The organism is Paenibacillus chondroitinus NBRC 15376 (assembly GCF_004000765.1).
GTDB classification, from domain to species: domain Bacteria; phylum Bacillota; class Bacilli; order Paenibacillales; family NBRC-103111; genus Paenibacillus_E; species Paenibacillus_E chondroitinus.
On the sequence record NZ_BILW01000045.1, the window covers coordinates 1 to 51,087 of the forward strand.

Genomic DNA, 51,087 nt, shown 5'->3' on the forward strand with positions numbered 1-51,087 from the left:
TATCGGATGGTGGTAGGCAATGCCAGATATTTTATCGTCGCCCGCTTGTTTCAGCGCTCCAAACTTTGTCCATACTGCATAATGTTAGCACCTTATCGAGCAGGAGGGTCTTGGAACCATGTTGGCCGTTCATCAACGCATGGCGGAGTTATGGACATTACGCAGAGCGCGGGAGTTAACGCGAGCAGAGCAGGATGAGTTAATGCTGTGCATGGAAGCTAACGCGACCTATGTTTGGAATCGTTTAAAACTAGAAAATTTATCGCTTTGCGCCTCGCTTACAGGAGATTATGATTGGCTGCATGATATTTGCGAGCGCATTGAAAAGATTGAACCTAAGCACTGACCGAAAGAGGTCGGTGCTTTTTTCCTTTTCTGCTAGAGAGTGGACGGGTATAATGGTAGTAGTCTATTTTTAAGGAGATGCCTCATGGTAAGCTGGTTCAAGCAAGTGGGCGAAGCGCCCTATAAATTCTTACTTCTGGGTTTACTGCTACTGACAGCGCTATTCATAAGACTCTATCTTGCACCAATCTGGATAGGCTATGATACGGATGTCCGAACGTTTCTGGCTTGGTCGGACCGTGCGTATACGGTTGGTTTGTCCGGCATGTATAACAATGCCAAGGAATATTTCCTGGATTACCCGCCAGGCTATATGTATGTTCTGTATGTTATAGGTATGCTGCACCACAAGCTGTCCATCCCTTGGGAGAGCGGACAATCGTTATTACTGCTGAAATTCCCTGCCATTCTGGCGGATATCGTAACCGTTTATTTGTTGTTTCGACTTGCATTCAGCAGGAACGACGGCGCGCGATCATGGCTGCAAGCGATAGGAATGGCTGCCTTATTTGCCTTTAATCCTGCGATCTGGTCGAACTCTGCGATTTGGGGACAGGTTGATTCGTTTTTTATGCTGTTTATTGTGACGACATTTCTGATGCAGCAGCGCGGGAAGCTGCCTCAAGCTTCTGTGTTCATCGCCATAGCTTTATTGCTCAAGCCGCAGGCGCTTCTTTTCGGCATTTTTCTGCTCATTGATGTTTTACGCAAGCGCAATTTGATGGTATTCCTACTGAGTGTGCTCAGTGGCTTGACGACCATAGCGGTAGTTGCCCTTCCTTTTGCCATTGGAAGAGGTTATGGATGGTTAATCGGACTTTACTCCGGCACGCTGGCCTCCTATCCCTACGCTTCCCTGAATGCGTTTAATCTTATGACGCTCTTAGGCGGCAACTTTATCGACATAAAAAAGAGTTTCCTACATATCTCCTATGAAAAATTGGGCATAGTGCTCATGATCCTTTCCGTCTTGTACACTTGCTATCTGTATATCCGCAGCAAAGGCCAGAAGGGTGCCGTTTTGTATGTAGCTTTCTTATTTATAACGGCTGTTTTTATGTGTATGACCAAAATGCATGAGCGCTATTTGCATTACGGGCTGCTGCTAGCTCTTACGAGTTTTATTTATATCAAGGATCGCCGTATTCTTGGTCTGTTTATTGGCTTTAGTTTGACTCATTTCATCAATATCGCGGATGTGCTGCTGCGAAGTTTTCATCAAGATTATCATATTCCACGCTATGATCCCTTGATGCTGGCTGTATCTGCCATCAATGTTATATTATTTGTTTATGCATGTATTTTGGGATGGAGGCTTTTCGTGCAATCACAACAAGAACAGAGTAATCAGGATGAGCTCGTCCCAATTCCACAAGTCCCGACCCCGGACAAGTGGACCGAGCGCTGGAATGCCATTTTCAAAGAGAGTAAGGATGGGATAGAACGAAGCCCGAAGGGACGTTTTTTCTCTAAAAAAGATGCGTTATATATAGGCTTACTGGTCGTCATTTACACCATTATCGCTTTATTCCATCTGGGCGGTCACAAGGCGCCTACTACTTTTTGGAAGCCGACAACCACTGGGGAAGCCGTCATTGCTGACCTCGGAAGCTCGCACAACATAACTAGAATTAATACCTTTGCCGGCGTTGGGGAAGGTTCCTATTCCTTCTGGTTCTCACAAGATGGCCAGCAGTGGCACGATCAAATCTCTGTCAAATCCGATCATACCAAGGTTTTCACATGGAACGCAGTAGAACCGATGAAAGACGCTCGTTATGTGAAAGTGGTGATTGACGGGCAGGAAAATGCACCGCTGCATCTGCATGAAATCGGGATTTTCGGGGATGGCAATTCGACCATTTTACCGATTAATGACCTGAAAGAGCAGGATATAAACCCGGCGGATGAAGGAAAAACAGCGAATTTATTTGATGAATCCAGCATAGTACCGTACACGCCTACGTACATGAACGGGACTTACTTTGATGAGATTTATCACGCAAGAACGGCCTATGAGCATCTTCACAAAATAGAGCCTTATGAAAGCACGCATCCGCCGCTGGGTAAAGTGCTCATGGCGATCGGCATTTACATATTCGGGCTCAACCCGTTTGGGTGGCGTATTATTGGAACGCTGTTCGGGGTCGGCATGATACCCGTCATCTATGTGTTCGCCAAGCGGATGTTCGGCCGTTCCGAATATGCTTTTATCGCGGCATTCCTCTTAACGTTTGACTTTATGCACTTTGCGCAGACACGCATTGCGACGATTGATGTTTACGGCGTATTTTTTATCATGCTGATGTTCTATTTCATGTACCGCTATACGACGCTAAGCTTTTATCGGGAAAAGCTGTGGGCCACACTAATCCCGCTTGGGTTGTCCGGCCTCTTTTTCGGAATAGGCGCTGCTTCCAAATGGATCGTGATCTACGGCGGTGCCGGCCTAGCCCTTCTGCTGCTTTTATCTTTATTAGAGCGTTATAGCGAATACCGGTTCGCTCGGCGTTTGCTGCAGGAGGATGCGCATAAAGCGCCATCTCAGATTCAGGTGGACATGGATGATCCAGAGCAGATCATTCCATCTTTGGATGAAACCGAGGAGGACACGAAGCCGGCTCTATCCGATTCAGAGCGCAGCCAATTACTGCATGTGCAGAAACGATTTGCAAAAAACACGATCCTTACTCTCCTGTGGTGCGTACTAACGTTTGTTATCATTCCGTTAGGTATTTATACGCTATCGTATATTCCTTTCATGATGGTTCCGGGACCTGGACATCAGTTGAAGGATGTCGTCACTTATCAGGTGCATATGTACAAGTATCATAAGGATTTGGTAGCGACTCATCCGTTCTCTTCCCCTTGGTGGGAGTGGCCGATGATGCTGCGCCCGATCTGGTATTATCAAGCCAAGTTTATGCCGCAGGGCATGTTGTCGAGCATCGTCTCGTTCGGAAATCCGCTGGTTTGGTGGCCTGGCTTTATCGCAGTCATCTGCTCGTTCTATGTGGCTGTGAAGAGGAAAGATAAGCTGCTGCGCATGCTGTTAATCGCTTATTGTTCCCAATACTTGCCATGGATGCTGGTGCCGAGGCTCACATTTATTTATCACTATTTTGCCATGGTGCCATTCCTGGTGCTCATTCTGACCTACTATATCAAAGATTATTTGGAGCAAGGTCCGCTTCATAAAAGAAGATGGGTTTACGGCTATTTACTGGGCGTATTCGTCTTGTTTGCGCTGTTCTATCCGATTCTTTCGGGTATGATGATTCCATCCAGATATTCCTTCTTCCTCCGGTGGCTGCCGGGCTGGAACTTCTTTTAAGAAAAGTGGTTGACGTGCCTGACAGGCGATGGTAAGATAATTCCAAGCAAAATACTATGAATTAAAAGTCGACCAAACAACAGGAGACTCCGACCTTACATTGAACAATGGAAGCGGGGTCTCTTTTTTATCAAAAAACGATAATGGAGTGTGAACGAAATGGCGAAGGTAGTCATTATCTCAGGAAGTCCAACCCCCACATCCCGATTACACGGGGTTATTGAAGTAGCGAAGAATGAATTGGTGCAAGCGGGTCTTACCGTAGATTGGATCAAAGTGCGCGATATCCCTGCAGAAGACTTGCTGTACGCCAAGTTTGACAGCGAAGCCATTGTGAGCGCGAACGCGCTTGTTGCTGCAGCAGATGCTGTTTTCGTAGCTACGCCTGTTTACAAAGCCTCCTATACCGGTGTGTTAAAAGCCTTCCTTGACCTGCTCCCACAAAAGGGGCTGGAGCGTAAAATTGTTCTCCCTTTAGCTGTAGGCGGCACGCTTTCTCACTTGCTCGCTATCGATTACGCGCTTAAACCGGTGCTGTCCGCATTGGGTGCACAAAATATTTTGCAAGGTGTGTATGTGCTCGATAAACAGGTGACTTGGGGCGAACAAGGACAAGCCATTCTTGAGGATGAAATATCAACAAGGTTACACCAATCCGTCACGCAGTTCATACAAGAAATTAAGTGGCATACCAGCCGATAAATTGGAATAGAGTTGACGTAAACCGCCATTGGTAACTTTTACTGATGGTGGTTTTTTGTGCCGGGAAGAGCGCTGCCGTGCTATACTGAACATATATTTATTTGGATAGGAGCGATTATGTTGTCAGAGAATTCATCTGGTTCCGTGCTGCTTGTTGACGGGATGGCGTTATTATTTCGCGGTTATTACGCGACTTCATCGAGCGGTTATATTATGCGAACAGAAACCGGCGTGCCGATTAACGGGGTATACGGTTTTCTGAAATATTTACTTGATGCGATTCAAACCTTTAAGCCTTCCCACGTGGTGTGCTGCTGGGATATGGGGAGTAAAACATTCCGCACGGAGAAATTTGAAGCATACAAAGCGAATCGCGGACCTGCGCCGGAGGAGTTAATTCCGCAGTTTGATTTAGTGAAAGAGGTTACAGCTAGCTTTAACATTCCGAACATTGGTGTTGCCGGTTATGAAGCTGACGATTGCATCGGAACACTGGCCCGTACATACAGCCCGCTGACGAAAGTTCAAATTTTGACCGGAGATCATGATATGCTCCAGCTTGTGAATGAGAGCACGGAAGTTATTATTATGAAAAAAGGGCACTCCAACTACATGGTTTATACGCTGGAAACGCTGATGGAAGAAAAAAGTCTGACGCCTGCGCAGATTATTGATCTGAAAGGTCTAACCGGCGACACGGCGGATAACTACCCAGGTGTCAAAGGGATTGGCGAGAAAACAGCGACCAAGCTGCTCAACGAGTACCAGGATATTGGAGGCATTTTGGAAAATTTGGCGTCACTGCCAAAAGGGGTGCGCGCAAAAATCGAAGCGGAGCTCGAGATGCTGCATTTATCGCGTGACTTGGCGACGATTCGCCTGGATGCGCCTGTTGCCTGTGCGCTTGAGGACTGCGGTTGGGCGATGGAGCGGGAGAAAGTGATTGCGAAGTTCGAGGAGATTGCTTACAAGGGATTAATTAAGTTAATCGGTTAATATAAAACGAAGGGAGGGTGCCGAATAGGAATCGGCATCCTCCATTTTGCGCGTGTTAGCATAAGCGAGCAAGCTGTTCAACGAGCAGCCCTAATGCTGCTTCTTATCGTTTTTGGCGAGAAATGAGCTGCTTCCCTCAGAATTGTATCGCCGATTGCCGGTAGCGAAGGGGCGTCGTTTTGGTAATCTGCCGAAAAACACGGCCGAACTGGACCAAGGAGCCGAAGCCGACCTGCTCAGCAATCATGATGACTTTCATTTTGCTCTCCGTCAGCAGCCTTTGCGCTTCCTGGACACGAACAAGATTGATATATTCGACCAGTGAAAATCCGGTAATTTCCTTGAACATACGGCTTAAATACGCCGGGCTGATCTCAAATCTTTCCGCAAGCTCTTCCAATCGCAAAATTTCGGCAAAATGGGTGTTGATATAACGCACGATCGTTGATATTTTTCGATGTAAAGGAGAGACATGCTCAGGTGATGTGACCGGATGCTGACGAATAAAACGTGTCGTGAACAGCAGCAGCTCGATCAGGAAATGACGCAAAGCGAAGGATTGCCCAAGCTGAGGTTCTTTCGCTTCATGAATCATTTTGCCGAGAATGTCTTCGACAAATCGACGGGTCGGGAGATCGAGCCTAAGCACAGGCGCAGTATGCGTGAAGGCATCGAGCAGGAAAGGAGCATCGGATTTCATGCTTTCCAGGAAGTGATCGCTGAAATTCATCACGACACGCGCATGCCCAAGCTTATCGGAATCCGAAGTAGCGTGAAGTTCGCGCCGATTAATGAGCACCAGGTCTCCCGGAAGGATGAGATACGAGCGGTCCCGAATGAAATACATGCGCTCACCTTCGTACAAATAATAGAGTTCATACATATCATGCATGTGCTGTGTTCTCTCGAACGATCCATTACGATGAATATGTTGAATGTAAAATGGGCCTTCATCCTCATTGCCGAAGGTGACGGTACTGGGCATCTGAGTACTCCTTTTGTTCAAGTTGTTGTAATGAAAGTATAACATAAGCGCAGTGAAAAATATGAATAGTTTTCCTTGAAAATAGGAATAGATGAAGAGAAAACGCTCCTAACTTGCGATATGATTAAGCTATAAGAAAATAGCAAACGTTTGCAAAATAAGGGAGGAACACAGGGAATGAAAGAGCTTATAGACGCAATCAAATCGGGAAATACAGCAACGTTATCAGCGCCAGGCGTTAAAGTATATGGGTCATCTTTTACACAAATTGGAAACACTTCACTTCTTATGGTGCGCACGGAGGCTGGAAAGCGGCTGGTTGCAGTTGGTGAGAGTGATTTGTTCAATCAATTAAACGGTGAAGTTGTGGATGGCGCGAAAGTTGCTCCATTAACGCACGAGAATCGTTTGACACTAAATCAATTTTTGCCTTATACAGCCCCGCAAGCATTTGGCACGCAGGTAGCTACGATGGGGCTGGGCGATCGCCTTGGTATTGCAAGCCCTGGACATATTCAAACGATTCGCGGCAAAGATATCCGTCCCGTGCTCGCACAACAAAGTATTCGTGAGCTTGCGCTTACAGGCAGAACCTATGAGGATGTTTTGGACGCGGCTGCTTATGCGGTTTTCCAAGAAGGCTACAAAGATGGCTATGGCGCAGACGGCGACCATTTGAAAAAAGAGGAAGACATTGAGTATGCACTGCGTCTTGGCTTTACGATGCTGACGCTCGATTGCTCCGAGAACATCGACAACACGATTGAAACGTTGTCCGCGGATGAGGTTGCAGTTAAGTATGCGGCTTTGCCAGCTGGCTTGCGTGAGCATTATGAGAAACGTTACTTGGAGACGCCTGCTAATGTACCGGGTGCAGCTCTTAACTACACGCGCGAAGCGCTTCAAAAAGATGTGCTGATCTACGATGCAGCCATTAATTTCATGGAAGCTATTTATCGCAAATATATTGCAACTTTGGATCGCGCGGTTGATTTTGAAATTTCGATTGATGAGACGGCTACACCGACATCACCTGAAGCCCACTACTTGGTAGCGAACGAGCTTCGTGACCGTGGAGTTACCATTTTCAGCATGGCGCCGCGCTTCTGCGGAGAATTCCAAAAAGGGATCGACTACATTGGCGATATCGCGCAATTTGAACGTGAGCTGGCGAGCCATGCGGCGATTGCCGTGCATTTTGAATACAAGCTGAGCATTCACTCCGGTAGCGACAAGTTCAGTGTGTTCCCGCTAATCGGGCAATACAGGAAAGGTTTGTTCCACATCAAAACGGCAGGTACAAATTGGCTCGAAGCGGTACGTGTTGTAGCAAAAGTGAACCCTTCCCTGTATCGCCGCATGCATCAATTTGCATTGGATCATTTCACAGAAGCGACAGCGTATTATCACGTGACGACGGACATCAATGCCATCGTTCCGCTTGCTGAAGTCGCGGATGCCGAGCTGCCAAACTACATGGAAGAAAACAATGCGCGCCAATTGCTGCACATCACATACGGCCTGCTGCTGCAAGCAAAAAATGCCGATGGCAGCAAACAATTTGCTGATGAATTCTTCCGGACGATGACGGAGCAGGAAGATGTCTTCGCTGAAGGTTTGCGTCATCATATTGGCAGACATTTGGAGCTGCTGGGTAAATAATTAAAAAAGAGGCAATCCACAAGCGTTTTAATCTGCTTGAAGATTGCCTCTTTCTTATTCTTGATTCAAAGGTTCATTCCGGTTATCATCTGCGCCAGGATAATCCCGTTTGAGCCCTTCGTGCAGCTCATGATTTTCATAGGAAAACCGGTTCGGCGGGCGCTGATCTTTACGCCAAGGCGTGCTTTTTCCCAGCGATTCCGTGTTTAGGCTTGTGCCATAAGGGCCTTCGGGAAATTCCTCGGGGATCAGGTCGTTTCGCTGAGATTCGACCGTCTCCAAATCGGCGTATACATCTCGCTGCTCGGGGATGAACCCCTTTGTTTCGGTATACTTATCTTTCGCGGATTCTTCAACACTCATGGAAAATGCCTCCTCATCTGGGTTGCGCATGCTTTTTCCAGTGTCCCCCGCTGATCCGTTAAATATCCGTGAAATGAATGGAACCGATAATTTGCGATAAAAATCCATTCAGTTCCAATGCTTGTTCTTCATTGAGCTTGAAGGCGTACTCGAGGTATCCCTCTTCGGCCAAGTCATCCGGACCAATTACCGCACTGCGTCCTGATTGTAAATCAATGACTAGTTTTTTGCCGTAATAACGGGTTGTTGTCATGATCGCTAGGTCAAAACGGTGCAGCGCATTGCCGACGAAGCATACAAAACGCGTTGTCGTCTCTTCTTGATGGTCGTATAAAAAGTCATAATCAGACATAAGGGCCCTCTTTTCATTCTGGTATGTCTTTCATTATAACCGAAATAGGCTTGTCAACAAAACATAGGTTGCGCCCATCTTACAAACATGGTATGATTTGGATATTGGAAAAAGGGAAGCACCTTTTCAGCCTAGCTGAAGGGGTGCTTTTTCGTTTTTCTTAACCTATTTTCGTAGACGTTTGGAGGAGGTAAGTATGAACATTGTTTTTTTGAACACATTGGAGAAAGAAACGGGGGATCATCGCGTATTATCTGCGCAGGTGTCGATTGCTGAAGAGCAGGGCGTGTGGAATGTGTTCTGGAACGAGCCCGACAGTGCGGGCAAGCTGCAGCAAGATCAGTGGTATCAGGGGATGAGCTGGGATGAGATGCTAAGCACCTTCCGTCATGGTTTGCGCGAGAAGTTTCGCAGCGGCTTTCGTCCCATCGTGAGCTCGGAGCTGGAAACCGCCCAAGCGCTGTCTGGCAAAGCGAGGATGACGCAGATGCTGACTTATTATTGTGAAGAAAATCCAAGCGAAGAAGTGTACGAGCAGCTTCGTGCATGGAGACGCGAACAAGCCTCGCGCGAAGGCAAAGCGCCGTACATTCTCGCCACGAACCGGGTGCTGCGCATGATATCTGTTTTCTTACCCCAAAGTAAGGAAGAACTTCAGCAAATCCCCGGCTTTGGCGAGCAGAAGACCAATATGTATGCAGGGGATATTTTAAAAATTACTGCGGAGTATACGCGTTCGAATGGTTTTCCGCTGGATTGGGTTGCCAAGAGCGTCGATATCGTCAAGTTCGAGTCATGGCTCCTCGCCCAGAAGGAGCAGAAGCTGCGTATGGAGCTGGATCGCGAGGTTAGCAAACGCAAGCTGCTTGAGATTACGGCTCGCGGAGGCAGCTTGGCTGATCTTCAAACCGATTTGACGATGCCGCGCAGAGAGCTTCTGTTGTGGGTAGAGGAACTGGACCGCGAAGGCTATGATATGGATCTGCTGGTGGAAGCAGAACTGGCTTTGGTCCCGGAGGAGGAACAGATCAAAGCATGGAACGCTTTTGAATCCGAAGGCGACCGTTATTTGAAGCCGGTTCTTCAGCGTATGGGCAGTACGGAAGAGCTGAAAGGCAAAGAGCTCGACCGTGCTTATGAATGGCTGCGATTGCTGCGATTGCGTTTTCGCAAGGACAAGGAAAGCATGAGCGCGCAAGCTGCAAGCTAGTATTGACAGAGCTGAGGCAGATATGATTAAATGGTCAATAATCTTAATAGCAATCAAAGCGATGACGAACTGGGGTTATGCCCTTAGTAGGAGAAATGCCGCTGTTGCAGAGAGTCGGTGGAAGGTGCAAACCGATGCAAGCATGGCTCCGAATTACCGTTCCGAGTTGGTTGAGGGAACATGCTCCGTTTGAGAGCATCAGTAGCTTATACCCGGCATTCGATGCCGTTACAATGACTAAGTGAAAGAGAAGGCTGCGAATGAGAGTCGCAGATCCTTCGCTTTAATTAGGGTGGTACCGCGAGACAACCGTCTCGTCCCTTTGTGGACGATTGGGTTGTCTTTTTGTTTTTTTAATAACGATGAGGAGGGATTGCGAGATGACGGGGATCGAATTAACCGATGCACAAAGGCAGGAAGTCGAGCGCCAGCTGCAAATCATTAAACGTGGTGCGGCTGAGATCATACCGGAGGATGCGCTGAAGCAAAAAATTACCCGGGCAATTGTGACGGGGAAACCGTTGAAAGTGAAGTTGGGCTTGGATCCATCCGCTCCTGATATTCACATTGGGCATACGGTTGTCTTGCAAAAGCTTCGCCAATTTCAAGAGTTAGGCCATGAAGTTCAACTGATCATCGGAGATTTCACGGGGCGGATTGGCGATCCAACAGGGAAGTCGGAAACGCGCAAGCAGCTGACAGAAGAGGATGTTCAGCATAATGCGCAGACATACCAGACGCAGCTGTCCAAAATTTTGGATTTTACGAAAACAACCTTTTACTACAATTCTAGTTGGCTGGGTGAACTGAAATTTGATGATGTACTGAAGCTGGCGGGCAAAGTAACGGTGGCGAGGATGCTGGAGCGGGACGATTTCGCCAAAAGATACGCGGCCAATCAACCGATTCATGTGCATGAATTTTTCTACCCGTTAATGCAAGGCTATGATTCCGTTTCACTGGAGACCGATATTGAGCTTGGCGGTACGGATCAGACGTTTAACATTCTGATGGGACGCACGCTGCAAGGCGCCTATGAGATGAAAGACGGCCAAGTGGCTATTCTGATGCCGCTGCTCGAAGGGCTGGATGGCATGCAGAAGATGAGCAAAAGCTTGAAAAATTACATCGGTATCGATGAGGCCCCGAATGAAATTTTCGGCAAAACGATGTCGATTCCGGATTCGCTTATGCTGAAATATTATGAGCTAACGACTGCGATCTCAAGCGAAGAGCTTCAGGGGTTGAAAGAGGGATTGGAAGCGGGCTCCATCCATCCAAGAGATGCCAAGATGAAGCTGGCGAAGGAATATGTGCGTATGTATCATGGTGCGGAAGCCGCTCAAGAGGCTGAGCAGCATTTCATTACGGTCTTTCAGAAGCGGGCGCTGCCTGAGGATATCGAAGAGATGCAGATCAGTGAGGAGCTGCTCGATGCTGGCCAGATCTCCATTATTAAGCTGCTTGTTTCTATGGGGCTGCAGGCCTCCAATGCAGAGGCTAGACGCAGTATTGAGCAAGGTGCGGTGAAAATCAATGAAACGAAGATGACGAATATCGATGAAACACTCCAGCCGCAGGATGGCGATATTGTTCAGGTAGGCAAACGAAAGTTTGTGAAAATCAAGCGGGTTTAGCTGCACGCAAAAAAAAGGGTCTCTTGAACAGCGATCTGCTGCTTCAAGAAGCCCATCCTTCTATTATAGCCATTCTTTTTTACGGAATAAAATATACATAGCAATCCCTAACACACCCATGAACGCTAAGACGAACTCATCGCCGTGAGCCACATGGAGTCCTAGAATGTTATCAAAGTTCATTCCAAACACCCCTGTAATGAATGTCAGCGGCATGAAAATGGTTGTCAGCGCGGTAAAAACACGCATGATATCATTCGCGCGATTCGCCAGGCTGGATTGATAAGCTTCTCGTAAGTTCCCCATCAGATCGCGGAGCGTATCGAAAGTATCTACAATTTTGACGGCATTCTCGTAAATGTCGCCAAAATATTTCTGGAGCTGGTGGTCGATCAACCTGAGATCCTTCTTGCCGAGCGTACCGATCACATCGCGCTGTGGAACAAGCACTTTTTTGAGCCAGAGAATTTCCGAACGAAGTCCGATAATCTCATTCAAATGCGATTTTTTGGTCGCTACCAAAATATCTTCTTCCAGCTTTTCAATCTTGGCCTCGATACGGTCACCAACCGCAACGTAATTATCGACGACAAGATCGACTAGATGGTATAGGAAACGGTCGGCGCTGTTGACCTCCTCTTCCCAGAGAAACGGCTTTAAAGCGCGAAGTTCATTAATTTTTTGCCTAGTAACAGTAATAATGACATGTTTGCTAAGAAATAGATTAAGTCCGCGAAGGAAAATTTCCTCATCATCAAAACGAATGCTATTTATAACGATAAAATAATGCGAATCATAAAATTCAATCTTAGGACGCTGTTCCTCTTCGCTCAAGCAGTCCTCCACGGCCAAATCATGTAGATGGAATAAAGGCTGAAGAAGTTCTAAATCCTCGATCCCTGCATCAATCCAATAAAAGCCTTGTTCTGGAGGTGTTAGTGCGACAGACACGTCTTCGACCAATGTGAAAATGCCATTCTGAACCCACCGTGTTTTCATCTGATCCACCCCTTTGCATGGAATCAGCCGGTTACGTTCATCATGTGCGCGAGACTACGAATGATGGAATAACCGACTGCATTCCTACACTATAAAATTTACAAAACTTGCAGGTGCTACTCCTCGGTTCCCCGTCCAAACGTATGCCCCCCTTTTGCGTCCGTGTCGAATAATACTTGTCTAGTATAACCCTTCATATACCCTGTTTCAAGCCAAAAAGTTTGGCGCCACAAGTAAGGATGCGCTTTAGATACTCTATGGATTCAGGGCTTGTTCGGTGTCAAAAAAAACCGCCATGAATTACATGGCGGCTTTCAAGATCTTGCCTTTCATTTCTTGATAAATGTCAATCAGTTCAGGATTACCTCGGAGCAGCAGATCTTCTTCACTCTCTGCTCCATAGACTCTGCATAATAAGGCAGCGGCATCCTCAGCTTGTTGCCTGGTTGGCTTCGATGTTTCAATTAAAGCGAAATATCGATTTAATGAAGCGAAAGCAGAGAAGTTATCCGAAGATGGTGCGGACATAATGGACCCCCTTTAATAGTTAGATAATGTAATCAGTTTGATATTTATTTAACCCTGTTTCGAGTTATTTAAACACCAAATCACGATACATTTCGTATCAATTTTATCATAGATGGACAGCCTGATGCAATTTCTTTGTTTTGCAGGTTGTCAGGATCGGTTAATGTCTTGACTTTACTTTATTTTATAGTATGATGATTTTAATCGCATACGTTTCATTTTCTTATCAAGAGTAGGTGGAGGGACTAGCCCTATGACACCCGGCAACCGACAAACCTTTGCAAGCAAAGGGATGCACGGTGCTAATTCTTGCGGAACCGCTTGTAGAAAGCGAATCTGGGAGATAAGAGAAGGACATTGACAGTGACATTCCATGGCCTTTCTCTGATTCCAGAGAAGGCCATTTTTGCATTTTCATACACCCATAATAAACCATGAAGAGGAGTGAACAGGATGCCGATCAAGATTCCTGACAACCTGCCTGCCAAAGAAATTTTAAACCAAGAGAACATCTTCACCATGGACGAATCTGTCGCGTATCACCAGGATATACGTCCACTTCGCATTGCTTTGTTGAATTTGATGCCTACCAAAGAAACGACCGAGACGCAATTGCTGCGCTTGATCGGGAATACGCCGCTGCAGGTGGAATTCGTTCTTCTGCATCCGAAAACTCATACTTCCAAGAACACCTCCGTTGAACACCTGGAGATGTTCTATAAAACCTTTGACGATATTAAAGAAGAAAAGCTGGACGGCATGATTATTACAGGCGCCCCAGTTGAACAGATGGAGTTTGAAGATGTGAATTACTGGGAGGAGTTGACGCAAATCCTGAATTGGAGCAAAGAAAACGTCACTTCAACCTTGCATATTTGCTGGGCAGCCCAAGCGGGCTTGTATCATCACTTCGGGGTTCGTAAATTTGCGCTGGACAACAAAATTTTCGGTGTATTCCCGCACACGGTAGAGGTGCCGAATACGAAGCTGCTTCGCGGTTTTGATGAAATTTTCCACGTGCCGCAATCGCGCCACACGGACGTTCGTCGTGAAGACATTGAGCGATGTCCGGATCTGGAGATTTTATCCGAATCAGAGGAATCCGGTGTCTATATCGCTGCAACACGTGATGGCAAGCATATTTTCGTTACGGGCCATTCTGAATATGATGCGAATTCATTGAAATGGGAATACGATCGGGATGTGAGCAAGGGACTTCCTATTGATATCCCCAAAAATTATTACCCCAACAATGATCCTAGCCGGCAGCCTTATAACACTTGGAGAGCTCATGCGAACCTGCTATTCTCCAATTGGTTGAACTATTATGTGTACCAAGAAACGCCATTTGAGCTTACCGCTAATATCAATGAAAGCCTGGCAAGTGCGCAACTGTAATTCGAACCCAAATCATGAGGAGGAACTCCCTTTGTTGAAAATCGAAAGTCGTCTCGCCCAAATTGGCTCCATCGAAGAACCTGTAACCGGAGCTGTCAGCTTCCCTGTTTATCAAGCTACTGCTTTCCGTCACCCGAAGCTGGGCCAAAGCACCGGTTTTGACTACGCGCGTACCAAAAGCCCAACTCGTAAAGTGCTTGAGGATGCGATCGCACAATTGGAATCCGGAGATGCGGGTTTCGCATGTTCATCCGGCATGGCAGCCCTGCAAACGGTTTTTGCCTACTTTAGCCAAGGCGATCACTTGATTGTTTCCTTGGATTTATATGGCGGTACGTACCGTCTGCTCGAGAAAATCATGTCGCGCTTCGGTGTCACGGCTACGTATGTAGATACGAACGATTTGGACGGTTTGGAATCTGCTTACCGCTCAAATACCAAAGGGCTGATCATTGAGACGCCGACGAATCCACTCATGATGATTACAGATATCGAGCTTGTATGTACATGGGCCCGTAAGAAAGGCATCGTGTCCATTGTCGATAACACGCTTTTGACTCCTTATTTACAGCGTCCATTAGAGCTGGGGGCAGATATTGTCGTTCACAGCGCGACCAAATATTTGGGTGGACACAACGATGTGCTTGCCGGTTTGATTGTAACCAAGGGCAAGGAGCTTTCAGAGCAAATGGCCTTCCTTCACAATTCGATTGGAGCCGTGCTTGGGCCGCAAGATAGCTGGCTTTTGATGAGAGGTATGAAGACGCTGGCGCTTCGTATGGAGCGTCATGAACAAAATGCAACAGCCATCGCAAACTTCCTGCTGGAGCACCCGCTCATCAGTGATGTTTACTACCCGGCACTGGAATCTCATCCAGGTCATGCCATTCAGAACAAACAATCGAGCGGAAACACAGGAATTTTCTCCTTCAAAGTGAAAGACGCCAGACTGGTTGAGCCGATTCTGCGTCACATTCAGCTTATCGCTTTCGCCGAGAGCTTGGGGGGCGTCGAATCGCTGATGACATATCCGGCTGTACAAACACATGCGGATATTCCGCTTGAAATTCGCCAGCAAATCGGCGTGGATGACCGCCTTCTGCGTTTCTCTGTCGGCATCGAGCATCAGGATGACCTTATCGCTGATTTAGCGAATGCGCTTAGCCAAGCACAAGCAGAATTAGAAGGAGAATCCCTGTAATGAGCCATTCACCGAACGATAAACGCAAGCCGCATGGCAAATTCGCTACCAAACTCATACATTTTGGCGCTGAGATTGATGAAGCAACAGGCGCTTCCAGCGTGCCTTTATATCAAGCGTCAACTTTCCATCAAGCTGACTTGGAAGTTTCTCCGGAGTATGATTATACACGTTCCGGGAACCCAACCCGTCAAGCTCTGGAAGACTACATTGCCCTACTCGAAGGAGGAACCCGCGGCTTCGCCTTTGCTTCCGGCATGGCCGCGATTTCCTCGGCCTTCATGCTTCTTTCACAAGGAGATCATGTGATTGTGACGGAAGACGTGTACGGTGGTACATACCGCTTGCTTACAACGATCATGAATCGGATGGGTGTCGAATCAACCTTTGTTGATATGACGGATATCGCCCAAGTTCGTGCAGCGCTGCGTTCTAACACTAAAGCAGTGTTCCTGGAGACGCCTTCCAATCCGACGCTCAAAATTACCGACATCGCGGAAGTAGCTGCTTTTGCCAAAGAGCACGATTTGCTGACGATGCTGGATAATACATTCATGACGCCTTACCATCAACGTCCGATCGAACTAGGGATTGATATCGTGCTCCACAGCGCAACCAAATTCCTGGGCGGACACAGTGACGTCCTGGCTGGACTTGCCGTAGTTGCTAATGATAGCTTGGGCCGCAGAATGAAGCAGATCCAGAACGGGTTAGGCAATGTTCTTGGCATTCAAGATTCATGGCTGCTCATCCGCGGGATGAAAACTTTGAAAGCCCGTATGGAAGTGTCGGAGAAAAGTGCTCAAAGATTGGCGCAATGGTTGTCTGAGCAGCCTGACGTTGAGGTCGTGTATTACCCGGGCCTTCCGAACCATCCACGTAGAGAGATTCATGAAAAGCAGTCCCTTGGATATGGAGCCGTAGTTTCCTTTGATGTAGGTTCCGGCGAGAAAGCGAAAAAGATGCTGAGCAAAGTGCGTATTCCGCTGGTAGCCGTTTCTCTAGGCGCTGTAGAAAGCATTTTGTCCTATCCGGCTATGATGTCTCATGCCGCAATGCCGAAGGAAGTTCGCCTGCAACGAGGCATTACGGACGGTCTGGTCCGGTATTCGGTTGGTCTGGAAGACATCGAAGACATCATTGAAGATCTGGAGCAAGCACTTCGCGGTTAAACGTTCCGGAATTCCCAGAATAGTCATATTTGAAAAAGGTTCCTACTTATGAAAAGCAGCAATTTGCTGCTTTTTTGGCATGAGTATGGTACGATAAATGGATACGAGCCATCAGAAATTAAAGGAGTGAAGAGCTGTGAAACCGATCGATCGTATTTTAAATAAAGCACAATCAGGCGGCCGAATTGATGTAGAAGAATGCATTACACTGTTCGAATCCGATCAAATAGAGAAAATTGGCGATACCGCGAATCAAATTATGAAGAAATGGCATCCGGACCCGATTACAACATTCGTTATTGGCCGGAACATCAACTATACAAACATTTGTGATGTATACTGCAGATTCTGTGCGTTTTATCGTGCTCCTGGTTCAGCTGAAGGGTATGTATTGCCGGACGAGACGATTTTCCAGAAGATTCAAGAGACACTGGATGTGAACGGTACGGAGATTCTGATGCAAGGCGGTACGAACCCGAACTTGCCATTCAGCTATTACACGAACATTCTTCGTGAGATTAAGAAGCGTTTTGACATTACGATGCATTCTTTCTCACCAGCGGAAATTATGAAAATGAAAGACGTTTCAGACGGCTTATCCTTAGAAGAGGTTGTTCGCCAACTGCATGAAGCCGGACTGGATTCCTTGCCTGGCGGCGGCGCCGAAATTTTGGATGACCGTACTAGACGCAAAATCAGCAGGCTTAAAGGTTCTTGGCGCGACTGGATGGACGTCATGCAAACCGCTCACAGAATTGGTATGCACACAACAGGTACCATGGTAATCGGTTTTGGCGAGTCGATGGAGGAGCGCGCGCTTCACATGCTGCGCATTCGTGATGCACAAGATGATGTCTTGATGCAGAAGCTGAATACGCCTGGTTTCCTTGCGTTCATTCCGTGGACGTTCCAACCGGATAATACGAATATGAAGGCGGAGAAAGTAACGCCTGAAGAATACTTGAAAACATTGGCGATTAGCCGGATTATGCTCGACAATGTGCCGAACTTCCAATCTTCTTGGGTTACAATGGGACCTGAAGTGGGTAAACAGACTTTGAGCTATGGCTGCAACGACTTCGGTTCTACGATGATTGAAGAAAACGTAGTATCAGCGGCGGGCACGACGCATAAAGTCAACGTTACTTCAACGCTGGACATTATCCGTCAAGCAGGCAAAATTCCTGCGCAGCGGAACACGAAATATCAAATTCTACGTGTGTTCGATGACGAAAACGTGAAAATTGATAAAGATTTTGTCATGCAGAACTAATAATTTAAAAAAGCCTCCTTCCACTTGTATCGTGGTTGGAGGCTTTAATGCGTTACTTATCGCACTTCCTTCAATGGAGCAGTGTGAATGATCGTTCGATTTTTACCCGTTTTCTTGGCTGTGTATAAGGATTGATCGGCGCCGGCGAAAAGCAGCTCTTTGGAAGTTCCAGGCTGATACTCGCTGAGCCCGATGGAGATGGTGACGGCTTGGCCGTTCAACTCTTCCTGCTTCATTTGGGAAATTTGCCATCGGATTCTTTCAAGCAAGTCAAACACCACATCGGTGTTTTTCTCTGTGAAAATGATAGCGAACTCCTCACCGCCATATCGGGCTACAAAATCATTGAGGCCTACATGATGTTTCAAGGTGCTGCTGACGTTTTTCAAGACGGCATCACCGGCCCTGTGGCCATAGGTATCATTGACTTTCTTGAAATTGTCGATGTCGAGCACAGCGATATGAATGCAGAAGTGACCTAAAGCGTTTTGTAAGATAAGCTCATCCAAGTATTCATGGAAGGTAATATGATTGTACAAATCGGTTAGTGCATCAGTTTTGGAGAGTTTGTCCATGATAATATTTTTGATCAATAATTCCTGTTTCAACTCTGTTGTTATTTGCAAATTGTTCAGGATTTCAACGCCGCGCTTAATAATGCCGAATGTAATGATCGAGATAATGGTTAGCACCGGCAAAATCGTTAGCAGATCTATGAAGGTATAATCTGCGAGTAAGCGCAATTTGACAATAAAAAGAATGGAGAAGGAGACGAGTGATAAAGCTATGGAGTATATAATCTTGGAAAATTGCAGGTAAAAAATTGAAACGAAAATGGGAAGCAAAAGATAAAGGATAACGAGATTTATTTCATAATTGAAGTAAATAATGGTGAAGGATAAGATCGCACCGCCGCTTATGATTTGGTAATCCAGCTGATGTTTATAAAATTTATTGGTTGTTTCCAGCAAAAGCAGGATGAGGATCATGGTGAGGACGGAGACAATAAGATGCCCTGATGTAAAGGATGCATCTCTTTTTGTAGTGAAAGAGTAGAGAAGTTCGAAAGGTAGTTGAAGCAGGACAAGGAACCAGTAGGTGTTCAGCAGCTTGCGGTTCCAAGCGTGTCTGTGCAGTTGGTATGCGTCTATTTGCATGGATATTCACTCCAATTTGAGACTAAAGCACTACGATCATTATCATAGCATGAAAATTTGCGAGATTGGAATAACTTTACTTAAAGATTTGATAAAGAATGCTGAAAGGAAATGGCAATTTGTTCGTTGTATATCTCCTACCTATCGACCATATACTCTTAAGAGGAGGATGTATTGATGGAAGGAGTGAGGGTATGGAGCTGTTTACTATCGTAATCATGAAGGTTGATGAGTCCTATGTGCGTTCGCTGAGCGCTCAAATCGAACGTGAGCTGCAACTTTTACATATGGTTGAAAGTGGATGGACTATTGCATACGAATGGTCAGAAACACATGCATATATCCGCCTGGAATCGAAGTTGACTGACGGGGAAATTTCAGCTGTGCGACGCCAAATGCTGCCGAACCTGGCTGGTGTATTGGCGGATCACATCATTGCGGACAAGGAATCAAGTATTTTGCGTCATTTGCTTATTAAAGAGTTTAAATATGATGCCAAGGAAGATTTGGAAGCTATCGAAGGGTACTGTAAACCGACGGTTTATACAGACACAGGGACAGAGGACTCCCCTGTTCTTACCAACAGTTTCGGCATCCAGCGGCGCAGACAAGTCTTAGTCGACCAACTCATGTTGGCTCTAGAAGAAACTTCAAAACTCAGTTTGGACGGCTTCCTGCATTTCCGTTTGCAAGATTACACGGACGAGCTCCGGGAAATCGCGGAATATGCAATAGACGAATTCATGATGGATCGCCAATACCAGGAATTTATTTCTCTTTTGCAATATTTTGTGTATATCCAAGAAGCCAAAATTCCGGTTGTTCATCTCATTCACAAAGGCGGGCATGAATTTGTTATTTTGAATGATCGTATGGAACTCATTGATGCCAATGAATTTGATGCTTCTTTTAAGATGGAAATGTTGGAAAAGGACATTAATTTCGAAGATATGATCGTGAGCACGTTGATAACGGTATCTCCTGCAAATATCTATATTCACACGAGAGATGCTGACATGACGATCATTAAAACGATTAGGCAGATCTTTGAGGATCGAACGACGGTGTGCTCCTACTGCCGGACATGTGACATTTATTTAGGGGAAGCGAAAAAACAAGACCAACTATCCCCTTGACCTTGAACGAAGAGCCAATTATAATAATGAACGAAGGCGTTAATCAAAGACAAGAACTTTCTGCAAGAACTGCACAGAGAGAGGAGACCAGGCTGCAATCTCCTTCAGTGAAACAGATGGTTTACCCCTTTGTAGCCGTGTTGTGGAATTCGGCCTGATCTGCAGACTGTTAGTATACAACACCGGAATCATTCCCGTTACCGAATGCTGATGAGGATTCGCCATACTTGATAAAAAATGCAGCGAATCGAACTAGGGTGGAACCACGAGCTGAGCGCACTCGTCCCTTATGGGATGCAGTGTGCTTTTTTGCGTTCAATCACATATACAGGAGGAACGAAGATGGTTGTACAAGTGAAATTACCAGATGGCGCAGTGAGAGAGTACGCAGTTGGAACGACCATTGAGCAAGTGGCGGAGTCCATTTCTTCCGGATTAAAGAAAAATGCGGTAGGCGGTAAAGTGAACGGAAAATCGGTTGATTTGTCGTTTGCTTTGGAAAATGATGCTGACGTTGAGATTTTAACACTCGACAATGAAGCGGGATTGGAAATGTATCGTCACAGTACGGCTCATTTGATGGCTCAAGCTATTAAACGCATTTATGGCGACAAGGCTGTAAAATTAGGAATCGGACCTGTCATTGAAGACGGATTCTATTACGACATCGATTTGGAAACGCCGCTGAATCCAGAGGATTTGGTGAAAATCGAGAAAGAAATGGAACGCATCTCTAATGAAAACCTGGCGATTACTCGCCGCGTGGTTTCCCGTGAGGAAGCGATTCGCATCTTCACTGAGATGGAAGATCCGTACAAACTTGAGTTAATCCGTGATTTGCCGGAAGATTCCGTGCTCACGATTTATGATCAAGGTGAATTCTTCGACCTGTGCCGCGGACCGCATTTGCCATCCACTGGCAAGATCAAAGCTTTCAAACTGTTAAGCGTAGCGGGCGCATACTGGCGCGGAGACGCGAAAAACAAAATGCTGCAGCGTATTTATGGAACTGCGTTCCCTAAAAAAGCGCAGCTGGATGAGCACTTGCATTTGCTTGAAGAAGCGAAGAAACGTGATCACCGCAAGCTGGGTAAAGAGCTGAAAATGTTCGCATTCTCGCGTGAGGTTGGTCAAGGTTTACCGCTTTGGCTGCCAAACGGTGCTAAATTGCGACGTACAATGGAACGCTACATTGTAGACTTGGAAGAGCGTTTAGGCTACCAGCACGTATACACACCGGTTCTTGCTAACGTGGATCTGTACAAAACTTCCGGTCACTGGGACCACTACAGCGAAGATATGTTCCCGAAGATGGTCATGGACAATGAAGAGCTAGTCCTTCGTCCCATGAACTGTCCGCATCATATGATGGTTTACAAGAGCGACATGCGCAGCTACCGTGATCTGCCGGTTCGTATCGCAGAGCTTGGTACGATGCACCGTTATGAAATGTCAGGCGCATTAACCGGTCTGCACCGTGTTCGTGCTATGACGCTGAATGACGCTCATATCTTCTGTCGTTTGGATCAAATTAAAGAAGAGTTTTCACGTGTAGTTACTTTGATCCGCCAAGTCTATGCTGATTTTGGCATTACAGACTACCGTTTCCGCCTTTCCTACCGCGATCCTAAGGATACTGAGAAGTACTTCCAAGATGATCAAATGTGGGAAACTTCCCAACGCATGCTGCGTGAAGTTGTAGAAGAACTTGGACTTCCATTCTACGAAGCCGAAGGGGAGGCTGCTTTCTACGGTCCTAAACTTGACGTTCAAATCAAAACGGCTCTTAAGAAAGAGGAAACTCTTTCTACAGCGCAAATTGATTTCTTGCTGCCAGAGCGCTTCCAGCTTGAGTACACAGGTGAAGATGGCCAGAAACATCGTCCAGTTGTTATTCATAGAGGGATCATCTCGACTATGGAACGGATGACAGCGTTCTTGCTGGAAAACTTCGCAGGTGCTCTGCCAACTTGGTTAATGCCGGTACAAGCCAAAGTCATCCCGGTATCGCCTGCTTTTGAGGAATTCTCGAACAAGGTAACTGAACGACTGTTGGCTGCAGGTATTCGTGTCGAAGCGGATAATCGCAATGAAAAGCTGGGTTACAAGATTCGTGAGGCACAGCTGGAGAAAATTCCGTTCATGCTCGTTGTCGGGGAAAATGAAGTAACGAACGAAAGCCTATCTGTCCGCAAACGCGGTCAAGGAGACCTGGGTACACATCCGATTGATCAAGTGATCGGCATGATCAATGAAGAAATAAGCAAAAAACTATAATCGTATACAACGGAAGCAGAGAAGAGTCATTCTTCTCTGCTTTTTTTGTTTTCAAAATTAGGCATTTTGGTATGTATAAGGGAACGTAAAGGGGGCATTTTAATCAGTGAGTCTGCATATGGAGGTTTAATTCTGGAATGAACTGGACAACCTGCAATAGTAGGGGAGGTATCAAAACAATGTTTACTGCGTTATTTACGAAGCCCAAATGGCTTGGAACCTGGATGATCATGAACGTTTTGATTGCGCTTTTCGGACAAGAAACAAGAAACACGGCAGAAACCGTAAGCCATATACAAGTGCCGCACCAAATGGATGCTCCGAGCAATTCGGAACCTGTTTCTGTGCCAGTCACACAAGATCGCGGGCAGCAAGTTAATTATCGCTATGTGCCGAAACTGGACTCCGATTTGTCCAAGCTGAAGTCGGTTGAAGTGACAGCTACCGGCTATTATGCTGGGAAAGAATCCACGGGTAAAAATCCGGATCATCCTGAATACGGCATTACCTTTTCAGGGATTAAAGTAAAGCGGGACGACAAAGCGTTATCGACCATCGCTGCAGACACGAAAGTTTTTCCGTTAGGTACGGTATTATTTATCCCGGGATACGGTTACGGGGTAGTTGCCGACACGGGAAGCGCGATTAAAGGGAAAAAGATTGACTTGTATTTTGACACGAAAGATCAGGTCTACAAGGAATGGGGCAAAAAAACCGTCAAAGTTTTTATCGTCAAGCAGGGGAGCGGCAAGGTGACGGAGCTCATTTGGAATCAGTTGAAGGATGAGATCTTGTCTCCTACCAAATCGTTATAAGAATGGTTCGGGCTAAATTTTTTCATCATAAAAAATCCTGTTTGGGAAACGATAAACATACAGGAGGTGATTGAACATGGCTAAGAACAAAAACAACAAGAAAGCAGCACAAGACGTAGAATTCGCTACGGAAACTGCGGTACCTAACAAGCAGCAACAAACGAACACACAAAACCAAAACAAATAACGAATAACCATAGCGATGTTAAAAAAGCAGGGATCCTTAAGGGTCTCTGCTTTTTTATTTCTTTTCATCGTCGCCTATTTTCGATATAATGTAGCAAAATCTAACATTTGCCCATCTGGGAGGAGTGCCAATTACTTATGCAGGCAGAGACGAAACTGAAAGCTTGGTTGTATGGTCTTATTCTCATCGGTATTGCCTTAAATGTAGTGGCTTTATTTTCAACATCTTTTTGGTTTACGGCTGCGAGTTTGGCTGTTTTTTTGTTTCTAGGGATATTGATTACCGTTATGAATAGGTCATCTAGCGCTTCACTTCACTCTGAAAAGCAGCAGCAGGAGCAATTCCGAACCTTTATTCAGGAATCGCAAGTCGTGGCGGATCGCTTGGCAGCGGCGGTAGAAGAAGTGAACCGCTCGATTAGTCAACTGCTGCACATTGCCGATGCGTCCATTCAAGGCGAAGAGGACCTTAAGGCTCGCAGCGATCAAGCGGTAGATCAGCTGCAGGAAGCGTTCGCAGCGATTCAGCAGGTGGCGGCGGCAGCGGACCATATTTTAGATTCATCGTTACATATGCACAAAGAAAGCGAACAGACCAAAGACACGGTTGTCGATGTATGCCGCTCCCTGAATGCCACAGACGAAGTCATGAGCGATCTGCATATCAATAATGATACGATGCAGCGCAAGATTCAGGATCTTACCACACATACTTCTAAAATCGAAGAAATCAATACGTTCATTGCTGAAGTGGTCAATCAAACGTCGTTGCTTGCTCTTAATGCTTCCATCGAGGCCGCTAGAGCGGGTGAGCAAGGGCGCGGGTTTTCGGTTGTCGCACAGGAGATCAAGAAGCTGGCTGCGCAAAGCCATGAAGCGGTGACAACATCTTCGGAAATTTTGACATCTATTGAGAGCGGTGTTGCACAAGTTGTCGCAGCAGTTGCAGAAGAAAAGAAGTCGGTTGCTTTAGGTATTAGCGAGATGAAAGTGATGAAGGAAAAGATCGATACGATTTTCTCGCTTATCCTTCATGTCAACAATCTCGTTGCAAGCACGACAACCTCAACCAAGACGCAGTCCACCTTAGTAACAGGCACGAGGTCCTCGCTCGGACAAGTGGTAGACTTGATGAACGAAACCATGAACAGCGTGGAGAACACGCTTGTCCAAATGAAAAAGCAGCGCCAGGAAGTTTCGATGCTCCAGCACATCAATCAAAATCTTGATCGCTCTTCGACAGAACTTATCCAAGCGATTCAGGCCGTTGGTTTGCAAAATACGAAAGGGACAACCAACGTCAATATCCAAGAGATGAAGCAGCTGCTCAGCGCTCTTGTTCTCAAACCTGACATCACTTCCCTGATCGATGGGAATCATGCTTCCCAATTAAGCGCTGTTTTGAAGAAAACAGACGGGATTGAGGCGATCTGGTCGAACCGGGCAGACGGAACCTTCATCTTTTCACTGCCTGAAGCCGGTCTTGTGAATGGGAAAGGAAGAGAGTGGTGGAAGCGGGCGATGGCCGGTGAGCTTTTCGTTTCGGAGGAATACGTGTCAGCTATTACGAAAAAACCGTGTATTACTTTATCCAAAGCGATAATAGGTGACACGGGAACCCCGATTGGTGTCGTAGGAATCGATTTAATCTTGAAATAGTGGTTCTCAAAACCATTGTTTTAGTGTAAAATAAGATTACTGTAATGAATGTTAACATGGAGAGATAGGTGAAGTGACTGTGCTGAATGCTATGCGACTGGACGGTAATTCTCAAAAGACATCAAGGAAAGCCGCGGAGGTATTTCCTTTCCTGGAAGCTTACATTGCCCGCAAGGAGCAGCAGGCTTTAGAGATCGAGCAGGTAGTGGAGCGTTACGAAATGAAGAGAATGAAGGAAGAGCGGGCTTATCAGGCAATGTCTTCACTTCGTCGCATGTTTACGGGGAAGAAACCCGACCATCATCTGGCCGTTGAGTATATCCATTATGTGAAGAAGCCAATGGAACAAGTGAACAAGCTGCGTGCTGAAATTGCACGTGCCAGACAGATTATGAACGAATCCAAGCCTGGCGAGGACATCACCATTCCAGATGATTTCGAAGAGCTGCTGAACTAATAAATTAAAACCCTTCCGTCCGGAAGGGTTTTTTGCTGTTGATTTATCCTTTTTTCAATTGTTCCAAGTCCAGGAAACCGTCCTCCTGGCTGTAAGCAGGAACCCCATGGATCCCAACATCTAAGCCTACGAGCTCTTCATCGCTGCTTACGCGCAGAGGTACGATGAGATTAATGAGCTTCATGACCCCCCATGTGAGGGCGAAGCCCCAAATACAAACCGTAACAAGACCTAATGCTTGAACACCTAACAGACCGAATCCACCGCCATAAAATAAACCGGCTGTACCTTCACGGATAGCGTCAGGCTGCGCGAACAAGCCTACAGCCAATGTTCCGATGCTGCCGCTGATGCCGTGCACGGGGAACGCTCCGACGGGGTCATCGATTTGTCTGGCTTCCAGCATTTCAGTAGCGTAGACCATCGCGATGCCGCAAACAGCTCCGATGAAAATGGCGGCAACATCACTAACGAATGCGCAGCCTGCAGTAATGCCGACGAGCCCTGCAAGTGCGCCGTTAATAACCATTGGCGGGTCAGCTTTGCGATAGCGTAACATCGTAAACAGGATGCAGGTTGCGCAGCCTGCTGCTGCGGCCAACATGGTCGTTACAGCAATATGGCCGATCGATGTATTGGTCGCGCTTAGCGTACTGCCGGAGTTGAAGCCGAACCAGCCAAACCATAGGATGAATGCGCCTACGGAAGCTAGCGGCAAATTGGAGGGTGGCACGATGTTGGCCGTTCCATTTGCTGAGAATTTACCGATCCGCGGGCCGATGATCACCGCAGCAGCGAGTGCCGAGAAGCCGCCAAGTGCATGGATGACAGCTGATCCGGCGAAATCAACCATGCCGAGTTTGCCGAGCCAGCCGCCAACTGACCATACCCAGTGGCCGGCAATGGGATAAATTAAACCTGTCATGGCAATGGTGTAAAGGATGTAAGCTCGGAAGTTGATGCGTTCGGCCACTGCGCCCGATACGATGGAGATAACCGCGATAACGAAAGCGCATTGGAATAGCCAGTAGGTTTCATGTGAGATGTTTAGCGCAATGTGTGTCAAATCTCCTCCCATGAAAAAGCCGCTCGTGCCGATGATTCCCCCTGCGTCTTTGCCATACATGAGTGCGAAACCGATGAAATAGAAAATAAGTGCTCCGAAAGCGATATCAACAAACACTTTCATAATGATGCTTACGGCATTTTTCTGCCTGACAAAGCCTGCTTCCAGTAACGCAAAGCCCCCTTCCATCAATAAAATCATGGCAGCTGTTAGTACCACCCATATGGTATCTAGACCGCTGGAAAGCTGTTGGATTTGATCCATTTCTAATCTCTCCCTTATATTCGAAGCGTTCTAATGGAACAATTATACGGTTCTCATGATAAGCATGTCAACGAAATACGTAAGAATACATAACATAAAGAACGTATTGTTCGTATCTTCCAAATCGATGTCAGTTATTTTGTGTTTGTGCTCCAAAAACTCAGTCTCTAGACCGAGGCGGCCTTCAATCCCTCGTCTCTTTTCAATCTTGCTTGTATCTTATAGACTAGAAGTAGCTTAACAACGATGTACACAAATGGAGGAAGAACGTATGAATCCGCATATGTTTCAACGCATGATTTGGGGGCTTGTCCTTGTGACGGCAGGTATCCTATTTTTACTTAATCAACTGGGGTTCATTCATATTGACCTTGCTTATATGTTTTCCACGTATTGGCCTGTCATTCTCATCTTTTACGGGCTCGTTGGATTCCTATGGCAGCGCAAGTATCATTGGGGAGGTTCGATTTGGAGCTTACTCGTTTGCGGTGTCGGAACGATTTTCCTTCTTAAGAATCTGAATCTCACCGATCGCTCGCTGGGAGAGATGTTTAAAATTTTGGCCCCTGTTGCCTTAATCTTATTCGGGCTAAACGTTATCTTCCGCCCTGGCCGCAGAGAGTCGCCGGACTGGCTTTCGATGAAAGAAGCGAAAGAGCAAGCAAGAAGAGAGAGACGGGAAGCAAGACGCAAGGAGCACGAGAGACATAGTAATCCTTGGGACTCCGCGGGCTGGAACCATAAGGAGAAAGTAGAGCGGGACCTTTTCACAGGAAGCGAAACCAAGCATACACTGAGCGACGAGGAAAAAGAAGTTCTCAAAGATATTCATGGCGAATTTCATCAAAAGCATGCGGACGAATGGCTTGGCTCCGGGGATTCACCTCCGAAGGCGCCTGCAGCTCAACCGGAATCGCATGGTCAGCCGAAAACGCAGAATCTTCACAGGCACAGTCACGGTCACAGTCATGGTCACGGCCATCGCTACGATGACTTCGTGCGCAATTTCGATTCAGGTGATGTTCTTCATCGACACGGCTTCATCGGGGATGTTCATCTGGGGCAGGAAGCTTGGGAGCTGAAGCCGATTCAAATCTCCCACTTCATTGGAGATTCTGTGATTGACTTGACCCGTGCGGCCATCCCTCTTGGAGAAACAACGATCCATGTAACTGCCTTTATCGGCGACGTGAAGATTTTTATTCCTAACGATCTGGATGTAGAGGTTCGCGTGATGGCAAGTTCTTTTATAGGGGACATGAAGGTTCTTGATCGCCGTGAGAGTGGGTTTCTGCGCAGCGTGAGAACACAGACCTCCCATTATGATGAAGCGGAACGAAAGCTTATCGTCACGACAAGCATGTTTATCGGTGATATAACAATCAAAAAGATAGGTTAAGGATGGAGCATGTACAAATTGCGAATGTTCAATATGAAGTGGCAGCTGCTGAATTACTTTCTGATTTCGAGCTTACTTACTGTCTCAAGTATTTTTATTGTGCTGGAATACTACAGCCGGGAGCTTGCCTCATGGGAGTTCCGGATGTGGTTTCTCGTTGCCATTTTAGCGGTCTGTTTAACGGTAGGTTATGTAGCAACCAAGAGATGGCAGCGTAAGGTCGATGAACTTCATGTGGCTATGCTCGAACTATCCAAAGGAAATTTCGCCAGCCGTATTGAGCTTGAGCCTGTTGAACCGTTCATGTACTTATATGATGCTTTCAATAACATGGCGGCTTCTGTCGAAGAGCGTGTTCAGCTCCTGCAGAAACTTGGCGAGGCCGAGGCGATACGCGATCAAGAGCTGACAGAGAATGCCGTTATGGAAGAACGGCGCCGGCTTGCGCGCGATTTGCACGACACGGTGAGCCAGGAGCTTTTCGCTATTCATATGTCAGCGTCCTCTCTGCCCAAAATGCTGGAAAGAAACCCGGATGCAGCGGGGGCGGTCATGAATCAGCTGATTCAAATGTCGCACCATGCCCAGAAGCAGATGCGAGGTTTGATTTCACAGCTTAGACCAATTGAATTAAATGATATGAGCCTTCAAGAAGCCCTGGAGAAGTGGTTTCCGGAATATTGCCGGACCCATGAGCTGCAGGGCCAGCTTGATGTTTCTTTGCGTGATCCGATTTCAGAAGCGATTGAGCATCAGTTTTTCCTGATTATCCAAGAAGGTCTTGCGAATGTGGTGAAGCATGCTTCTGCCCAAGGAGTAAGGCTGGCTATTTATGAAAGAGAGCATCAGTATGTGCTTCAGCTGCAAGACGATGGCCAAGGATTCGAGCGAAAGGATATTTCTTCAGCTTCCCATGGTTTATCCACGATGAGAGAACGAGCGCAAAAGCTGGGCGGAGATGTGGAGATTGACAGTAAATTAGGTTCAGGCACCCGTGTCAGGGTCCGCATTCCGCGTTTTACAGGTCACACTGGCATAGTTACAAAGGAAAGGGAGGGAGAAAGCCATGAGTAACATTAGGGTAATGATTGTTGATGATCACGATATGGTTCGTGTGGGCTTAAGGACTTATATTTCGATGGAACCTGGTCTGGAAGTTGTGGGGGAAGCCGGTAATGGGCAAGAAGCGTTCGACAAGTTAAACGGTGAGCTGTCCCAAGGGCTCCCTGATGTCATTTTGATGGATCTCACGATGCCTGTGCTCGACGGGATCGGAGCAACCAAATTAATTTATGCCAAATTTCCGCAGGTCAAAATCATTATGTTAACCAGCTTTCTGGAAGAAGCCAAGGTGCTTGAGGCCGTAGAGTCGGGAGCTATCAGCTACATGCTGAAAACCGTTTCGTCCGATCAATTGATTCACGCCATCCAGAGCGCATACCGCGGCATGCCTGTGATGAATTCGGAGGTGTCCATGGCGCTGACGAGAGGGGTTAGACAACGCAACGCCATGCCGGAGGAAGAGGGCTTAACTTCCCGTGAGAAGGAAGTGCTGTTATTGATTGCCGAAGGGAAAAGCAATAAAGACATTTCTGAGGAACTTTTTATTAGTATAAAAACGGTTAAAACACACGTCAGCAATCTGCTGATGAAGTGTGAATTGGATGATCGTACACAATTGGCTATTTTTGCACACCGGAAAGGTTGGGTTTAAGGAAGTAAGCCCTCATGACACATAAAAACTACATTTTGGAACACTCTATGCGTAAGGAAATTAATATGAGCGCTTAAGGAGTGTCGGAATGAAAACAATATCTTCTTCATTAGAACAGGTCAAAGAGTCCTTCGACAGTGTCAGAGACCACCTGCAGGAGTTTGATTTTGCATTGGGCGGTAACTGGGATTATGACCATGGGTATTTTGACCGCTCTTTAGATGAAGCCAATAAAGTGTGGTTGCGTATCCCCTTTCAAGTGGTGACGGGAAGAATTGATGGCGATACAGAGGCGACGGATGCCATCGTAGAAGTGGGAACTCCGTTTGTGCTGAAACATGTCTATAATGAAGGCCTTGATCAAGAAGCAGAAGCGGAAACCTATGGAGCGATGATTGATCAGTTTCAGGCGCCGCTCGATCCGGATGCTGCCGTAGACGACAAGTGGGTAAAAGAAGCCGCAGGACTGCTCAAAAAAGTCGAACAAGCTTGGATACAATAGAATTGTCCTTTTTTTACCTCCATTTTATTGTTTTTTAATATTCGTTTAAGGTTGTGAGTGCATGATAGTACCATAGACAGCAAGACATCATTCAACTAACAAACATGCACTTTATAACTTGTATAAACAAATGGAGGTAAGAAATATGGAAGACAACAAAAAAGACTATAGCGACTTCTTCAAGTCGCAGAATAACAATAGCGATTCGAACGACTCCATGAACCGTAAAGAAACGAACCCTGAAGAACCGCATGATCCGAACAAAGAAAGACCTTCCTATTATTATTCTTATGGCCCTTACAAGTCCGCTTTTAACGAGAGTAACGAACAGGAAGCACTTACAACCTCCGCATCAGGCACAGAGGGAACGTCCAGCGTCGAGGTTACCCCGCCTAAGAACTTGCGCCCGTTCAGCTTCGGCCCGGATGTAAGTTCTGCACAAGGACCTGGTCCTTGGGATTCGCATACTAGAAAACGTTCTTCTTCTGTAAAAAGCGTTTTCGCTGCTTTCATGGCTGGAGCCTTGGTCGTTGGAGGACTCATGTTCACCGCTGACAAAATGAACTTGTTCACAGGCAACCAGCCGCTGGCTTCGGGCAGCACGACTACGGCTACGACGAAGAGTTCCAGCGATAACGGCGAAGTGAAAAACGTAGGGCTTGACGTTGTCCGCCCTGGCAATATTTCCGCAATCGCGCAAAATGCAGGGCCTGCTATCGTGAAGGTCGAATCTTTGGTGAAACCGAAGCAGTCGACGCGCGGCGGCAACTCGCTTTTCGATGACCCGTTCTTCCGTCAATTCTTCGGGGATAACGGCGGCGGCAATACCGCACCAAAAAGCGGTACGCAAGATTCGGGCAGCGGCGAGCTTCAGCCGGCAGGGATGGGAACAGGGTTTATTTTCGAGAAAACCGGCTATATTTTAACAAATGAACACGTGGTTGATGGCGCTGATGAAGTGCAAGTTACGGTTGAGGGCTACGATAAACCATTCAAAGCTAAATTGCTAGGTAACAGCTATGACTTAGACTTGGCTGTCCTCAAAATTGAAGGAGACAAAGATTTCCCGATTCTCCCTCTTGGCAAAGCAGAAGATGTGAATGTTGGAGATTGGGTTGTTGCCATCGGTAACCCTTACGGCTTTGATCATACGGTAACTGTTGGTGTGCTCAGTGCGAAAGAACGTCCGATCAGTATTCCAGATACCAAAGGTACACGCGAGTATAAGCACTTGCTTCAAACAGACGCTTCCATTAACCCTGGTAACTCCGGCGGACCTCTACTCAACTTGAACGGTGAGGTTATCGGGATTAACACGGCGGTAAGCTCGCAAGCTCAAGGTATCGGATTTGCCATTCCGACAAGCACCATCTCTTCTGTCTTGGAGAACCTGAAAAACAACGTTCAAATTCCTAAAGAACCAGTTCCTTACTTGGGTGTAGGCTTGCAAGATATCGGTAAAGACTGGGTTAGCGAATTGAAGCTTTCCAATACGGACGGAGCATTAGTTGGCAGCGTTCAACGTAAAAGTCCTGCTTTCCAAGCCGGCCTTCGCCAATATGATGTCATTGTTGATATTAACGGTACGAAGATCAAGAACTCCCAAGAGTTGATTACCAAAGTTCAAGCTACAAAAGTCGGTGATAAAGTAACGTTAGGTGTGATTCGTGACGGCAAACGGATGGATGTGCCGCTTACAGTCGGAGACAAAAATACGTTGGCTGAAACGCCTGCTGAATAAGAGGAAGCAACTCATTTATTGACAATGATTCGTGCGTACGGTTAAAAGGAGTGGAGACCCGCGGGCCGCAAGCTTGCAGGCTCTGCTTCTTTTTGCTTGGCGAGCTGATTTTGATACAATGATAAGAAGGAAGAAGGGGGGCCAACCAATGAGGGAAAATATTATGGTGATCGATGATGATGAGAAAATTACGTCTATGTTGAGACGTGGTCTGGCATTTGAAGGATATTCCGTTGAAACGGCAAGCAATGGTGCTGAAGGGCTTAAGCAAATGTTGAGGTCGGAACCCAATTTACTGATCTTGGACGTGATGATGCCGCATATTGACGGTTGGGAGGTTGTGCGGCGCATCCGTGAAAGCGGCAGCGAGGTGCCGATCTTGATGTTAACGGCCAAAGACGAAATTAGCGATCGTGTGAAAGGCTTGGATCTTGGAGCTGACGATTATTTGGTCAAGCCCTTTGCTCTGGAGGAATTGCTCGCAAGGGTCCGAGTACTATTGCGCCGTCGAACGGAGCGGACAGAGCAGCCGACCAATCGTTTGACCTATGAAGATACGATTCTTGATTTGGATACGCGCGAAGTATTCCGTGACGATAAATTGATTGAACTTACGACCAAAGAGTTTGATTTGCTTCACCTGTTCATGCAGAATCCGAAGCGTGTCCTTTCACGCGACATTATAATGGAGAAAATATGGGGTTACGATTACAGCGGCGAATCCAATGTTCTCGAGGTATACATAGCACTGCTGCGTCAAAAGACCGAAGAGTTTGGCCATAAACGCTTGATTCAAACCGTCCGGGGAGCGGGGTACGTATTGAGAGGGGAATCCTGATATGTCGCTTCGTTTGCGGCTGACGCTTTGGTATTCCGGTGTTTTGGCATTAACGATGCTGCTTTTCGGGATCGTGCTGTACGTGTTTTTGAATTATTTTTTGTATGATCAGATCCGACAGGACTTGAAACGGGAAGCGGGGAATACCTCCCTGCGGATTCAGAAAAGCATCGCCCTTTCGCAAAAGGGGCTTGTCGTGGAATTAGAACTGGAGAACAGAGATTTCTATTCTACAAATACGTTCCTGCAATTATATAATGTGAATCTCAAAACCTTTAATCGCTCGGCGAATCTGCAATTTTATAATGTAGCTCTGCCATTGGATACTTCCAGCATTGATAAGTTGAAGGGTGATGACGGTGGTTTTTTTCAAAAAACCAAGGTGCTTGAGCAGGATTTCCTCATCTATTATCAAGGCATCTACGACCAATCGAGTAATCTGATCGGTATTCTCCAAGCGGCCGTCCCTATTGGCAGTTATGAGAGAACGGCCGTTACCCTTAAATACACGCTCATGTTCTGGGCATTGTTTACGATTATCGTTGCTGCTTCGCTGGGGTGGTTTTTATCGCGCAAGGCGCTTCAGCCGATTGAACGCGTGATTGATGCCGCCAACCAAATTGGAAGCGGAGACGATTTGGAGAAACGAATTGAGTATCAAGGACCGCTTGATGAAATCGGAAGGCTTACCCAAACGATCAATGGCATGCTTTCACGCATCCAGATTACTTATCTTGAGCTGGATGAAGCTTACCGCGCGCAGCGCAGATTCGTATCAGACGCTTCTCACGAGCTGAGAACACCGCTGACGACGATTCGAGGGAATGTGGACCTTCTGGAGAAAATGTGGAAGAAGACGTCAGGGACGGAGCTTGCTACACCGGAACAGATGCAAATGTCGCTGGAAGCGATGCACGACATTGCCGGAGAAGCGCAGCGGATGAGCAGGCTCGTGAACGATCTTCTCGCGCTTGCCAGAGCAGATGCAGGGGTTGTTATGGAGAAGCATCCTGTCGAAATGCTGCCACTCGTGCAGGAGGTTGTGAGAAGGGCGCAGTTGTTAGAGCATACGGCGGAATGGCAGGTGGGTGATCTGGAAGTTCTGGACCATGCCATCGTACAGGGGAATCGTGACTATTTACAGCAGCTGCTGTTTATTTTCATTGAGAATGCATTTAAGTATACGCCGGTCGGGACGGTGTCGATTCATGTGTCGCGGACGAATGATTTTGTCGGCATTCAAATTGCAGATACGGGGATTGGGATGGACAAAGAAGATATTCCGCGTATCTTCGACAGATTCTATCGAGCTGACCTATCCAGAGGGTTAACCACGGGTACAGGGCTAGGCTTATCGATTGCCAAATGGATTATTGATGAGCATGGCGGGTCCGTTGAAGTGACGACACGCAAAGATGAGGGCAGCACATTTATGATATGGTTGCCCGCTAACTTTCCTCTACCTGTGTAATCCGTTATAATAAAAGGAAAACAGATGATGTAGGCAGGTGGAAGGCATGGAAGTCGTACGAATTTCTCCAAGAGGCTACTGTTATGGTGTCGTAGACGCGATGGCATTGGCTATGCAAACTGCAAAAAATTTAAATCTTCCAAGACCGATTTATATATTAGGTATGATTGTGCACAATGCACACGTCACCGATTTCTTCAAAGAAGAGGGCGTCATTACACTGGACGGTGAGAACCGTCTCGAAATTTTGGAGCAAATTGAAAAAGGTACTGTCATTTTCACGGCACACGGCGTTTCTCCCGAGGTTCGGAGACGGGCAAGAGACAAAGGTTTGACGGTTGTCGACGCAACGTGCCCAGATGTGACAAAAACGCACGATTTAATTCGCGAAAAAGTAGCAGACGGCTATGAAGTTATCTATATTGGTAAAAAGGGGCATCCGGAACCGGAAGGCGCCGTTGGGGTTGCCCCTAGCCTTGTGCATCTTATTGAGAAGCTGGAAGAGGCGGATCGTCTTAACGTTAAGTCAGAACGAATTATCATTACGAATCAAACAACGATGAGCCAGTGGGATATCAGGCACATCATGAATCGTCTCTTAGAGCTGTTCCCTAAGGCCGAAATTCATAATGAGATCTGTCTTGCAACACAGGTACGGCAGGAAGCTGTGGCCGAACAAGCCAAAGAATCAGATCTGGTTATCGTCGTCGGAGATCCGAAAAGCAATAACTCCAACCGCTTAGCGCAAGTTTCAGAGGAAATTGCTGGAGTCAAGGCGTATAGAATAGCTGATATCACTGAATTGAATCGGGAATGGTTAACCCATGTCCGAAAAGTTGGGGTGACTTCAGGGGCTTCAACGCCGACTCCGATTACCAAAGAAGTCATTTCTTACCTGGAAAGTTACGATCCGAAAGATGAAACCACTTGGGCAGTTATACGTACTATTAATATGAAGAAGCTCATCCCGGCTATGAAGTCCAAAGCAGCCAGCAGTGAGTAATTCGTATTTATTCCACAGGGCGGGATTGTGACCAGCATGCAGAGCACTCAGAAGGTGAAAATGATGAAAACTCGCTACGATTGGAAAAGCAGCAAACGCTGGTTTAGGTACAAATATTTACTTCTTTTACGTGCCAAAGGCGGCCCTTCTAAGGTAGCGCGCGGCTTTTCAATTGGTCTGGCTATAGAAATGTTTACTCTGCCTACAGCTGGATTTGCATTCGTTCTTATTTTTCCTTTGGTCTATTTGTTAAGAGCTAATCTGCCTGCGGCATTAATTGGGTTTGTATTCGGCAAGGTGATTTATCTCCCGTTCTCAATACTCAATAAGCAGGTCGGAGATTGGTTGGTACCGAAGCATGTCAAGGTGTATCTGATTCATCATCTGCCTCACATCTTATCCAATATTATCCGAAGCGGTTTGGACTTGATTGTAGGTGGGATGGTGGTTGGAACGATTCTCGGTATTATTGCTTATTTCCCTGTTGTGCTCTTTCTCAAACACCATACAAATCGTCGCAAAGAAAAACGCAGACTCCGCAAGGATCAGCTAGCACCTTCTAAGCAAGAAGAATAGCAAATAAATTAACGCTTGACGAATCTTCGTCAAGCGTTGTATATTTACTTTAGTGATTAAAAGCGTAGAAGCGAACAAGCGTTGAAGTGTTTAAGTGGAACAACCCATATAAATGAGGAGCGTGTATATCATGATCGCCGTTACTTCTAACAAAACGTCTGACGAGCGTATTCAAGAAATCGTCCAATTTATTGAGAAGCAAGGTGTGCAAGCACACGTTTCCAAAGGTGAAGATCGTACAGTTATCGGTATTATCGGTCAAGCAGATCCCAAATTAGCAGAACAACTGCGCCAAATGTCAGGAGTGGAACAAGTTGTGAAAATTTCGAAATCATACAAATTAGCAAGCCGTGACTTCCATCCGGCAGATACCGTTATTAATATTAAAGGCGTGGAAATTGGCGGGGAGCAGTTGGTCGTTATGGGCGGACCTTGCGCCGTGGAAACACCGGAACAAATCGATGAAATTGCCCGTTTGGTGAAAGCGGCTGGGGGGCAAGTGCTGCGCGGAGGCGCATTCAAGCCAAGAACAGGACCTTACAGCTTTCAAGGCGTAGGTGTTGAAGGTTTGATCATGATGGCTGAAGCGGGCAAAAAGCATGGACTTCTAACGATTACAGAAGTTATGACTCCTGAATACGTGGATGTGTGCGCACAGTATGCAGATATCCTGCAAGTCGGCACACGCAATATGCAAAACTTTGACCTGCTTCGCAAGCTGGGTACGATTCAAACGCCGGTTCTGCTGAAACGCGGATTCAGCGCTACCTACGACGAATTCCTGAATGCAGCCGAATACATTCTTGCCGGCGGCAACCCGAATGTTATGCTCTGCGAGCGCGGAATCCGAACATTCGAAACTTACACACGTAACACGTTGGATTTATCTGCCATTCCAGTACTTAAACAGCTTAGCCATCTTCCTGTCATTTCTGACCCAAGTCATGGTACAGGTCGCAGAGAACTTGTCGTTCCGATGACGAAAGCTTCCGTTGCTGCAGGCGCGGACGGTTTGATCATCGAAATGCATACGGATCCGGACAACTCCATGACCGGTGACGGCGTACAATCCCTGTTCCCGGACCAATTCGCAAACTTGCTCGTAGATTTAGAGAAGCTTGCGCCATTGCTTGGCAAAAAGTTCGACACGAAGAAAGAAGCTATTCTGGCATAATATTATGTTCAAGGAAACGAGTTTCTTCTATTAGAAGAAACTCGTTTCCTTTATTTGTATATAAGAAAAGTCTGTGAAATAGTGTAAGCATAGCTTACACATAAATAAAAAATACCTGACATAAGTATTGACTGTGAAAGCTTAATCGCTATATAATATGTGCAAGATAACAACAAAAAGTTGAACATTAATCATGTAAAGTACGTTGAATGTACGGAAATGGGAGGGTTTTTTAAATGTCAGTTCAAAACGTGTTGAACCTTATCAAGGAAAAAAATATTGAGTGGGTAGATTTTCGTTTCGTAGGTCTTTCCGGTAAAGCACAGCATATCTCTTTGCCAGCTTCTGAAGTAGATGAAGAAACATTTGTAAACGGCGTAGCTTTTGACGGTTCCTCCATCCCAGGATTCCGTGGTATTGAACAATCTGACATGGTAATGATGCCAGATACGGAAACTGCTTATGTAGATCCTTTCACAGCGCACCCAACATTGATCATTATGAGCAACATCCATACGCCAGAAGGCGAACGTTATGATCGTGATCCACGTAGCATCGCACAAAAAGCTGAAGAATATCTTCAAACAACAGGTGTTGGTACGACAGCATTCTTCGCACCAGAATCCGAATTCTTCATCTTTGACGATGTTCGTTTCGAAAACGGCATGAACAAGTCCTACTTCGAAGTTGACTCCGAAGAAGCAGGTTGGAACACAGGCCGCAAAGAAGAAGGCGGTAACCTTGCTTATAAAGTTCCAGTTAAAGGCGGTTACGTTCCAGTAGCTCCAATCGATTCTCAACAAGACATTCGTTCCGAAATGTGTAACAAACTTGCTGACGCAGGTCTTCGTATCGAACGTCACCATCACGAAGTGGCAACAGCTGGTCAAGCTGAAATCAACTTCCGTTTTGACACTTTAACTAAAACAGCAGATAACCTGCTCAAATACAAATACATCGTTGCTAACACTGCTAGAGAATATGGCAAAGTTGCTACTTTCATGCCTAAGCCGCTGTTTGGCGACAATGGTAGCGGTATGCACGTTCATATGTCCATCTTCAACGAAGGCAACCCATTATTCTACGAAAAAGGCGCTTACGCTAACCTTAGTGAACTAGCAATCAACTACATCGGCGGTATCCTATACCACGCTCCTGCGTTGATTGCCATCACTAACCCAAGCACTAACTCCTTTAAACGTCTAGTTCCTGGTTACGAAGCTCCGGTTAACCTTGTATTCTCCAAAGGTAACCGTTCTGCAGCAGTTCGTATTCCAATCGCGGCTGTTACACCTAAAGGCTGTCGTATCGAATTCCGTACTCCGGACAGCACAGCTAACCCATACCTTGCTTTCGCAGCAATGTTGATGGCTGGTCTTGACGGTATCAAAAAGAAAATCGATCCACGTGCACTTGGATACGGTCCTTTCGATACTAACATCTATGAAATGTCCGATGCTGAGAAAGCTGAAATCCGCAGCGTTCCAGGTACATTAGACGAAGCTCTTGATGCTCTTGCAGCTGATTCCGAATTCTTGACTGAAGGCGGCGTATTCACACAAGATTTCATCGATAACTACATCGAATTGAAACGTGGCGAAGCGAAACAAGTTGCAATCCGTATTCACCCGCACGAGTACAACCTGTACTTCGATTGCTAATTCTTAGCCCTTATATCGTTTATAAAGATGAGCTGCTTCTATCATGGTTTTCCATGGTGGGGGCAGCTTTTTTTAATGATATTAAATCCTATATAATAATAATTATAATCTATGTCTGGAAATTTAATGAAAACCATGTATAATGAAATCATCAATCATTTCTTATTGTTTATTATTCCAACGCTGGGAAGGAAGATATGTAATGAGAATCACCTTAATTGCAGGAAGTAATCACCAAGCAGCTACAAGTACAAGACTTACTGAATACATTCAGCACTTGGTTCAATCGTATGGGCATCAAGCCACACTGATTGATCTGAACAAAACACCGATACCGTTTTATTCGCCGGACGATGCTCATGGAGGTCATGAAGCACTTGAGAATCTGAAACGTGCCATGCACGAAGCGGATGGCATCGTGCTCGCGACACCAGAATATCATAGCGGAATCTCTGGTGTTTTGAAAAATGCACTGGATCATCTGGGACAAGATCATTTTAATAATAAAGCCGTGCTTTCCGTCAGTTCATCGGGCGGTGCCGTAGCTGTCAGCTCACTGACTCAGCTGCAAACGATCGTTCGCAATCTTCATGGCATTAACTGCCCGGAGTGGATTTCCATTGGCGGCGATCAGCGGAAAAGTTTTCAAACAGGAGTGGCTTACAACGATATTCATCCGGATGTCGATAAACGCGTGCGACGTGTCGTAAATTCCTTCCTGGATTTGACAACCGTATTGAAAGTTCGACAATAGCTTGCTCAACAAGAAATAAGTTAATTCCACATTTTTTTTAAAAGAGTAATGTAAGCGTTCAGGCGCTTGGCATTGCTCTTTTTTTATTGTTAACCTGTATATGGTGAAATATGTTTACAATGATGCAGTAATCTGCTAAACTGACCACTATCTATTGTTAACCTAATAATTTAATTTTAGGTTAACAATAGAATCTATTTAGGAGGGAATGTCGTGTCCAAGTCCTACGAACGACTTGCGGCCCTAAATAAGTCGCACGTCTGGCATCCTTTTACACAAATGAAAGACTACAATAACGAGGATCCTCTCATCATTGAGCGCGGGGAGGGCGTTAGACTTTATGATGTTCAAGGACGCGCGTATTACGATGGATTTTCATCTGTTTGGCTAAACGTTCATGGACATCATGTACCGGAGCTTAACCGAGCCATTTCGAACCAATTGGAGCTTGTTGCTCATTCAACATTGCTAGGCATGGCGAATATCCCAGCCATTGAACTGGCGGAGCGGCTTGTGGACATCACGCCACATGGATTAAACAAAGTGTTTTATTCGGATTCTGGGGCAACCGGTGTGGAGATCGCGATTAAGATGGCTTTCCAGTATTGGCATAATAAGGGGCATCGCTATAAAAAATCCTTTATCACAATGGGGCAAGCGTACCACGGAGATACCATTGGTGCTGTGAGCGTTGGGGCGATTCCTCTCTATCATGACGTGTTTCGCCCAATGCTGTTTCAGTCGCACGTCATCCCTTACCCCTATGCTTATCGCCATGAAGGGGGGGCAGAGGGAGCCAAAGGAGCGACAATACAAGCTTTGCGCGATCTGCTGGAAACAAAGGCAGATGAGATTGCTGCACTTATCGTGGAGCCGATTGTCCAAGGAGCCAGTGGAATCATCGTGATGCCGGATGGCTGCCTGCGCGAGATGGCTGAGCTTTGCCGTGAGCATGACGTGCTGCTCATCGCGGACGAGGTAGCGACCGGTTTCGGTCGGACGGGAGAGATGTTCGCTTGTGATCTGGAAAGTGTTACACCGGATCTGCTGGTGGTGGGAAAAGGACTCACAGGCGGTTACTTGCCTGTAGCGGCAACGCTGGCGACGGATGAGGTTTATGGTGCCTTTTATGCGGACTATGAGGAGCAGAAAACCTTTTTCCATGGACACTCTTACACGGGGAACCCGCTCGGATGCGCGGTAGCTTTGGCCAGCTTAAGGCTTTTTGAGGAGAGAAACATGCTGGAGGGAGTTCGTTCGAAGGCAATTTTCACTGCAAATAAACTAGCGGCGCTCAAAGACAGACCGCACATCGGTGAAATCCGGCAGAAAGGGCTGATGGTCGGAATCGAGCTTGTACGTGATAAAGGTTCACGAGAACCGTACGAGTGGGGAGAGCGAATGGGCGTGCGGACGAGCCAGAAGGCCAGAGAACTTGGCATGCTGACACGGCCGCTCGGCAATGTGATTGTCTTCATCCCGCCATTAGCCAGCACGGAGGCCGAGCTTGGAGAGATGACGGAGATTTTGGCGGCATCCATTATTCAGGTCACAGAAGGATGAGGTGGTCGATGAACAAAAACAACGAGGAGCCGATACGGGGACTGTTCATCACAGGGACGGACACCGGAGTCGGCAAAACGATGGTGACAGCCGCCATAGCAGCGGCGCTTCGTTCGGACGGCTGCCAAGCAGGCGTGTGGAAGCCTGTACAATCAGGCGCGCTTCTGGGCAGCGGTGAAACGGATGCTGAATGGCTGCTGCAGCTGACGGGGATAAATGAGCGGCCGGACACCGTTGCGCCATACACGTTTGAAGCGCCGCTGGCTCCAATGCTTGCTGCCAGACAAGCCGGCGTGACTTTGACGATGCAGGAGCTGATCGACGCGGGCAAACCGCTTATGGAGCGATACGATGCCCTGCTGGTCGAAGGTGCAGGAGGCGTGGCCGTTCCGCTGAACGATGATGCCTTGATGGTGGATTTGATTACAGAGCTTCAAATACCTGCACTGATTGTTGCCCGTTCCGGTCTAGGCACAATTAACCATACGATTTTGACAGCAGCTTTTTTACGGCATTGTAAAATCCCGATTATAGGCGTCATCTTAAATGATGGGAATGATCCAGACATTCAAAACGATCCGAGTATTGTCACAAACGCGGAGCTTATCGAGCAGTATAGCGGTCTTCCCGTTCTCGGTCGTTTTCCTTTCTTGCCTGCTGATGAGGTTCATACAGATCTTTTAATACATACAGCCGGGAAGTCCATACAACTTGCGCCAATCAAAAAAGCGCTAAACATTGTGCCCAATGAAGGCTTAGGAGGAAAACATGAACAACCTTTCAACCTGTAAGGAGTGGCCTTTGTTGGCCCAAAAAGCATTAAACGGCGAGTGTTTGACGGAAGAAGAAGGGCTGGCTGTGCTCGAAGCAAGCGATGATGAGGTGTTGCCCCTGCTGCAAGCCGCTTTTCAAGTAAGAAAGCACTATTACGGCAAAAAGGTCAAATTGAACATGATTATTAATGCGAAAAGCGGGCTCTGCCCCGAGGACTGCGGCTATTGCTCGCAATCGATTGTCTCCACGGCGCCGGTAAATAAATATACCTTGCTTGATAAAGGTACGCTGCTTGCCGGCGCACGTGAAGCTATGGCGCGTAAAGCCGGAACCTACTGTATTGTAGCGGCAGGCAAGGGACAGACAGACAAGGAATTGGCGCAAGTCGTGGATGCGGTAAAAGAAATCCGTGAAACGATGCCGCTAAAAATTTGCGCTTGTCTAGGCATTTTGAAGGATGAGCAAGCGCAGCGGCTTGCAGAAGCAGGTGTACATCGGTACAACCATAATCTCAATACAAGCAAAGCAAACTACCCGTCGATAACGACGACCCATACGTACGATCAGCGTGTTGAAACGGTGGAAAAAGTCAAAACGTACGGCATGTCCCCCTGCTCCGGCGTTATTATCGGGATGGGCGAAACCAATCAAGAAATTATAGAAATGGCCTATGCGCTGCGTGAACTGGACAGCGATTCGATACCGATTAATTTCCTCAATGCCATTCCTGGAACGCCATTGGAGCACGCAGGCCGCACTCCTGCGATGAAGGCTTTGAAAGTACTTGCATTATTCCGCTTCATCTGTCCGTCCAAAGAAATTCGTGTAGCCGGAGGCCGTGAAGTGAATCTACGTACATTGCAGCCTATGTCGCTGTACGCGGCGAATTCGCTATTTGTCGGTGATTATCTGACAACGGCAGGTCAATCGATTGGCGTGGATCACCAAATGATTGAAGATTTAGGTTTTGAGATTGAACTTAACGCATTGTAAGGTGGTACGAACAATGAACGTGGAATCTTCATTGAAATGGATGAAACAGGAACTTGCCTCCATGGAAGAGGCTTCCTTGAAACGATCTTTGCAGGCAGGTTCAGCAATTCCAGGGCTTCCTGGGCGCATGCTTCGCGGAACTGGGGAGCTCAACTTGCCCAACCTGCTCAACTTGTCCGGCAACAACTACCTTGGGCTGTCCCAGCATCCTGCGATGATCGAGGCGATGCGGGAGGTGCTGCTCCAAGAAGGGGTTGGCGCGGGGGCATCCCGCCTTGTGACTGGCAACCGGCCGGCTTATACGGAACTCGAGGAAGCCATTGCCGATTGGCAGAGCTGCGAAGCAGCCCTTGTATTTGCCAATGGGTATATGGCTAATACAGGAGTTATCCGTGCCGTGGTTGGCCGGGATGATGTGGTGTTCAGCGATCAACTGAATCATGCCAGCATTGTTGACGGTATTCTAATGAGCCGGGCTGAGTTGGCGCGTTATCGGCATAACGATATGGAGCATTTGGGAGCGTTATTGCATAAACACCGCGACAGGAAGCGAAAGCTGATCGTGACGGATGCGGTCTTCTCCATGGACGGAGATCAGGCCCGCTTGGAAGATCTGATCCTGCTCAAGCATGAGTATGGAGCGATGTTGATGGTGGACGAAGCGCACAGCGGAGGAATCTATGGAAGACATGGCGAGGGATTATGCCATATACGTGGGGTCAAGGACGAGGTGGACATCCATATGGGAACGTTCAGCAAAGCCTTCGGCGCCTATGGAGCGTATGTGTGCGGGAGCCGGACGCTTATTGATTTTCTCGTAAACAAGGCGCGCACGCTTATTTATTCAACGGCCATGCCCCCTGCGCTGGTCGCAGGCATTGCTCAAGCTCTAGTGCTGGTGCAGCAGGAGCACTGGCGGCGCGAACGGCTGCGTACCAATCATCGTTCTTTCCGATCTCATCTGGAAAAGATGGGCTTTGTCCTCGGGATCGGCGATTCTCCTATCGTGCCGATGATTGTGGGCGATAATGAAACTGCCTTGCGTTTCAGCGCTGCGCTGGAAGAGAATGGCATCGCAGCGGTGGCGATCCGTCCGCCGACAGTTCAAGAAGGGACAGCGCGTATCCGCTTCTCCTTATCCGCAGCCCATACAGATAAAGAACTGCGGGAAGCAGCGGCGTGCATTCGTGAAGTGGGGCTGCAGCTTGGAGTGATGGGACGATGACGATGACACCAGAGAAGAGCGGAACGATTCTATGGCTGCCTGGGTGGAGTATGCCGCCCGCGGTGTTTGATCAGCTCTGTAAGGCGCTGCCTGAATATCATCATGTGTACCTCAACTATAGCGAGGCTGAAACATCTGAAGACTTGTTGACGTACACGGAGAAAATGGTAACAAAATGGATAACGTCAACGCTGCATCGACCTCTTTTTATTGGCGGATGGTCGTTAGGCGGATTGCTGGCGCTCCATTTAGCAGCAAAAGGTTTTGTCGACGGTCTCATCTTATTCGCGGCGACGGCACGTTTCATTCGTTCTAGAGACGAGGCCCATCTAGGACAGCCTGATGCTAATGTGAGGCAGATGATGAAAGCTATTGCGCAAGATGCGCTTGCTGTTGAAACCAATTTTCGCCAAATGTTATGGACGGAAACAGAGCGGGAGTCAGGAATCGGCGACCAACTTCCTCCGATAGGCAGCTGGACAGCGCCCGCTCTGCTGGCAGGACTTCAAGTTTTGCGTAAGGTGGAAGTCAGCGCTTTACTCTCGGAAATTGCGTGTCCGGTGCTTCTGTTCCATGGCAGAGAAGATCGGATATGCCCTTACAAAGGGGCGGAAGAGCTTGCAGCGGGACTGTCTCGTGCCCATTTATATGCCATTCCTGATTGCGGTCATGCACCGTTTCTAGGAAGGGAAGAAGAGATCGCAGCGAAAATGAGGCGGTGGCGTGATGAACAGCTCCATGGAAATTGAACGTCAATTTAATCGGAGCTCTGCGGGATCCTATGATGAACATGCCAACGTGCAGAAAATGATGGCTGAGCAGCTTGCAGCAGTTCTCAAAGAAAGCGCAAGAGAGAGTACGCCAACGCGAGTAGGCAGCATTCTTGAGATTGGATGTGGCACAGGCATTGTGACGAGCGGGTTAGTTGAAAAATACCCCATAGCGTCGATCACCGCTCTGGACATAGCACCTGGCATGCTTCAGGCGGCTGAGCGGCGTGTTCGAGGCAGTCAGCCAGCTGACAGGGACATACGGTTTATCCATGGCGATGTGGAAAAGTGGTCGGCAGCCGCACCGCCGGCTTCCTTCGATCTGATCGTCTCCGGCGCCTGCTTTCAGTGGCTGCAGCAACCGAAACAGACGCTACAGCACCTTCGGCGTCTTCTTCGCCCGGGAGGCGTGTTGGTGTTTACGACATTCGGGCCGGCAACATTTTATGAGCTGCATGAGTCATTCAGGGAAGTATACCGACAGTACGGACAGCAACCGCAGCGGCATGGGCTGACTTTTCAATCCGGCGCAGGGTGGAGAGATATGCTTGTTGACAGCGGCTTTACGTACACGAACATTCAAGAAGATCGCTTGCTTCACGTGGAGACGTATCCGACTCCAAAGAAATTTTTGCATGCAGTTAAAGCTATGGGGGCTAGCACATCAGAAGCAGCGGTTTCACCTGGCATCGGCACACGGCGTTTGTTCGTCGAGATGTACAAAGCATATGAGACGAAGTTTAGCGTATTAGGAGGCGTTTCGGCTACCTATGAGCTTTTGATGATGCAAGCGAGGGTTCCTTATAAAGATAGAGATTCAGACAAGTTCTGAGTCTCTATCTTTTTTATTCCTACATACTTTTGACACATTTATGTGCTAAGGTATGGAAAATTAGGCGGGGAGGGAAATCATGGGAGTAAATTGGACGAACGCAGAAGCTGTTCATTTATTGCTTCGGGCCGGATTTGGAGGGGCTGAGAGTGAAGTTAACGCTTGTGTGGCGCTGGGGCGCGAGGAGACGGTGCGACGGCTTATCGCAGGAGAAGCGTTGACCGAAACGGTGGCGCTGACACCTTTTGATCAATTAAGCGCAGACAGCAAAAAAGCTTTGGATCCGTTACAGCTTGGCGATCAGCAAATGTACTGGTTATACCGGATGGTGAATTCCAGCGCGCCGTTGATTGAGAAGATGACGTTGTTTTGGCATGGACATTTTGCAACAGCAAATTACAAAGTTAAGAATGTCACATTGATGGTTCAGCAAAATGAGCTGTTCCGGAAGTATGCATTAAGCAATTATAAGGAGCTGGTACTTGCTATCGGCAAAGATCCGGCAATGATGATCTGGCTTGATGTGAATCGCAATAAGAAAAACAAACCGAATGAAAACTACGCGCGTGAAGTGATGGAGCTTTTTACATTAGGAATTGGCCAATATACCGAAACGGATGTGAAGGAAGCGGCAAGGGCTTTCACAGGCTGGACCTATAATGAAAAGGAGAACAAAGTGGCGTTTAATCCCAAACAGCATGACAATGATTCGAAAACGCTGCTCGGAGAAAAGGGGAATCTCGACGGCGATGAGACTATTGACATTATTTTTCATCAAAAGTCGTTATCTACCTTTCTGGCCTTGAAATTGCTCAACTACTTCGCCACAGACAATCCATCAGACAGCTGGGTACAGCAAGTAGCTGCGCTCATCACCCAGAAGGCGACAATTGGCGAAGTGCTTCACGAGCTGTTCATGTCGGATGACTTTTATAACCCCGATTTGCGGTTATCCCTTATTAAAACACCGGCTGATTATGTTGCTGGCATTCTCAGAACCATGCAGCTGCATGTGGCCAAAGGGCATGCGCAAGCGATGAGGAAGATGGGGCAGGAACTGTTTTCGCCGCCGGACGTTGCAGGCTGGAGAGGCGGCGTATCATGGCTGAACACCAATTTGCTGCTCGCGAGGTATCAATTCGCTGAGTCCATTGCTACGCAAATCAACTACAAGCAGGCGGACACTGCCCCGAAGCAGGCGGAACGGCCGGAGGAATGGGTGAAGTTGTGGAGTCAGCGTCTTGGAATCACTCAACTGTCTGATAAGACGATGCAAGGTTTAAGCGCTTATGTGGAAGATACCATTTTACATACAAAGCAGAAAAATGCCGGTTTACGAGGCTTGGTGCAACTCCTTTTGATTAGCCCGGAAGCGCAAATGAAATAATGGGGGTGAAGGGCATGAAAATGACAAGAAGGGAATTTCTGCTGAAAGGGACCGCGATGTTTGCTACTTTAAGCTTTGGCGGCATCTTGTTCACGGAAACGGGCAGATCGATCTTCGCCGGGGGAGCCAGTGACGATGTCGACGAGCCGGTGCTGGTTGTTGTGCAGCTTAGCGGGGGCAATGACGGCATCAATACGCTGATTCCATATGGGCAAGGCGTCTATTATGATTCAAGGCCGACGCTGGCTTATCAGCAAAAGGATGTGCTTGCCCTTGATTCTCAAGTGGGCTTGCATCCTAGTCTGGCAGGGCTCGCTGCCCTTTTCAAAAATGGAAACATGGCGATCATTCAAGGCGTCGGTTATCCTGAGCCGGATCATTCCCATTTCCGTTCCATGGAAATTTGGCAGACTGCAGAGCCTGCCCAAATTAGCCGGAGCGGCTGGTTAGCCCGCTATATAGAGTCTTCGCTGCGCGATAATGCGAACCCGCTCAAAGCGGTTCAGATCGGTGCGGCGGGCAGCAAAGCTTTTGCCTCGGAGAAGATGAGCTTTCCCGTTATTCAATCTCTGGAATCGTATCATGTGATCGATCCCAAAACGCCGATGATGGATAAGAATCGGATAACCAAAGCTTTTTTGGACATGTATAGCGATCAGAACCGGATGGAACAGCTGTGGGTCGTTTCGGGGCGCGGGTATGAAGCTTATAAAAGCGTCGAAGCCATACAATCTTTAACAGCCTCTTATACCAATAAAGTTGAATATCCCAAAACGAATTTTGCCAGTGATCTTCAACTCGTTGCCAAGCTGCTGGCGGGAAAGTCCGGAACACGTGTATTCAATGTCCAAATCGGCGGTTTCGATGATCATGCCGATGAAAAGGAGCAGCATGCAAGGGTTTTGACACAGGTCGATCAAGGTTTGACGGCTTTCTATAAGGATTTGGAAGCGCAAGGATTGCAGGATCGGGTTGCGATTATGATGTTTTCCGAATTTGGGCGTCGTGTGAAGGAAAATGGGAGCGGCGGCACGGATCACGGCACGGCGGCACCGATGTTTGTGATTGGCGGGAAAGTGAAAGGCGGTCTCTATGGCGCTTACCCGAGTCTAAGCAATTTGGATAACGGGGATTTGAAATATGAGGTTGATTTCCGCTCTGTGTACAATACATTGGTGGATCGTTGGTTAAAAGGAGATGCTTCGGCTGTTCTTGGGAAACCTTATGAATCGTTGAAGTTTATATAGCGAAAGTGGTAACCTGATTAAAGGAGTAAAAATATTTAAAAATGTGATACAAGCATGGAAGGCGGGCTGAAGGATGGTGGAAATAAAACCGATCTCGGATCATTTGAAGGAGCATTTATCCATCCTTTTCGTGGGGTACAACCCTAGTATTCGATCGGGTGAAACCGGCCATCACTATGCGAATCCGAACAATCGCTTTTATCGCATATTATTTCAAGCTGGATTAACACCACGGCTCTATAAGCCGCAAGAAGATCAAGACCTACTTGAACTTGGCTACGGGTTTACGAATATCGTAGCGAGACCCTCACTGACGGCTGCTGAAATAACGCCTGAGGAGTACCGGCAAGGCCGCATCATTCTTAGGGAGAAGATTCAAAGTATGCAGCCAAGGGTTGTATGTTTTGTAGGCAAAGGGGTTTACGAGCAGTATAGCGGACGCAGAGGGATGGCTTGGGGCAGCCAGCCAGATCCCATCGTACCAGGCGTAGTAGAGTACGTATGTCCCTCTTCCAGCGGGCTCGTTCGCATGAAATTGGAAGAGATGGTCGCTATCTATACCGGAATTAAAACATTTATCGGGATGGAGTTGGGTAAGGGATGAATATTCCATGGCTGCAGTGGGCTAAAGAAATTCAAGCGATTAGTCAAGCCGGGCTTGCCTACGGCGAGAACGGCTATGATTTGGAGCGCTACGAGGCGCTGCGCAAGATCAGTGTGGAGATGATGAGCCACTTCACGGACACCCCGATTGACAAAGTGACGGAATTATTCGCCAGCGATACGGGGTATCAGACGCCGAAGGTTGATATTCGAGCGGTTGTCCTAAAGGAGAACAAAGTGCTCCTTGTGAAGGAAAGAGCCGACGGCGCATGGGCTTTGCCAGGAGGTTGGGCGGATATTGGCTATACACCGAGCGAAGTCGCTGTCAAAGAGACGCGTGAGGAAGCCGGATACCAAGTCAAGCCTGTGCGTTTGCTGGCCGTTCTGGACAAGAAGTGCCATGCACACCCGCCTGCCCCCAACTATGTATACAAAATATTTATCTTATGCGAATTGGTCGGCGGTGAGGCGCTAGAGGTCAGCTTGGAAACGACCGAAGTCGGCTTTTTCGGCGCACATGAGCTGCCGCCTCTCTCGATCGAGCGGAATACGGTCGAGCAGGTCAAACGGATGATAGAGCTTGCAGGCGGCCCGGCATCACAGGTGCTGCTCGATTAAAACAAAAATGCTCCCCAGTCGTATAGCCACGGCGGGGAGCATTTTGATTATCGCATCAATATAGGCTTAAGCTGATCGAGAATATCCTCCATTTGCTTGGAGCATTGCTCGTACATCGCTTTGGCTTGTTTATTGTTGGTTGTCAGTCCGTATAACATCAGGTCTGCTTCGATCTGTTTCAGAGTCGCGAAGAGAGTAGCTTTTTCCTGCGGTATGGGAACGTTGATCTTATCGTCAAATAAATCAAGATACAATTGTCCGTACGAATCGACTTGCCCTAGAAAAACATTTTCGACCGTTACCCCAACCTTATCCAACTCCGTTTTCAGCCATCCCCGGTTAAATGAAAGGGTTGCTAATGCTTCATCTAATATCTCACCGTCCATAATGACGGCTTGCGGCTCTTTCTCCGGTGCAACCTTGATGCCCAAATGCTTCGCAGTGAGCGGTAAATTCTCCCGATGCAGCAATACGTTGATTTCACCGCTTGGCTCCATGATCGCAAATTCAACATCGGCCACTTTGAAAACCGAACGCTTGCGCAGTTGTTCCATAAGTTCATCGGTGGTGAGCCGTTCTTTTTTCAAATTATCTTCTAAAACCTTCCCGTCCCTAATGAGTACAGTGGCTTTGCTGTCAATAAAATCGCGCATTTTTTTGCTTTTAAGCTGTAATAGTTCAATGCCTAGCGAACACGCGATCCAAACGGTTAACGAGATCAGGCCGAGGTACCATTTCGAATCGATATCCAAAGATATCGCTCCAGCCAGATTTCCGATGGTAATACCCGTGATGTACTCGAACAGAGATAATTGGGACACTTGTCTTTTGCCAAGAATCTTGGTCATGATGAACAATACGAGTACGGCTAAAAGGGTGCGTACAATGACTTCATAAGCATCGGGCATGTGATTTCCTCCTTACATGTTAGAAACAGTAGGCAAGTTTATACATTATTTGTGAAAATAATGGAAATTATACGCCGGGGCCCAAAGGAAAAACGCCCAGCGGCTCATACGAAGGCTGCCGGCCCAAGTGGCTGCGGTAGAGGACGATGTCCTCTACCCG

At 47.2% G+C, this 51,087-nt stretch carries 46 protein-coding genes, 1 riboswitch and 1 other annotated feature; of the genes, 38 read left to right on the plus strand and 8 right to left on the minus strand.

Annotated features, from left to right (window positions below; genetic code table 11):
• The first annotated feature begins 118 nt into the window (after positions 1-118).
• The 4 genes from PCH02S_RS29970 to PCH02S_RS29985 all read left to right on the plus strand — a co-directional run bounded on the left by PCH02S_RS29970 (position 119) and on the right by PCH02S_RS29985 (position 5,377).
• Positions 119-346, plus strand: a complete 228-nt coding sequence (locus PCH02S_RS29970) for a DUF7667 family protein (RefSeq protein ID WP_127457765.1) — start codon at positions 119-121, stop codon at positions 344-346.
• An 84-nt stretch (positions 347-430) separates the two neighbouring features.
• A complete protein-coding gene (locus PCH02S_RS29975; protein ID WP_127457766.1) occupies positions 431-3,679 on the plus strand; it encodes a glycosyltransferase family 39 protein in 3,249 nt (1,082 codons plus the stop codon).
• A 159-nt stretch (positions 3,680-3,838) separates the two neighbouring features.
• The gene (gene ssuE, locus PCH02S_RS29980; protein ID WP_127457767.1) at positions 3,839-4,381 is read left to right on the plus strand and encodes an NADPH-dependent FMN reductase; all 543 of its coding nucleotides are present in this window, start codon (positions 3,839-3,841) and stop codon (positions 4,379-4,381) included.
• A 117-nt stretch (positions 4,382-4,498) separates the two neighbouring features.
• Positions 4,499-5,377: a 5'-3' exonuclease gene (locus tag PCH02S_RS29985; RefSeq protein WP_127457768.1), complete on the plus strand. Its 879-nt coding sequence runs from the start codon at positions 4,499-4,501 to the stop codon at positions 5,375-5,377.
• 136 nt (positions 5,378-5,513) lie between these two features.
• On the opposite strand, the gene PCH02S_RS29990 is transcribed toward PCH02S_RS29985, so the two are convergent.
• The gene (locus PCH02S_RS29990; protein WP_127457769.1) at positions 5,514-6,362 is read right to left on the minus strand and encodes a helix-turn-helix domain-containing protein; all 849 of its coding nucleotides are present in this window, start codon (positions 6,360-6,362) and stop codon (positions 5,514-5,516) included.
• Positions 6,363-6,539: 177 nt separating this feature from the next.
• Here PCH02S_RS29990 and PCH02S_RS29995 point away from each other — a divergent pair, with 177 nt between their 5' ends.
• The gene (locus tag PCH02S_RS29995) at positions 6,540-8,024 is read left to right on the plus strand and encodes a tagaturonate epimerase family protein (RefSeq protein ID WP_127457770.1); all 1,485 of its coding nucleotides are present in this window, start codon (positions 6,540-6,542) and stop codon (positions 8,022-8,024) included.
• A 54-nt stretch (positions 8,025-8,078) separates the two neighbouring features.
• Here PCH02S_RS29995 and PCH02S_RS30000 read toward each other — a convergent pair whose 3' ends face one another.
• Together PCH02S_RS30000 and PCH02S_RS30005 are read right to left on the minus strand one after the other, a co-directional pair.
• Positions 8,079-8,387 (minus strand): hypothetical protein, encoded by a 309-nt coding sequence (locus PCH02S_RS30000; RefSeq protein ID WP_174806842.1) that lies wholly within the window; start codon positions 8,385-8,387, stop codon positions 8,079-8,081.
• A gap of 58 nt (positions 8,388-8,445) precedes the next feature.
• On the minus strand, positions 8,446-8,739 hold the full coding sequence (locus tag PCH02S_RS30005; RefSeq protein ID WP_127457771.1) for a DUF3055 domain-containing protein: 294 nt from the start codon (positions 8,737-8,739) through the stop codon (positions 8,446-8,448).
• 196 nt (positions 8,740-8,935) lie between these two features.
• Between PCH02S_RS30005 and PCH02S_RS30010 the strand changes: the two genes are divergently transcribed.
• Both PCH02S_RS30010 and tyrS read left to right on the plus strand, forming a co-directional pair.
• The gene (locus tag PCH02S_RS30010) at positions 8,936-9,949 is read left to right on the plus strand and encodes an HRDC domain-containing protein (protein WP_127457772.1); all 1,014 of its coding nucleotides are present in this window, start codon (positions 8,936-8,938) and stop codon (positions 9,947-9,949) included.
• A gap of 52 nt (positions 9,950-10,001) precedes the next feature.
• Positions 10,002-10,274, plus strand: a binding site (T-box leader).
• 55 nt (positions 10,275-10,329) lie between these two features.
• Positions 10,330-11,586 carry a tyrosine--tRNA ligase gene (tyrS, locus tag PCH02S_RS30015; RefSeq protein WP_127457773.1) on the plus strand — a complete coding sequence of 419 codons (1,257 nt, stop codon included), beginning with the start codon at positions 10,330-10,332 and terminating at the stop codon, positions 11,584-11,586.
• Between the two features lie 63 nt (positions 11,587-11,649).
• On the opposite strand, the gene corA is transcribed toward tyrS, so the two are convergent.
• Together corA and PCH02S_RS30025 are read right to left on the minus strand one after the other, a co-directional pair.
• Positions 11,650-12,585, minus strand: coding sequence for a magnesium/cobalt transporter CorA (corA, locus tag PCH02S_RS30020; RefSeq protein ID WP_127457774.1), 936 nt, complete (start codon positions 12,583-12,585; stop codon positions 11,650-11,652).
• 300 nt (positions 12,586-12,885) lie between these two features.
• On the minus strand, positions 12,886-13,113 hold the full coding sequence (locus tag PCH02S_RS30025) for a hypothetical protein (RefSeq protein ID WP_127457775.1): 228 nt from the start codon (positions 13,111-13,113) through the stop codon (positions 12,886-12,888).
• Positions 13,114-13,333: 220 nt separating this feature from the next.
• A riboswitch (SAM riboswitch) is annotated at positions 13,334-13,463 on the plus strand.
• A gap of 103 nt (positions 13,464-13,566) precedes the next feature.
• Between PCH02S_RS30025 and metA the strand changes: the two genes are divergently transcribed.
• The 4 genes from metA (at position 13,567) to mqnC (ending at position 18,157) form a co-directional block, all read left to right on the plus strand.
• Positions 13,567-14,511, plus strand: a complete 945-nt coding sequence (metA, locus tag PCH02S_RS30030) for a homoserine O-acetyltransferase MetA (RefSeq protein WP_127457776.1) — start codon at positions 13,567-13,569, stop codon at positions 14,509-14,511.
• A gap of 34 nt (positions 14,512-14,545) precedes the next feature.
• Positions 14,546-15,712 carry an aminotransferase class I/II-fold pyridoxal phosphate-dependent enzyme gene (locus tag PCH02S_RS30035; protein WP_276562821.1) on the plus strand — a complete coding sequence of 389 codons (1,167 nt, stop codon included), beginning with the start codon at positions 14,546-14,548 and terminating at the stop codon, positions 15,710-15,712.
• Entirely contained in the window at positions 15,712-16,884 is a 1,173-nt protein-coding gene (locus tag PCH02S_RS30040; protein WP_127457777.1) for a trans-sulfuration enzyme family protein, read from the plus strand. The genes PCH02S_RS30035 and PCH02S_RS30040 overlap by 1 nt, the downstream gene beginning before the upstream one ends.
• Positions 16,885-17,020: 136 nt before the next feature.
• Positions 17,021-18,157, plus strand: coding sequence for a cyclic dehypoxanthinyl futalosine synthase (gene mqnC, locus PCH02S_RS30045; RefSeq protein WP_127457778.1), 1,137 nt, complete (start codon positions 17,021-17,023; stop codon positions 18,155-18,157).
• A 56-nt stretch (positions 18,158-18,213) separates the two neighbouring features.
• Here the strand turns inward: mqnC and PCH02S_RS30050 are convergent, their stop codons facing one another.
• Positions 18,214-19,314, minus strand: coding sequence for a GGDEF domain-containing protein (locus tag PCH02S_RS30050; RefSeq protein WP_127457779.1), 1,101 nt, complete (start codon positions 19,312-19,314; stop codon positions 18,214-18,216).
• 194 nt (positions 19,315-19,508) lie between these two features.
• Between PCH02S_RS30050 and ytxC the strand changes: the two genes are divergently transcribed.
• From ytxC to PCH02S_RS30075, 5 genes are all read left to right on the plus strand, one after another.
• Positions 19,509-20,450, plus strand: a complete 942-nt coding sequence (gene ytxC, locus PCH02S_RS30055; RefSeq protein WP_164819788.1) for a putative sporulation protein YtxC — start codon at positions 19,509-19,511, stop codon at positions 20,448-20,450.
• Between the two features lie 342 nt (positions 20,451-20,792).
• On the plus strand, positions 20,793-22,727 hold the full coding sequence (gene thrS / locus PCH02S_RS30060; RefSeq protein ID WP_127457781.1) for a threonine--tRNA ligase: 1,935 nt from the start codon (positions 20,793-20,795) through the stop codon (positions 22,725-22,727).
• 179 nt (positions 22,728-22,906) lie between these two features.
• A complete protein-coding gene (locus PCH02S_RS30065) occupies positions 22,907-23,542 on the plus strand; it encodes a 3D domain-containing protein (protein ID WP_276509498.1) in 636 nt (211 codons plus the stop codon).
• A gap of 324 nt (positions 23,543-23,866) precedes the next feature.
• Positions 23,867-25,387 carry a methyl-accepting chemotaxis protein gene (locus tag PCH02S_RS30070; protein WP_127457782.1) on the plus strand — a complete coding sequence of 507 codons (1,521 nt, stop codon included), beginning with the start codon at positions 23,867-23,869 and terminating at the stop codon, positions 25,385-25,387.
• Between the two features lie 79 nt (positions 25,388-25,466).
• The gene (locus PCH02S_RS30075) at positions 25,467-25,844 is read left to right on the plus strand and encodes a hypothetical protein (RefSeq protein WP_246069304.1); all 378 of its coding nucleotides are present in this window, start codon (positions 25,467-25,469) and stop codon (positions 25,842-25,844) included.
• A gap of 43 nt (positions 25,845-25,887) precedes the next feature.
• Here PCH02S_RS30075 and PCH02S_RS30080 read toward each other — a convergent pair whose 3' ends face one another.
• Positions 25,888-27,174 (minus strand): ammonium transporter, encoded by a 1,287-nt coding sequence (locus PCH02S_RS30080; RefSeq protein ID WP_127457783.1) that lies wholly within the window; start codon positions 27,172-27,174, stop codon positions 25,888-25,890.
• Positions 27,175-27,445: 271 nt separating this feature from the next.
• Between PCH02S_RS30080 and liaF the strand changes: the two genes are divergently transcribed.
• The 22 genes from liaF (at position 27,446) to PCH02S_RS30190 (ending at position 50,019) form a co-directional block, all read left to right on the plus strand.
• The gene (liaF, locus tag PCH02S_RS30085) at positions 27,446-28,573 is read left to right on the plus strand and encodes a cell wall-active antibiotics response protein LiaF (RefSeq protein WP_164819789.1); all 1,128 of its coding nucleotides are present in this window, start codon (positions 27,446-27,448) and stop codon (positions 28,571-28,573) included.
• A gap of 9 nt (positions 28,574-28,582) precedes the next feature.
• Positions 28,583-29,647: a sensor histidine kinase gene (locus PCH02S_RS30090; RefSeq protein ID WP_127457785.1), complete on the plus strand. Its 1,065-nt coding sequence runs from the start codon at positions 28,583-28,585 to the stop codon at positions 29,645-29,647.
• A complete protein-coding gene (locus tag PCH02S_RS30095) occupies positions 29,640-30,287 on the plus strand; it encodes a response regulator (RefSeq protein WP_127457786.1) in 648 nt (215 codons plus the stop codon). The genes PCH02S_RS30090 and PCH02S_RS30095 overlap by 8 nt, the downstream gene beginning before the upstream one ends.
• 88 nt (positions 30,288-30,375) lie before the next feature.
• Positions 30,376-30,789 carry a YugN family protein gene (locus PCH02S_RS30100; protein ID WP_127457787.1) on the plus strand — a complete coding sequence of 138 codons (414 nt, stop codon included), beginning with the start codon at positions 30,376-30,378 and terminating at the stop codon, positions 30,787-30,789.
• Positions 30,790-30,934: 145 nt separating this feature from the next.
• The gene (locus PCH02S_RS30105) at positions 30,935-32,530 is read left to right on the plus strand and encodes a S1C family serine protease (RefSeq protein WP_127457788.1); all 1,596 of its coding nucleotides are present in this window, start codon (positions 30,935-30,937) and stop codon (positions 32,528-32,530) included.
• Positions 32,531-32,678: 148 nt separating this feature from the next.
• The gene (locus tag PCH02S_RS30110) at positions 32,679-33,368 is read left to right on the plus strand and encodes a response regulator transcription factor (protein WP_127457789.1); all 690 of its coding nucleotides are present in this window, start codon (positions 32,679-32,681) and stop codon (positions 33,366-33,368) included.
• Between the two features lies 1 nt (position 33,369).
• Positions 33,370-34,839: a sensor histidine kinase gene (locus PCH02S_RS30115; protein ID WP_127457790.1), complete on the plus strand. Its 1,470-nt coding sequence runs from the start codon at positions 33,370-33,372 to the stop codon at positions 34,837-34,839.
• A gap of 46 nt (positions 34,840-34,885) precedes the next feature.
• Positions 34,886-35,842: a 4-hydroxy-3-methylbut-2-enyl diphosphate reductase gene (locus PCH02S_RS30120; RefSeq protein ID WP_127457791.1), complete on the plus strand. Its 957-nt coding sequence runs from the start codon at positions 34,886-34,888 to the stop codon at positions 35,840-35,842.
• 60 nt (positions 35,843-35,902) lie between these two features.
• Positions 35,903-36,418, plus strand: a complete 516-nt coding sequence (locus tag PCH02S_RS30125) for a DUF2062 domain-containing protein (RefSeq protein ID WP_246069306.1) — start codon at positions 35,903-35,905, stop codon at positions 36,416-36,418.
• Positions 36,419-36,548: 130 nt separating this feature from the next.
• Positions 36,549-37,592, plus strand: a complete 1,044-nt coding sequence (gene aroF / locus PCH02S_RS30130) for a 3-deoxy-7-phosphoheptulonate synthase (RefSeq protein ID WP_127457792.1) — start codon at positions 36,549-36,551, stop codon at positions 37,590-37,592.
• A gap of 236 nt (positions 37,593-37,828) precedes the next feature.
• Entirely contained in the window at positions 37,829-39,253 is a 1,425-nt protein-coding gene (gene glnA, locus PCH02S_RS30135) for a type I glutamate--ammonia ligase (RefSeq protein ID WP_127457793.1), read from the plus strand.
• 202 nt (positions 39,254-39,455) lie between these two features.
• Positions 39,456-40,007, plus strand: a complete 552-nt coding sequence (locus PCH02S_RS30140) for an NADPH-dependent FMN reductase (RefSeq protein WP_127457794.1) — start codon at positions 39,456-39,458, stop codon at positions 40,005-40,007.
• 213 nt (positions 40,008-40,220) lie between these two features.
• Positions 40,221-41,570: an adenosylmethionine--8-amino-7-oxononanoate transaminase gene (gene bioA, locus PCH02S_RS30145; RefSeq protein ID WP_127457795.1), complete on the plus strand. Its 1,350-nt coding sequence runs from the start codon at positions 40,221-40,223 to the stop codon at positions 41,568-41,570.
• Positions 41,571-41,578: 8 nt separating this feature from the next.
• Entirely contained in the window at positions 41,579-42,361 is a 783-nt protein-coding gene (gene bioD, locus PCH02S_RS30150; protein WP_127457796.1) for a dethiobiotin synthase, read from the plus strand.
• Positions 42,339-43,337, plus strand: a complete 999-nt coding sequence (bioB, locus tag PCH02S_RS30155) for a biotin synthase BioB (RefSeq protein WP_127457797.1) — start codon at positions 42,339-42,341, stop codon at positions 43,335-43,337. Before bioD ends, bioB begins: the two co-directional genes overlap by 23 nt.
• A gap of 13 nt (positions 43,338-43,350) precedes the next feature.
• Positions 43,351-44,562 (plus strand): 8-amino-7-oxononanoate synthase, encoded by a 1,212-nt coding sequence (gene bioF, locus PCH02S_RS30160; protein ID WP_246069308.1) that lies wholly within the window; start codon positions 43,351-43,353, stop codon positions 44,560-44,562.
• Positions 44,559-45,311 carry an alpha/beta fold hydrolase gene (locus PCH02S_RS30165; RefSeq protein ID WP_246069309.1) on the plus strand — a complete coding sequence of 251 codons (753 nt, stop codon included), beginning with the start codon at positions 44,559-44,561 and terminating at the stop codon, positions 45,309-45,311. Before bioF ends, PCH02S_RS30165 begins: the two co-directional genes overlap by 4 nt.
• Positions 45,289-46,164: a malonyl-ACP O-methyltransferase BioC gene (bioC, locus tag PCH02S_RS30170; protein WP_127457798.1), complete on the plus strand. Its 876-nt coding sequence runs from the start codon at positions 45,289-45,291 to the stop codon at positions 46,162-46,164. Before PCH02S_RS30165 ends, bioC begins: the two co-directional genes overlap by 23 nt.
• Before the next feature lie 79 nt (positions 46,165-46,243).
• Entirely contained in the window at positions 46,244-47,551 is a 1,308-nt protein-coding gene (locus PCH02S_RS30175; RefSeq protein ID WP_127457799.1) for a DUF1800 domain-containing protein, read from the plus strand.
• 14 nt (positions 47,552-47,565) lie between these two features.
• A complete protein-coding gene (locus tag PCH02S_RS30180; RefSeq protein WP_127457800.1) occupies positions 47,566-48,798 on the plus strand; it encodes a DUF1501 domain-containing protein in 1,233 nt (410 codons plus the stop codon).
• Positions 48,799-48,880: 82 nt separating this feature from the next.
• Positions 48,881-49,402: a mismatch-specific DNA-glycosylase gene (locus PCH02S_RS30185; RefSeq protein ID WP_127457810.1), complete on the plus strand. Its 522-nt coding sequence runs from the start codon at positions 48,881-48,883 to the stop codon at positions 49,400-49,402.
• Positions 49,399-50,019 carry an NUDIX hydrolase gene (locus PCH02S_RS30190; protein ID WP_127457801.1) on the plus strand — a complete coding sequence of 207 codons (621 nt, stop codon included), beginning with the start codon at positions 49,399-49,401 and terminating at the stop codon, positions 50,017-50,019. The genes PCH02S_RS30185 and PCH02S_RS30190 overlap by 4 nt, the downstream gene beginning before the upstream one ends.
• A gap of 47 nt (positions 50,020-50,066) precedes the next feature.
• Here the strand turns inward: PCH02S_RS30190 and PCH02S_RS30195 are convergent, their stop codons facing one another.
• A complete protein-coding gene (locus PCH02S_RS30195) occupies positions 50,067-50,927 on the minus strand; it encodes a DUF421 domain-containing protein (protein ID WP_127457802.1) in 861 nt (286 codons plus the stop codon).
• Between the last annotated feature and the right edge of the window lie 160 nt (positions 50,928-51,087).

What these genes read in the sequence shown, in the direction of transcription:
- PCH02S_RS30070 (WP_127457782.1), top strand. Translation starts at nt 23,867, where the DNA reads ATGCAGGCAGAGACGAAACTGAAAGCTTGGTTGTATGGTCTTATTCTC.
- PCH02S_RS30110 (WP_127457789.1), top strand. Translation starts at nt 32,679, where the DNA reads ATGAGGGAAAATATTATGGTGATCGATGATGATGAGAAAATTACGTCT.
- PCH02S_RS30190 (WP_127457801.1), top strand. Translation starts at nt 49,399, where the DNA reads ATGAATATTCCATGGCTGCAGTGGGCTAAAGAAATTCAAGCGATTAGT.
- ssuE (WP_127457767.1), top strand. Translation starts at nt 3,839, where the DNA reads ATGGCGAAGGTAGTCATTATCTCAGGAAGTCCAACCCCCACATCCCGA.
- PCH02S_RS30025 (WP_127457775.1), bottom strand. Translation starts at nt 13,113, where the DNA reads ATGTCCGCACCATCTTCGGATAACTTCTCTGCTTTCGCTTCATTAAAT.
- PCH02S_RS30180 (WP_127457800.1), top strand. Translation starts at nt 47,566, where the DNA reads ATGAAAATGACAAGAAGGGAATTTCTGCTGAAAGGGACCGCGATGTTT.
- PCH02S_RS30010 (WP_127457772.1), top strand. Translation starts at nt 8,936, where the DNA reads ATGAACATTGTTTTTTTGAACACATTGGAGAAAGAAACGGGGGATCAT.
- PCH02S_RS30125 (WP_246069306.1), top strand. Translation starts at nt 35,903, where the DNA reads ATGATGAAAACTCGCTACGATTGGAAAAGCAGCAAACGCTGGTTTAGG.
- bioC (WP_127457798.1), top strand. Translation starts at nt 45,289, where the DNA reads ATGAACAGCTCCATGGAAATTGAACGTCAATTTAATCGGAGCTCTGCG.
- metA (WP_127457776.1), top strand. Translation starts at nt 13,567, where the DNA reads ATGCCGATCAAGATTCCTGACAACCTGCCTGCCAAAGAAATTTTAAAC.
- bioF (WP_246069308.1), top strand. Translation starts at nt 43,351, where the DNA reads ATGAACGTGGAATCTTCATTGAAATGGATGAAACAGGAACTTGCCTCC.
- PCH02S_RS30095 (WP_127457786.1), top strand. Translation starts at nt 29,640, where the DNA reads ATGAGTAACATTAGGGTAATGATTGTTGATGATCACGATATGGTTCGT.
- PCH02S_RS30000 (WP_174806842.1), bottom strand. Translation starts at nt 8,387, where the DNA reads ATGAGTGTTGAAGAATCCGCGAAAGATAAGTATACCGAAACAAAGGGG.
- PCH02S_RS30165 (WP_246069309.1), top strand. Translation starts at nt 44,559, where the DNA reads ATGACGATGACACCAGAGAAGAGCGGAACGATTCTATGGCTGCCTGGG.
- PCH02S_RS30065 (WP_276509498.1), top strand. Translation starts at nt 22,907, where the DNA reads ATGTTTACTGCGTTATTTACGAAGCCCAAATGGCTTGGAACCTGGATG.
- PCH02S_RS30140 (WP_127457794.1), top strand. Translation starts at nt 39,456, where the DNA reads ATGAGAATCACCTTAATTGCAGGAAGTAATCACCAAGCAGCTACAAGT.
- PCH02S_RS29985 (WP_127457768.1), top strand. Translation starts at nt 4,499, where the DNA reads ATGTTGTCAGAGAATTCATCTGGTTCCGTGCTGCTTGTTGACGGGATG.
- PCH02S_RS30050 (WP_127457779.1), bottom strand. Translation starts at nt 19,314, where the DNA reads ATGCAAATAGACGCATACCAACTGCACAGACACGCTTGGAACCGCAAG.
- PCH02S_RS29975 (WP_127457766.1), top strand. Translation starts at nt 431, where the DNA reads ATGGTAAGCTGGTTCAAGCAAGTGGGCGAAGCGCCCTATAAATTCTTA.
- bioD (WP_127457796.1), top strand. Translation starts at nt 41,579, where the DNA reads ATGAACAAAAACAACGAGGAGCCGATACGGGGACTGTTCATCACAGGG.
- PCH02S_RS30105 (WP_127457788.1), top strand. Translation starts at nt 30,935, where the DNA reads ATGGAAGACAACAAAAAAGACTATAGCGACTTCTTCAAGTCGCAGAAT.
- PCH02S_RS29995 (WP_127457770.1), top strand. Translation starts at nt 6,540, where the DNA reads ATGAAAGAGCTTATAGACGCAATCAAATCGGGAAATACAGCAACGTTA.
- corA (WP_127457774.1), bottom strand. Translation starts at nt 12,585, where the DNA reads ATGAAAACACGGTGGGTTCAGAATGGCATTTTCACATTGGTCGAAGAC.
- PCH02S_RS29970 (WP_127457765.1), top strand. Translation starts at nt 119, where the DNA reads ATGTTGGCCGTTCATCAACGCATGGCGGAGTTATGGACATTACGCAGA.
- PCH02S_RS30120 (WP_127457791.1), top strand. Translation starts at nt 34,886, where the DNA reads ATGGAAGTCGTACGAATTTCTCCAAGAGGCTACTGTTATGGTGTCGTA.
- thrS (WP_127457781.1), top strand. Translation starts at nt 20,793, where the DNA reads ATGGTTGTACAAGTGAAATTACCAGATGGCGCAGTGAGAGAGTACGCA.
- PCH02S_RS30005 (WP_127457771.1), bottom strand. Translation starts at nt 8,739, where the DNA reads ATGTCTGATTATGACTTTTTATACGACCATCAAGAAGAGACGACAACG.
- PCH02S_RS30090 (WP_127457785.1), top strand. Translation starts at nt 28,583, where the DNA reads ATGTACAAATTGCGAATGTTCAATATGAAGTGGCAGCTGCTGAATTAC.
- PCH02S_RS30100 (WP_127457787.1), top strand. Translation starts at nt 30,376, where the DNA reads ATGAAAACAATATCTTCTTCATTAGAACAGGTCAAAGAGTCCTTCGAC.
- PCH02S_RS30040 (WP_127457777.1), top strand. Translation starts at nt 15,712, where the DNA reads ATGAGCCATTCACCGAACGATAAACGCAAGCCGCATGGCAAATTCGCT.
- PCH02S_RS30080 (WP_127457783.1), bottom strand. Translation starts at nt 27,174, where the DNA reads ATGGATCAAATCCAACAGCTTTCCAGCGGTCTAGATACCATATGGGTG.
- liaF (WP_164819789.1), top strand. Translation starts at nt 27,446, where the DNA reads ATGAATCCGCATATGTTTCAACGCATGATTTGGGGGCTTGTCCTTGTG.
- aroF (WP_127457792.1), top strand. Translation starts at nt 36,549, where the DNA reads ATGATCGCCGTTACTTCTAACAAAACGTCTGACGAGCGTATTCAAGAA.
- PCH02S_RS29990 (WP_127457769.1), bottom strand. Translation starts at nt 6,362, where the DNA reads ATGCCCAGTACCGTCACCTTCGGCAATGAGGATGAAGGCCCATTTTAC.
- tyrS (WP_127457773.1), top strand. Translation starts at nt 10,330, where the DNA reads ATGACGGGGATCGAATTAACCGATGCACAAAGGCAGGAAGTCGAGCGC.
- PCH02S_RS30115 (WP_127457790.1), top strand. Translation starts at nt 33,370, where the DNA reads ATGTCGCTTCGTTTGCGGCTGACGCTTTGGTATTCCGGTGTTTTGGCA.
- PCH02S_RS30195 (WP_127457802.1), bottom strand. Translation starts at nt 50,927, where the DNA reads ATGCCCGATGCTTATGAAGTCATTGTACGCACCCTTTTAGCCGTACTC.
- bioB (WP_127457797.1), top strand. Translation starts at nt 42,339, where the DNA reads ATGAACAACCTTTCAACCTGTAAGGAGTGGCCTTTGTTGGCCCAAAAA.
- PCH02S_RS30175 (WP_127457799.1), top strand. Translation starts at nt 46,244, where the DNA reads ATGGGAGTAAATTGGACGAACGCAGAAGCTGTTCATTTATTGCTTCGG.
- glnA (WP_127457793.1), top strand. Translation starts at nt 37,829, where the DNA reads ATGTCAGTTCAAAACGTGTTGAACCTTATCAAGGAAAAAAATATTGAG.
- ytxC (WP_164819788.1), top strand. Translation starts at nt 19,509, where the DNA reads ATGGAGCTGTTTACTATCGTAATCATGAAGGTTGATGAGTCCTATGTG.